This window comes from Enterococcus casseliflavus NBRC 100478 (genome assembly GCF_001544095.1).
Taxonomy (GTDB): domain Bacteria; phylum Bacillota; class Bacilli; order Lactobacillales; family Enterococcaceae; genus Enterococcus_D; species Enterococcus_D casseliflavus.
Genome location: NZ_BCPT01000013.1, coordinates 1 through 57,671, shown reverse-complemented (window position 1 = coordinate 57,671; position 57,671 = coordinate 1). Strand labels below are relative to the sequence as shown.

General features: G+C 44.2%; 57 protein-coding genes and 1 other RNA gene (1 of these 58 running past the window's edge). 48 read left to right on the top strand and 10 right to left on the bottom strand.

Annotated features, from left to right (window positions below; all coding sequences use genetic code 11):
• From comGB to ECA1_RS11830, 9 genes are all read left to right on the top strand, one after another.
• On the top strand, nucleotides 1-268 hold the end of the coding sequence (comGB, locus tag ECA1_RS11870) for a competence type IV pilus assembly protein ComGB (protein ID WP_060792571.1). Its footprint begins 761 nt before the window's first position; only the last 268 of its 1,029 coding nucleotides appear in the window; the start codon falls outside the window, past its left edge; it ends in the stop codon at nucleotides 266-268.
• Nucleotides 265-570, top strand: a complete 306-nt coding sequence (gene comGC, locus ECA1_RS11865; protein ID WP_015510483.1) for a competence type IV pilus major pilin ComGC — start codon at nucleotides 265-267, stop codon at nucleotides 568-570. The genes comGB and comGC overlap by 4 nt, the downstream gene beginning before the upstream one ends.
• Nucleotides 545-1,018 carry a competence type IV pilus minor pilin ComGD gene (comGD, locus tag ECA1_RS11860; protein ID WP_034857584.1) on the top strand — a complete coding sequence of 158 codons (474 nt, stop codon included), beginning with the start codon at nucleotides 545-547 and terminating at the stop codon, nucleotides 1,016-1,018. The genes comGC and comGD overlap by 26 nt, the downstream gene beginning before the upstream one ends.
• The gene (locus ECA1_RS11855; RefSeq protein ID WP_015510481.1) at nucleotides 999-1,313 is read left to right on the top strand and encodes a PilV family protein; all 315 of its coding nucleotides are present in this window, start codon (nucleotides 999-1,001) and stop codon (nucleotides 1,311-1,313) included. The genes comGD and ECA1_RS11855 overlap by 20 nt, the downstream gene beginning before the upstream one ends.
• The gene (gene comGF, locus ECA1_RS11850) at nucleotides 1,303-1,728 is read left to right on the top strand and encodes a competence type IV pilus minor pilin ComGF (protein ID WP_060792570.1); all 426 of its coding nucleotides are present in this window, start codon (nucleotides 1,303-1,305) and stop codon (nucleotides 1,726-1,728) included. Before ECA1_RS11855 ends, comGF begins: the two co-directional genes overlap by 11 nt.
• Nucleotides 1,691-2,062, top strand: coding sequence for a competence type IV pilus minor pilin ComGG (gene comGG, locus ECA1_RS11845; RefSeq protein ID WP_015510479.1), 372 nt, complete (start codon nucleotides 1,691-1,693; stop codon nucleotides 2,060-2,062). Before comGF ends, comGG begins: the two co-directional genes overlap by 38 nt.
• 167 nt (nucleotides 2,063-2,229) lie before the next feature.
• Nucleotides 2,230-3,234: a class I SAM-dependent methyltransferase gene (locus tag ECA1_RS11840; protein WP_005233418.1), complete on the top strand. Its 1,005-nt coding sequence runs from the start codon at nucleotides 2,230-2,232 to the stop codon at nucleotides 3,232-3,234.
• 24 nt (nucleotides 3,235-3,258) lie between these two features.
• The gene (locus ECA1_RS11835; RefSeq protein WP_016621162.1) at nucleotides 3,259-4,443 is read left to right on the top strand and encodes an acetate/propionate family kinase; all 1,185 of its coding nucleotides are present in this window, start codon (nucleotides 3,259-3,261) and stop codon (nucleotides 4,441-4,443) included.
• Nucleotides 4,444-4,800: 357 nt separating this feature from the next.
• Nucleotides 4,801-6,261, top strand: a complete 1,461-nt coding sequence (locus ECA1_RS11830) for a peptide MFS transporter (RefSeq protein ID WP_005227746.1) — start codon at nucleotides 4,801-4,803, stop codon at nucleotides 6,259-6,261.
• Between the two features lie 95 nt (nucleotides 6,262-6,356).
• Here ECA1_RS11830 and abc-f read toward each other — a convergent pair whose 3' ends face one another.
• On the bottom strand, nucleotides 6,357-7,940 hold the full coding sequence (gene abc-f, locus ECA1_RS11825; RefSeq protein ID WP_060792569.1) for a ribosomal protection-like ABC-F family protein: 1,584 nt from the start codon (nucleotides 7,938-7,940) through the stop codon (nucleotides 6,357-6,359).
• Between the two features lie 313 nt (nucleotides 7,941-8,253).
• Entirely contained in the window at nucleotides 8,254-10,254 is a 2,001-nt protein-coding gene (locus ECA1_RS11820; RefSeq protein WP_060792568.1) for a KUP/HAK/KT family potassium transporter, read from the bottom strand.
• A gap of 270 nt (nucleotides 10,255-10,524) precedes the next feature.
• On the opposite strand from ECA1_RS11820, the gene ECA1_RS11815 reads away from it, so the two are divergent.
• Together ECA1_RS11815 and ECA1_RS11810 are read left to right on the top strand one after the other, a co-directional pair.
• The gene (locus ECA1_RS11815) at nucleotides 10,525-11,280 is read left to right on the top strand and encodes an ABC transporter ATP-binding protein (RefSeq protein WP_005227750.1); all 756 of its coding nucleotides are present in this window, start codon (nucleotides 10,525-10,527) and stop codon (nucleotides 11,278-11,280) included.
• Nucleotides 11,281-12,861 (top strand): hypothetical protein, encoded by a 1,581-nt coding sequence (locus ECA1_RS11810; protein ID WP_060792567.1) that lies wholly within the window; start codon nucleotides 11,281-11,283, stop codon nucleotides 12,859-12,861. It begins immediately after the preceding gene.
• A gap of 284 nt (nucleotides 12,862-13,145) precedes the next feature.
• Here ECA1_RS11810 and ECA1_RS11805 read toward each other — a convergent pair whose 3' ends face one another.
• The 4 genes from ECA1_RS11805 to ECA1_RS11790 all read right to left on the bottom strand — a co-directional run bounded on the left by ECA1_RS11805 (nucleotide 13,146) and on the right by ECA1_RS11790 (nucleotide 15,705).
• Nucleotides 13,146-13,625, bottom strand: coding sequence for a universal stress protein (locus tag ECA1_RS11805; protein WP_010749033.1), 480 nt, complete (start codon nucleotides 13,623-13,625; stop codon nucleotides 13,146-13,148).
• A 64-nt stretch (nucleotides 13,626-13,689) separates the two neighbouring features.
• Nucleotides 13,690-13,980, bottom strand: coding sequence for a hypothetical protein (locus tag ECA1_RS11800; protein WP_005227757.1), 291 nt, complete (start codon nucleotides 13,978-13,980; stop codon nucleotides 13,690-13,692).
• A gap of 167 nt (nucleotides 13,981-14,147) precedes the next feature.
• A non-coding RNA gene (gene ssrS, locus ECA1_RS11795) (6S RNA) lies at nucleotides 14,148-14,342 on the bottom strand.
• An 85-nt stretch (nucleotides 14,343-14,427) separates the two neighbouring features.
• Complete coding sequence (locus tag ECA1_RS11790; RefSeq protein WP_005227760.1) at nucleotides 14,428-15,705, bottom strand: replication-associated recombination protein A; 1,278 nt, start codon at nucleotides 15,703-15,705, stop codon at nucleotides 14,428-14,430.
• 216 nt (nucleotides 15,706-15,921) lie between these two features.
• On the opposite strand from ECA1_RS11790, the gene ECA1_RS11785 reads away from it, so the two are divergent.
• The 30 genes from ECA1_RS11785 (at nucleotide 15,922) to ECA1_RS11640 (ending at nucleotide 48,833) form a co-directional block, all read left to right on the top strand.
• Nucleotides 15,922-16,542 (top strand): DNA-3-methyladenine glycosylase, encoded by a 621-nt coding sequence (locus ECA1_RS11785; RefSeq protein ID WP_010749036.1) that lies wholly within the window; start codon nucleotides 15,922-15,924, stop codon nucleotides 16,540-16,542.
• Between the two features lie 16 nt (nucleotides 16,543-16,558).
• Nucleotides 16,559-17,047: a DUF3013 family protein gene (locus tag ECA1_RS11780; protein ID WP_005227763.1), complete on the top strand. Its 489-nt coding sequence runs from the start codon at nucleotides 16,559-16,561 to the stop codon at nucleotides 17,045-17,047.
• 11 nt (nucleotides 17,048-17,058) lie between these two features.
• Complete coding sequence (gene prmA, locus ECA1_RS11775; RefSeq protein WP_005227766.1) at nucleotides 17,059-18,006, top strand: 50S ribosomal protein L11 methyltransferase; 948 nt, start codon at nucleotides 17,059-17,061, stop codon at nucleotides 18,004-18,006.
• 1 nt (nucleotide 18,007) lies between these two features.
• A complete protein-coding gene (locus ECA1_RS11770) occupies nucleotides 18,008-18,763 on the top strand; it encodes a 16S rRNA (uracil(1498)-N(3))-methyltransferase (RefSeq protein ID WP_060792566.1) in 756 nt (251 codons plus the stop codon).
• 4 nt (nucleotides 18,764-18,767) lie between these two features.
• Nucleotides 18,768-19,433: a beta/alpha barrel domain-containing protein gene (locus ECA1_RS11765; RefSeq protein WP_005227769.1), complete on the top strand. Its 666-nt coding sequence runs from the start codon at nucleotides 18,768-18,770 to the stop codon at nucleotides 19,431-19,433.
• Between the two features lie 187 nt (nucleotides 19,434-19,620).
• Nucleotides 19,621-21,831: a RelA/SpoT family protein gene (locus tag ECA1_RS11760; protein ID WP_010749038.1), complete on the top strand. Its 2,211-nt coding sequence runs from the start codon at nucleotides 19,621-19,623 to the stop codon at nucleotides 21,829-21,831.
• Nucleotides 21,832-21,837: 6 nt separating this feature from the next.
• Nucleotides 21,838-22,284: a D-aminoacyl-tRNA deacylase gene (gene dtd, locus ECA1_RS11755; protein ID WP_010749039.1), complete on the top strand. Its 447-nt coding sequence runs from the start codon at nucleotides 21,838-21,840 to the stop codon at nucleotides 22,282-22,284.
• A 312-nt stretch (nucleotides 22,285-22,596) separates the two neighbouring features.
• A complete protein-coding gene (locus ECA1_RS11750) occupies nucleotides 22,597-24,147 on the top strand; it encodes an FtsX-like permease family protein (protein ID WP_081091740.1) in 1,551 nt (516 codons plus the stop codon).
• Nucleotides 24,148-24,159: 12 nt separating this feature from the next.
• Nucleotides 24,160-24,834 (top strand): ABC transporter ATP-binding protein, encoded by a 675-nt coding sequence (locus ECA1_RS11745; RefSeq protein ID WP_010749041.1) that lies wholly within the window; start codon nucleotides 24,160-24,162, stop codon nucleotides 24,832-24,834.
• Nucleotides 24,827-26,377, top strand: a complete 1,551-nt coding sequence (locus tag ECA1_RS11740; protein WP_060792564.1) for a PASTA domain-containing protein — start codon at nucleotides 24,827-24,829, stop codon at nucleotides 26,375-26,377. The genes ECA1_RS11745 and ECA1_RS11740 overlap by 8 nt, the downstream gene beginning before the upstream one ends.
• 186 nt (nucleotides 26,378-26,563) lie before the next feature.
• A complete protein-coding gene (locus tag ECA1_RS11735) occupies nucleotides 26,564-28,303 on the top strand; it encodes an ABC transporter ATP-binding protein (protein WP_008382065.1) in 1,740 nt (579 codons plus the stop codon).
• Nucleotides 28,242-30,164: an ABC transporter ATP-binding protein gene (locus ECA1_RS11730; protein ID WP_205905070.1), complete on the top strand. Its 1,923-nt coding sequence runs from the start codon at nucleotides 28,242-28,244 to the stop codon at nucleotides 30,162-30,164. Before ECA1_RS11735 ends, ECA1_RS11730 begins: the two co-directional genes overlap by 62 nt.
• Before the next feature lie 202 nt (nucleotides 30,165-30,366).
• Nucleotides 30,367-30,861, top strand: a complete 495-nt coding sequence (locus ECA1_RS11725) for a methylated-DNA--[protein]-cysteine S-methyltransferase (protein WP_060792562.1) — start codon at nucleotides 30,367-30,369, stop codon at nucleotides 30,859-30,861.
• A 103-nt stretch (nucleotides 30,862-30,964) separates the two neighbouring features.
• A complete protein-coding gene (locus tag ECA1_RS11720) occupies nucleotides 30,965-32,470 on the top strand; it encodes a phosphohexomutase domain-containing protein (RefSeq protein WP_060792561.1) in 1,506 nt (501 codons plus the stop codon).
• 19 nt (nucleotides 32,471-32,489) lie between these two features.
• Complete coding sequence (locus tag ECA1_RS11715) at nucleotides 32,490-32,693, top strand: hypothetical protein (protein WP_005227790.1); 204 nt, start codon at nucleotides 32,490-32,492, stop codon at nucleotides 32,691-32,693.
• A gap of 159 nt (nucleotides 32,694-32,852) precedes the next feature.
• The gene (gene sapR / locus ECA1_RS11710; protein ID WP_060792560.1) at nucleotides 32,853-33,527 is read left to right on the top strand and encodes a two-component system response regulator SapR; all 675 of its coding nucleotides are present in this window, start codon (nucleotides 32,853-32,855) and stop codon (nucleotides 33,525-33,527) included.
• The gene (gene sapS, locus ECA1_RS11705; protein ID WP_016621950.1) at nucleotides 33,524-34,561 is read left to right on the top strand and encodes a two-component system sensor histidine kinase SapS; all 1,038 of its coding nucleotides are present in this window, start codon (nucleotides 33,524-33,526) and stop codon (nucleotides 34,559-34,561) included. Before sapR ends, sapS begins: the two co-directional genes overlap by 4 nt.
• A gap of 115 nt (nucleotides 34,562-34,676) precedes the next feature.
• Nucleotides 34,677-35,543 carry a GRP family sugar transporter gene (locus tag ECA1_RS11700; protein WP_008379298.1) on the top strand — a complete coding sequence of 289 codons (867 nt, stop codon included), beginning with the start codon at nucleotides 34,677-34,679 and terminating at the stop codon, nucleotides 35,541-35,543.
• Nucleotides 35,544-35,566: 23 nt separating this feature from the next.
• Nucleotides 35,567-36,952 (top strand): APC family permease, encoded by a 1,386-nt coding sequence (locus ECA1_RS11695; RefSeq protein WP_005233503.1) that lies wholly within the window; start codon nucleotides 35,567-35,569, stop codon nucleotides 36,950-36,952.
• Between the two features lie 273 nt (nucleotides 36,953-37,225).
• Nucleotides 37,226-38,680 carry an ABC transporter permease gene (locus ECA1_RS11690; protein ID WP_060792591.1) on the top strand — a complete coding sequence of 485 codons (1,455 nt, stop codon included), beginning with the start codon at nucleotides 37,226-37,228 and terminating at the stop codon, nucleotides 38,678-38,680.
• 12 nt (nucleotides 38,681-38,692) lie between these two features.
• Entirely contained in the window at nucleotides 38,693-39,367 is a 675-nt protein-coding gene (locus tag ECA1_RS11685) for an ABC transporter ATP-binding protein (RefSeq protein ID WP_008379303.1), read from the top strand.
• Nucleotides 39,360-40,673, top strand: a complete 1,314-nt coding sequence (locus tag ECA1_RS11680) for a PASTA domain-containing protein (protein ID WP_060792559.1) — start codon at nucleotides 39,360-39,362, stop codon at nucleotides 40,671-40,673. The genes ECA1_RS11685 and ECA1_RS11680 overlap by 8 nt, the downstream gene beginning before the upstream one ends.
• A 272-nt stretch (nucleotides 40,674-40,945) precedes the next feature.
• Nucleotides 40,946-41,632 (top strand): response regulator transcription factor, encoded by a 687-nt coding sequence (locus ECA1_RS11675; protein WP_016612966.1) that lies wholly within the window; start codon nucleotides 40,946-40,948, stop codon nucleotides 41,630-41,632.
• Complete coding sequence (locus tag ECA1_RS11670; protein ID WP_060792558.1) at nucleotides 41,626-42,957, top strand: sensor histidine kinase; 1,332 nt, start codon at nucleotides 41,626-41,628, stop codon at nucleotides 42,955-42,957. The genes ECA1_RS11675 and ECA1_RS11670 overlap by 7 nt, the downstream gene beginning before the upstream one ends.
• A 226-nt stretch (nucleotides 42,958-43,183) precedes the next feature.
• Nucleotides 43,184-44,170, top strand: coding sequence for a LacI family DNA-binding transcriptional regulator (locus tag ECA1_RS11665; protein ID WP_060792557.1), 987 nt, complete (start codon nucleotides 43,184-43,186; stop codon nucleotides 44,168-44,170).
• Nucleotides 44,163-45,068 (top strand): ribokinase, encoded by a 906-nt coding sequence (gene rbsK, locus ECA1_RS11660; protein WP_034857599.1) that lies wholly within the window; start codon nucleotides 44,163-44,165, stop codon nucleotides 45,066-45,068. The genes ECA1_RS11665 and rbsK overlap by 8 nt, the downstream gene beginning before the upstream one ends.
• Nucleotides 45,043-45,438, top strand: coding sequence for a D-ribose pyranase (rbsD, locus tag ECA1_RS11655; protein WP_060792556.1), 396 nt, complete (start codon nucleotides 45,043-45,045; stop codon nucleotides 45,436-45,438). The genes rbsK and rbsD overlap by 26 nt, the downstream gene beginning before the upstream one ends.
• A gap of 19 nt (nucleotides 45,439-45,457) precedes the next feature.
• The gene (locus ECA1_RS11650) at nucleotides 45,458-46,942 is read left to right on the top strand and encodes a sugar ABC transporter ATP-binding protein (RefSeq protein WP_060792555.1); all 1,485 of its coding nucleotides are present in this window, start codon (nucleotides 45,458-45,460) and stop codon (nucleotides 46,940-46,942) included.
• Nucleotide 46,943: 1 nt separating this feature from the next.
• Nucleotides 46,944-47,897 carry an ABC transporter permease gene (locus ECA1_RS11645; protein ID WP_086337773.1) on the top strand — a complete coding sequence of 318 codons (954 nt, stop codon included), beginning with the start codon at nucleotides 46,944-46,946 and terminating at the stop codon, nucleotides 47,895-47,897.
• Between the two features lie 18 nt (nucleotides 47,898-47,915).
• The gene (locus tag ECA1_RS11640; RefSeq protein ID WP_016609995.1) at nucleotides 47,916-48,833 is read left to right on the top strand and encodes a D-ribose ABC transporter substrate-binding protein; all 918 of its coding nucleotides are present in this window, start codon (nucleotides 47,916-47,918) and stop codon (nucleotides 48,831-48,833) included.
• 102 nt (nucleotides 48,834-48,935) lie between these two features.
• Here ECA1_RS11640 and ECA1_RS11635 read toward each other — a convergent pair whose 3' ends face one another.
• Nucleotides 48,936-50,129 carry a toxic anion resistance protein gene (locus tag ECA1_RS11635; RefSeq protein ID WP_060792554.1) on the bottom strand — a complete coding sequence of 398 codons (1,194 nt, stop codon included), beginning with the start codon at nucleotides 50,127-50,129 and terminating at the stop codon, nucleotides 48,936-48,938.
• A gap of 97 nt (nucleotides 50,130-50,226) precedes the next feature.
• Nucleotides 50,227-50,868: a 5-bromo-4-chloroindolyl phosphate hydrolysis family protein gene (locus ECA1_RS11630; protein ID WP_010749055.1), complete on the bottom strand. Its 642-nt coding sequence runs from the start codon at nucleotides 50,866-50,868 to the stop codon at nucleotides 50,227-50,229.
• A 218-nt stretch (nucleotides 50,869-51,086) separates the two neighbouring features.
• On the opposite strand from ECA1_RS11630, the gene ECA1_RS11625 reads away from it, so the two are divergent.
• Nucleotides 51,087-51,665, top strand: coding sequence for an NUDIX hydrolase (locus ECA1_RS11625; RefSeq protein ID WP_060792553.1), 579 nt, complete (start codon nucleotides 51,087-51,089; stop codon nucleotides 51,663-51,665).
• Nucleotides 51,658-51,954, top strand: a complete 297-nt coding sequence (gene macP / locus ECA1_RS11620; RefSeq protein ID WP_005227820.1) for a cell wall synthase accessory phosphoprotein MacP — start codon at nucleotides 51,658-51,660, stop codon at nucleotides 51,952-51,954. The genes ECA1_RS11625 and macP overlap by 8 nt, the downstream gene beginning before the upstream one ends.
• Nucleotides 51,955-52,011: 57 nt before the next feature.
• On the opposite strand, the gene ECA1_RS11615 is transcribed toward macP, so the two are convergent.
• Nucleotides 52,012-52,614, bottom strand: coding sequence for a class I SAM-dependent methyltransferase (locus ECA1_RS11615; protein WP_060792552.1), 603 nt, complete (start codon nucleotides 52,612-52,614; stop codon nucleotides 52,012-52,014).
• Nucleotides 52,615-52,765: 151 nt separating this feature from the next.
• On the opposite strand from ECA1_RS11615, the gene ECA1_RS11610 reads away from it, so the two are divergent.
• The 3 genes from ECA1_RS11610 to ECA1_RS11600 are packed head-to-tail and all read left to right on the top strand — an operon-like array spanning nucleotide 52,766 to nucleotide 54,368.
• Complete coding sequence (locus ECA1_RS11610; protein ID WP_060792551.1) at nucleotides 52,766-53,461, top strand: 5'-methylthioadenosine/adenosylhomocysteine nucleosidase; 696 nt, start codon at nucleotides 52,766-52,768, stop codon at nucleotides 53,459-53,461.
• A 43-nt stretch (nucleotides 53,462-53,504) separates the two neighbouring features.
• Nucleotides 53,505-54,068, top strand: coding sequence for a cysteine hydrolase family protein (locus tag ECA1_RS11605; RefSeq protein WP_005227824.1), 564 nt, complete (start codon nucleotides 53,505-53,507; stop codon nucleotides 54,066-54,068).
• A complete protein-coding gene (locus ECA1_RS11600; RefSeq protein ID WP_005227832.1) occupies nucleotides 54,069-54,368 on the top strand; it encodes a hypothetical protein in 300 nt (99 codons plus the stop codon).
• A 100-nt stretch (nucleotides 54,369-54,468) separates the two neighbouring features.
• Here the strand turns inward: ECA1_RS11600 and ECA1_RS11595 are convergent, their stop codons facing one another.
• The gene (locus ECA1_RS11595) at nucleotides 54,469-55,488 is read right to left on the bottom strand and encodes a hypothetical protein (protein WP_060792550.1); all 1,020 of its coding nucleotides are present in this window, start codon (nucleotides 55,486-55,488) and stop codon (nucleotides 54,469-54,471) included.
• Nucleotides 55,489-56,362: 874 nt separating this feature from the next.
• On the opposite strand from ECA1_RS11595, the gene ECA1_RS11585 reads away from it, so the two are divergent.
• Together ECA1_RS11585 and ECA1_RS11580 are read left to right on the top strand one after the other, a co-directional pair.
• On the top strand, nucleotides 56,363-56,917 hold the full coding sequence (locus tag ECA1_RS11585; RefSeq protein ID WP_228077330.1) for a hypothetical protein: 555 nt from the start codon (nucleotides 56,363-56,365) through the stop codon (nucleotides 56,915-56,917).
• 134 nt (nucleotides 56,918-57,051) lie between these two features.
• Complete coding sequence (locus tag ECA1_RS11580; protein WP_231435893.1) at nucleotides 57,052-57,663, top strand: hypothetical protein; 612 nt, start codon at nucleotides 57,052-57,054, stop codon at nucleotides 57,661-57,663.
• Nucleotides 57,664-57,671: the final 8 nt, after the last annotated feature.

The following is a 57,671-nucleotide window of genomic DNA, read 5'->3' as shown; positions in this document are numbered from 1 at the left end:
GGGCGAACTCCCAGAAAAACTTCGTCATTTCTCGTTTCTCACACCCGAATTTTCTTTGATCGTCTTTCAAGGAGAAGTACGAGGAAAGTTAGGAGAAGAGCTTTTTTTATACAGTCAATTATTGATGGAACGCTTGTTTCAACGAATCGAAAAAGCCATTCACTGGGTTCAGCCTCTGATTTTTTTGTTGGTTGCTTTAATGATCGTTGGGATCTATGCCGCTATGTTTTTACCAATCTATGGAAATATCCAAGGAGTGATCGAATGATAGAAAAGAAAGTAGCATCTCCTCGCAAGCAGGGGATTTGGCGTGTCAAAAAAGGCTTTACATTGGTTGAAATGCTAGTCGTTTTATTAGTGATCAGTATTTTGGTTTTGTTGTTTGTCCCAAATCTTGCCAATCAAAGAGGAATCATTGATGAGAAAGGAAATGCGGCGATCGTGAAAGTAGTGGAAACCCAGATCGAACTCTTTCGTCTAAATGAAGATCGGGTGCCTTCGAAAGAAGAATTGATTGCAGAAGGGTATGTATCTGAGGAACAATATGCGATTTATGAGCAGAGAAAGTGAGAACAATGGCACTAGGGGATTTTCTGGGTTTACCTTGATGGAAAGTCTCTTGGTACTCTTGGTCAGTAGTCTCTTCCTCTTTTTCCCCGTCGTGGCTATCGAGTACTATCAACGATCTGCGGAAGTTTTCGGCTTTTGTGCTCGCTTAGAAAAAGGACTCTATACCTTGCAGCAATCGGCCATCATCGATAACACACAAACTCGAGCAATCTATCAAGCAGAGCCAACACCAACTGTTTCATTTTACGGCGCTGCAACTGAGCCAGTCACCAAGATCGACGTTCCTCCTCAACTAGCGATGCAGGCGTTTCCCGATATTCTTTTTAGTAGTCAATCCGGCAACAACAGCAGTCTGCGAAGGATCATTTTCTATTGGCAGGAGAAAAAGCAAACCATCAGCTATAAGTTTTTATTTGGGAGTGGCCGTTATGAAAAAATCGTTGAATAGTGGGTTCATCTTAGCAGAAAGCCTGATTGGCTTTGGGGTCTTGGCAACTTGTGTGTTACTGTTTTTAGCAATGCAGACCGCTTCACTGACGCAAAGTGCGGCATTGCAAGAAAAAGCCCAAATGCTGCGGGTGCTGTATGAAGAAGTCCAGAACCACTCCTTTGATGCGTCAACCATTACCTACACGACGCAGCGTCAGGCAGTCTATCAAGTTCGCTTTTGGCAAGCAGCGCAGCATCAACAAGCACGCATCCAAAGCTGCGAGCAGCTCTGGGAGATCGTGTATGAAGAGTAAAGGCTTTACTTTGTTGGAGTGTCTGTTGTCTTTATGGGTATTGGCGATCTTCTTATTGCTGATCAGCGGGATCGTTAAGCACCTCGCACCCGTCAATCAGCAGATCATGGCTCGCAAAGATCAAGAATGGCATGTGTTTTTGTTTCAGCTGGAACGGGAATTAAGTACCTGTACCTATCTATCGGTCAGTGAGACCACACTGTATTTGCGAAGCAGTCAAAACAATTCGGTCACCATCGATCGCATCAATCGCGTGCTGCGAAAGCGGGACAACAATGGGTATCAACCACTATTGACAGAAGTAACGGATGTGTCTTTTGAGAAAATTGGCGCAGCGATCCGCTTTACCGTTTCCTTTGAGAATGGAGAGCAGAAAATTGGACAATGGAAAATTCACACACAAGAGGCGGCATAAAGGCGGTATTTTACTCACAGCATTGTTGTTTGTGCAGCTGTTGAGCTTGATGTTATTGCTAGTGTTAGAAAACAGCCGCACAACAGCCCTTTTTTATACAAAAACCATTGAAACCTATGAAGCCCGCATCATGAGCGAACTGTTTCATGCGGAATTCTTGCAAAACGAATTGGCAGATCAAGGGTCACGACTTTATAATGTAGGAAAGTTGACCTATGAACGGCAAGGACAACTCTTACAGATCGAGTGCCATGTCAAAAGCCGCCGCTTTACATTTACCTTTTTGTTACCTGAAGAAGAGCCTGAAATAGACACAGATGACCAAGAAGAATAGTACAGGAAAAGGATGGTTGTTTCGACCATCCTTTTTCATACAGAAATAGAAAAAGAATGTTTACAGCTTCACAAATTATTCTAAACGAAAGCGATTGATTATTTTGGATGAATCGGCTAAAATTAAACAGGTATATATGTTGTTATAGTTTTGAAAAGAGGTGCAAGATGTCCGCAGAAAAAATGGAAACGTCTTTTCATTTGACCGTTGAAGCGATCCAACTGCTTCAAAACGCATTGGAAACGTCTTTTTTTGATGCTTACGTAGAGACGATCGAAAATTTTGTTGATCAATACCAAGTTCGCGTGATCGATGGGGTACCAGATGAAGCAACTGCTGCTCGTTTAGAAACCATCTATCAAGAAATTCGAGCAATGGAACTATCGGCAGAAGAAAAACGCAAGCTTGCGCAGTTGGTTTTGTTGAAAGGCAGCCAAACGGAGCGCCTGCAGGCCAATCACCAACTGACACCAGATAGTCTTGGGTTTTTATTCGTCTATTTGATCGAGCAGTTGAGTAGTGCCGATCAACCAGTGAAACTTCTTGATTTATCGGTAGGCATGGGGAATCTCTTATTGACAGTCTTGCTGAATCTGCAATTAGCCAAGCGTCCAGTAGAAGGAACCGGTGTGGATATTGACGAAACCTTGTTGGCGATCGCAGCTGCAACTGGCGAATGGACCAAAGCGCCCTTGCATTTGTTCCATCAAGATGGCTTGCAAGAGCTTTTGATCGAACCGATGGATCTGGCGATCAGCGATCTACCGGTGGGCTATTACCCACAAGATGACAAAGCCCGCAGCTTTATTACGGCGGCTCCAGAAGGACACAGTTACGCCCATCATTTGTTGATGGAACAAGCGATGAACTATGTCAAAGCTGGCGGTTACGGTTTGTTCTTACTACCAAGCAATTTCTTGGAAACGGAACAGAGTGAATTTTTGAAAAAATGGCTGAAAGAAAAGGTTTATTTGCAAGGAATGATTCAGCTTCCTGAAGAACTCTTTAAAAATGAACATTCACGTAAAAGTATATTGCTTTTACAAAACCACGGAGGGACAAGCAAACAAGCAGAAGAAGTCTTGCTGGTCAAGCTAGCCTCACTGAAAGAACCAAAGAACATCACAAAACTTTTTGAACAATTTGCGGCTTGGAAAGCAGCAAATCTGTAATATAATTCGGATAAGGAGATCATCATGTCAAAAACAATCGCAATCAATGCTGGAAGTTCAAGTTTAAAATGGCAATTATATCAAATGCCAGAGGAAACAGTTGTCGCTAAAGGAATCGTTGAACGAATCGGTTTGAAAGATTCTATCTTTACCATCAAATATGGGGAAGATCAAAAATTCGAACAAATCATCGACATCAACGATCACGAAGTAGCTGTAAAAATGTTATTGGATCAACTGATCGAATTAAACATTTTAGGTGCTTATGATGAAATCACTGGCGTCGGTCACCGCGTCGTTCACGGCGGAGAAGATTTCCCTGATTCAGTTGTGATCACAGACGAAGTGATGGAACGCATCCAAGCATTGGCTGAATTTGCGCCATTACACAACCCAGCAAACTTGATGGGGATCACTGCTTTCAAAAAAATCTTGCCTGAAATCATCAGTGTCGCTGTTTTTGATACTTCTTTCCATGCAACGATGCCAAAACACAATTACCTATACAGCTTGCCATTAGAGTACTATAACGAGTTTAAAGTACGTAAATATGGCTTCCACGGTACAAGCCACCGTTATGTTTCTGAGCGTGCGGCAGAAATGTTAGGCAAACCAATCGAAGAATTAAAAATCATCACTTGCCATCTAGGGAACGGTGCGTCGATCACTGCGGTTGACGGCGGACAATCAGTAGATACATCAATGGGCTTCACGCCATTAGCTGGTGTAACGATGGGAACACGTTCTGGTGACATCGATCCTGCTGTTTTGCCTTACTTAATGGAAAAATTAGATTTGAACATCGATGAAATGGTGGATGTTTTAAACAAAAAATCTGGTTTATTAGGCTTAACTGGTATTTCCAGCGACATGCGCGATCTAGAAGCAAACTACGACAAAGAAGAAGTCAAAGTTGCTTATGACGTCTTTACTGACCGCATCCGTAAATACATCGGTGGCTATGTAACGACCATGAACGGTGTCGATGCGATCGTCTTTACTGCTGGTATCGGTGAAAATGATGCCCACGTCCGCAGCGAAGTTATCAAAGGCATGACTTGGTTTGGTTGCGAATTAGATGCCGATCAAAATGCCAAACGCGGCGAAGAATTAGTGATCTCAACTGAAGAGTCAAAAGTCAAAGTACTTTTGATCCCAACAGATGAAGAATTAATGATCGCTCGCGATGTGGAACGTTTACGCGGCTAAGCGAAAACCTTCCTTAGAATAGAAGCTGAAACACATGCAAGAGAAATGCTTGCATGTGTTTTTTTGTAGGAAAGTCCGCAAAACGGGGCTAGAGAGAAAAATTGGTGAAGACCATTTTCTAATTTTTTAAACAGAAAATTTAATAATTATACATATGAAAATTGGCTCATACTGCACCTAGGTGGAGGGCTTCTCATTTTGCTTTCATTTGAATTTAAATTTCCCTCCTTTTTTACAAGATGTTCTCAGGGAAATACCCTTGTAAAAGTTGCCAAATGGGAATAAACTGGCATTTGTGAATTTTCAGAAAAATTCCGCTATTTTATTTTCATTAATTTTTATAAGGGGCCATTACATATGGAAAAAGAAAAAACATTCTTAGGTCAGCCGCGAGGGCTGTCGACTTTATTCTTCACGGAAATGTGGGAACGATTCAGTTATTATGGTATGCGGGCGATTCTGGTGTACTTCATGTACGATGCAGTTGCCAACGGCGGCTTAGGGTTGCCAAAAGGAACGGCTGTGGCGATCATGTCGATTTACGGTTCCTTAGTGTATATGTCAAGTATTGTTGGCGGCTGGATCTCGGACCGTCTGTTAGGATCAAATAAATCCGTCTTTTATGGTGGGATCTTGATCATGTTAGGACACATCGTTTTGGCAACACCTTTAGGGATTCCAGCGTTGTTTGTGTCCATGATGCTGATCGTCATCGGAACCGGACTCTTGAAATCTAACGTGTCGGGTATGGTGGGGCATTTATACAGCAAAGACGATATCCGTCGGGATGCTGGTTTCTCGATTTTCTACATGGGGATCAATATTGGCGGCTTGTTAGCACCGATCATCGTCGGGATCTTAGGACAAGAGGTCAACTACCACTTAGGCTTTTCGATTGCTGCTATCGGGATGTTCATCGGGTTGGTGCAGTATTATGTGCAAGGAAAAACCACGTTGAAAAGTGTAGCGATCGCGCCAACGAATCCCTTATCGGCAGCCGAAAAGAAAACCTTCTTCCGAGCAGTCGTTCTGGTTCTTCTCGCATTGGCAGTGTTGTTTGGCGCAGCAGCAGCAACTGGCCATCTGACGGTTGATTTCTTCATCAACTTTATCAGTGTTCTAGGTATTTTCTTACCGATCTACTACTTTACCAAAATGCTGCGTTCGAAAGATGTCACACCAGATGAAAAGAAAAAAGTGTTGGCCTACATTCCGCTGTTTTTGTCAGCGATCGTCTTTTGGTCATTGGAAGAACAAGGCTCATCGATCTTGGCATTGTTTGCCGCTGACCGTACGCAATCAACGTTATTCGGCATCAATATTCCAGCAAGTTTGTATCAAACCTTAAATCCACTTTTTGTCGTCTTATTGACACCTGTCTTTGTCTGGTTGTGGACCAAACTAGGCTCTCGTCAGCCACGGACAGAAGTGAAGTTTGCCATCGGTTTAGTCTTAGCCGGTTTGTCCTTTCTATTGCTAATGCTGCCAAGCCTCTTGTTTGGAGTAGAAGAACGGGTCAGCCCATTATGGTTGGTATTGAGCTTCTTCATCATGATTGCAGGGGAAATGTGTCTTTCACCGGTGGGCTTGTCGGTGACGACCAAACTAGCGCCGAAAGCCTTCGAAGCACAAACCTTGGCGATTTGGTTGTTAGCAGACGCTTCTTCACAAGCCATCAATGCGCAAATCGCTCGGTTCTATACACCGCAAACAGAAGGGATGTACTATGGCATCGTCGGCGGAGTAGCCGTTGTTGTCGGCATCATCTTGTATTTAGCTAGAAAACCGATCCGCAACTTGATCGGCAACATTCATTGATCAAAAAATAAAAACTTGATTTTCCGCGTATGCATGGATTGAACAACCCATGCATATGGCAGGAAAATCAAGTTTTTTTGTTGCGAATCAATCTCTTAGTCAATCAAGGGGCTCAGGGACTGGCGCGTGATCTGCTGCTGTGCAATGACCAGGGCTTCTTGGAAGTGCTGCTGTAAAAAGTAGCGGTCATGGCTGACCGCCAGCAGGGTCCCTTGATAATCTTGCAGCATTTCTTCAATTTCTTCTCGGGCATAGCTGTCGAGGTGATTGGTTGGTTCATCCAAAATCAGGACGTTGATTTTTTCTAAAAAGAGTTTCAGTAACGCCAAACGGATTTTTTCACCACCAGATAAATCTTTGATTCGTTTGGCCACATCACTTTGATAAAACCCACTTTTGGCCAATTGCCGACGAGCAGCCTCTTCGTTTCCTGTCAACATCTGTACGTAGGCCAACAAGCGGCTCTCAGGATCGGCAAACTGTAGCTGTTGGGGCAAATAGCCGATTTGTAAGCTGCTGCCGCGCTTGATAGTGCCGCCGCTAGGAAGCTCCTCACCGAGAAGTAATTTGAGTAAGGTTGATTTTCCGGTACCATTGTCGCCGATGATGGCTAGATGCTCCCCACGGTAGATTGCAAAACTGCTGTCTTTGAATAGGAGCTGATCGGCATATTGCTGGTGCAAGTCACGAACGATGAACACCTCTTTGCCTGATTTCCCGCCATTTGCCAAGCCTTGCAGCCGATTTTTCGGGGGCGCTGGCGGTTTGACCAGTGTAAGTTTCGCTAGGCGGCGTTCCAATTCTTTGGCTTTTTTGAAGAAGGATTCATTGTCTCCTTCATGGCCCCACTGACGAAACCGACGAATCATGACTTTCAGCCGCTGGACTTCTTTTTGCTGCAGCTCGTAATTTTTGGTCAGCTCCGCCAAGCGAGCTTCTTTTAAGACACGAAATCGGCTATAGTTCCCAGGATACTCAATCAAGGCGCCTTCTTCCAGTTCCCAGGTCTTGGTGGTGACTTGATCGAGAAAGTGCCGATCGTGCGAAACGACTAGAACCGCTTTTTTCGTATTCTGTAAATAATTTTCCAACCAGCGAATACTGGAAAGATCCAAGTGATTGGTTGGTTCATCCAGTAACAGCAGGTCAGCATCAGCAACTAATACTTTGGCTAAAGCGACTTTAACCCGTTCACCGCCGCTAAGCTCTGTTAAGCGTGCGTTCTGTCGATGGGGAATTCCTAAGCCTTGTAAGATCGCGGAAATTCGGTCTTCCAATCCATAGCCGCCCAGCTCTTCAAAGCGCTGCTGCAGCTCGCCATAACGGATCAGACACTTCTCTAAATCAGTATCGGGTTCTGCCATCAAGGCTTCGTAATGGCTCATTTGCTGTTTGAGTTCTTGAATGGTAGCAGCAGAATGGAGCAGGTAGTGGGTAACGGTTGCTTCAGAAACTGTCAACTCTTGCTCGACCGTCCCGACCCTCAAGCCTTTTTGGCGGCTGATAACGCCGCTATCGACGCCTTCACTGCCAGTCAAGATTTGTAAAAAGGTTGATTTGCCCGTTCCGTTAATGCCGACTAAGGCAATTTTTTCTCCAGCTTCGATTTGGCAGGCTAACTCCTCAAATAACGGATTCCCGCCGATGGTTTTTTTTATAGCAATTGCTTGTATAATCATGATCTCTCTCCTTGAGACCACTCAAAAAGGCCATGGATACCCATGGCCAGTGTTATTTAAACTCAGATTTCCTTGAGAAAAATACCTTGAGATGGCCATTGATTTTACGTAAATTTAACTGTTTTGGACAGACTCGTCCCGTCAACAGCAACTGTAAAACCAATTGCATGGCTAAATGCGATATGGTATCGTTGGTAATTTTCATTACTTGTTATTTTAGTCATGCGCATCATGGTAGTTTCCCCTCCTTTGTGTCTTTGTCTTTTCAGTGTACCTGAAAGTATCAGAAAGTTCAACCAGTACTGGCGGTTTCTTAGCGTTCCTCGATGCGTAATTCTGTCAGAGAGCTTTCTTTCATCTGACCGATGACTAATGGAACGGTCTCATGAACCACATCACTGTATTCTAAGCCGAACCAGCGTTCAGGTGAAATGGTATGGCGTTTGATAAAAAGCTTCGTCTGCATGACTTGCTTCTGCCATTTGCTTAATGCAGTTGCATTCGACAGCTCTTCTTCGATCATCACGAATTGGAAATCGCCCACATTGCGTCCAGGCGTTAAGGAGTAGCGTTGCGGCTGCAGCGGCAAGCGACCATCTTTCATCAATTCTTGAATGATTTGGCGAATGTAGAGATTGACTTCTTGCGGCACCCGAAAGCCGAGATAAAGCTTTAGTTTAACGATAAAATCGGTATCTGCCATCGAAACTTCATATTTTTTCGTATAGGGTTCGTCGGTGACTTCCACATTGACGAACCAATACACTTTGGCACGTTTTGGCCGTTTGTCTAAAATGGAATAGATGAACTGCTGACCGATCTGATCGTCTTGCAGTTTAGGAACCATGAAGACGACGTTCGTCTGAGATAACGGCAAAGAATCATCTTCCCGCAACTGTTTCAATTGAGGGATGTAGGTAGAAAGCGCAACTTCTTCGGCAGCATTTTCTTGAATACGATTGCCCCATTCCCAAATCAGCATCACGCCGATGATCACGCTGGCTAATAAGATGGCAACGTAACCGCCATGGAAAAATTTGGTCGCACTGGAGATAAAGAAAATCCCCTCGATCGCTGCAAAAAAGAGCGTGATGAACGGTGCCAAGAAACGGGTCTTCTTGTTTTGGTGCAAGTAGAAATACAGCAAAATAGTGGTCATCAACATCGTTACCGTAATGGCCAATCCATAAGCAGCTTCCATCCGAGTAGAGGTCTGGAAGAACAAGACCACGCCAGAACAGGCGATCCACAGCAAGGTGTTCAAGGCAGGAATATACATTTGCCCGATAGACGCCCCCGGATAGATGATTTGCATCCGCGGCAATAGTTTCAACTTGATGGCTTCAGAAACCAGGGTAAAGGAGCCAGACAGCAGGGCTTGCGAAGCTATGATGGCAGCGAGGGTGGCAAAGCTGACACCAAAGACTGTCCACCCTTGCGGCAACGCTTGGAAGAATGGATTCAAGTTTTCGATTTCTTGATAAGTCGGGTTTTGATAGACTTGCAGCAACCACGCCGCTTGACCAAAGTAATTTAGCATCAAGCAGATTTTGATATAGGGCCAGCTGGCATAAATGTTTTTCTTGCCCACGTGACCTAAGTCTGAGTAGAGGGCTTCCGCACCAGTCGTTGCCAAAAAGATATTGCCGAGAATAAAGAGACCGGCACTGTTATCGGGACTAAAGAGCAAATTGATCGCATAACGGGGATCAAGGGCGCGAATCACCGAAAGGTCACCAGCAAAGTTCATCATCCCGACGATCCCTAAGAAAGTGAACCAGCCTAGCATGATCGGTCCGAAGGCTTTGCCGACAAACTCAGTCCCAAAGCGCTGCAGGGCAAAGAGGACCAATAAGATTGCTAAGGTGATGCCGACGATGATCGATTGGTCATTGCCGAAGCGATCAAAAAAGACTGGAATCCCCCGTAATCCTTCGATGGCAGTGGTCACCGTCACGGCTGGCGTCAACACGCCATCTGCTAGCAGGGCTGCGCCCCCGATGATTGCTGGAATAATCAAATAGCGGCTGTTTTTACGAACTAGAGTATAAAGGGAGAAAATCCCGCCTTCTCCATGATTATCCGCGTTTAATGCGATCAAGACGTACTTGATCGTCGTTAACAGCGTTAGCGTCCAAAAGACGAGCGAGACGCTGCCTAAGATAAAATCGGGTGTTAAGGTGCGTAGTCCGCCATTGTCCTCCACCAGGGCTTTCATTACGTAAAGCGGGCTCGTACCGATATCACCGTAGACCACCCCCATGGCGACTAAAAGTCCGCCGGCGGTCACTTTTTTCATTTTACTTGAACTCATTGACTGTTTTCCCTCCATTTTAAACTGCAAAAAGACCTAAGCGGCCCCTTGCCACTTAGGTCTTGCAAGAAACATCTTAAACCAGCGGATTCCCGCTTGCTGTTGATCTAAGATCATGGAACGATCCATGTGCTACTCCCCTAAAGTGCTCTTATTATCTTTGTTTTTGCAGCTCCTGTCAATTGATTTGTTAAAAATGGCAATAAACATTTTTCATTTCCTGCTTTTCAGCGTAAGATAACAATAGGTATGGAATAAGGAGGCAGGAAAATGATTGAGATCAAGAATCTGACGAAACAGTATGGACCAAAAAAAGCGTTGTCTGATCTTTCCCTGACGATCCGTCAAGGGGAGATCTTTGGCTTTCTGGGACACAACGGAGCAGGGAAGTCGACCACGATCAAAAGCTTAGTGAGTATTTTGCAACCGACGAGTGGGGAAATCTATTTTGATGGCCAATCCCTCGTGGAACATCGCGAAGCGATAAAAAAACAAATTGCTTATGTGCCGGACACGCCAGATTTGTTTTTACAGCTAACGGCAGGGGAGTATTGGGACTTGATTGCCGCCGCGTATGAGGTGCCAGCAGCGGAAAAGGCCGAGCGTTTGCAAAAATTAGGGCGCTTGTTTGATATGCTGTCTCATGAAGAAGAGACCATCGCCAGCTTTTCCCATGGAATGCGGCAAAAAACGCTGCTGATTGGGGCATTGATCCCCGATCCAGACATTTGGATCTTGGATGAACCATTACAAGGCTTAGATCCCCAAGCGGCGTATGATTTAAAAGAAATGATGAAACAGCACGCTGCCAAGGGCAAGACCGTGATTTTTTCCACCCACGTCTTGGACACCGCCCAGCAGTTGTGCGATCAATTGGCGATTTTGAAAAAAGGTGAGCTGCTGTACAATGGCTCAGTGGCAGATTTGCTGGCACAGCATCCGTCGCTTTCTTTGGAAACGATCTATCTGCAAATGACTGGGAGAAGTCAAGAAGAAGCGATTCTTGCAGAAGCGGAGGAAGCGTAGATGCGAAAACAACAATTTCTGACTCTGACCTCCGTTAATTTGCGGTATGCCAATCCCCAACTGACAGATAAAGCCCGCAAAAAAGGCAAGGCTGGTTCGACTTTGACCAGTTATTTGTTGTTTCAATATGCGTTTTCTGGGGTAGTATTTCTGCTAGTCTATGGGTTGACGATGATTACATTGGATTTTAGTCAGATGCCAGGCTTTTTTACCTATTATGTCGCTTTGTTCGGGATCTTAGGCTTTTCCCAAGGGATTTCGTCCATTTACAATGTCTTTTTCGAGAGTCAAGATCTGCCAGCGTATTTGCCGCTGCCTTTTCGACAGAGTGAAATTTTTCTGGCAAAGATCGTGGTGGTGTTTCTCACCGTTGCGCCGTTTATTTTTCCTCTGTTGGTCTTATTTCTCCTGACAGGGATTCGGGCAAACGTCTTTTTCTTGTTGACGATCTTATGGGCGTTCTTGCTGTTCGGCTTGTTTTTAGTCTTGATCTTCAGCATTTGCAGCTTGATCGTCTTCAGCCTGACCCGCACCAAGTTTTTCTTGAAGCATAAAAAATTGGTCACTAGTTTATTGCTAGGCGTGACGATGCTGGTTGTTGTGATCGGGGTCTTAATGATGAATCAGGTGAATACTTATGAGACAGACGTGGTAGATCGGGGAGCGATCAGCTTTTTATTGCCCTTTTATTATGTGATGGTGGCACCGTTTCAAACGACTGGTTTGCTTAGTTTGCTAGGGATCATCGTCACAGCAGGCGTGTTGCTTTTTGCCCTCTATCGGTTGATCTTGCCGAAGTTTTATGAGCAAGTGGCAGCCGCGGCGCCCAACCAAGGGAGTGTTCGTCGGAAGCATAAACCCAATCAAGGCTTGGGCCAGCTGTTGTTTAATTACAATTCGCAGTTGATCCGAGATCCGAATTTGATCATGCAAGTCTTTTCTTCTTCGTTGCTGATGCCCATCATTTTCTTAGTGTCCTTTGTGTTTACAGGAGCGATTCAGTTAAGTGAATTGGATGAGCGGTTTATCGGTGTCGTTTTTGTGGCTGGGATCGCCTTGGCAGCATTGATGGTCAACCCGACTTCTTTTATCAGTAATTTGATCTCACTGGATCAGGAGAATTTCTTGTTTGTCCGCTCCTTGCCGCTATCGATGAAGCGCTACTTGCGGGAAAAATTCCGCTTTGGGGTCGTTTTGCAGCTGAGTTTAACGGCAGTCATCGTGCTGGCAGCAGTCCTTTTGTTCAAAATGCCGCTGATTTTGGCTGTCTCTTTTCTAATCGGGGCACTTTGGAGCAGTTTTCTTTTGTGCTTGAAATATTTTGCTCGTGATTATCGGCTGCTGCTTTTGGATTGGACCAACATCAGTCAATTGTTTACGAGAGGGGCGGGTAGTCTTGGGTTAGCCATTGGAACGATCGCAACGCTGTTTCTTTCCATCATTGTTATCATCCTTTACGGCTTTGCTGCGACTTCGGTTGATTTTTGGTTATTGAATGGTCCGGTTTTCTTTGTGATCCTCTTGACCAGCGTCCTTTGGATAGCCCATTATCACCATAGATTTTGGCGTCGTTTTTCCTAAGGGAAGCGACGCTTTGCTTTTTTTATTTAAGGATGGGTAAATTAACTATTTATTCAGAAAATTCAGAAAAACTATTTACAATCAAGCGGAAACATGGTTAGATAGGAGTACCTATTACTTTGCTTTCATTTTTTGCTGTACAAGTTTGGATAACCGACTTGTCAAAGAGCTGTGACCAAAGTCAAAAAGACCAATGAGACCTGAGCGCTCGTTGCCTCTTTTGCTTTTGTCACGGTTTTTTTTGTACAAAAAAACCTGCCAAGCAGCGGCAGGTCGTCTCACTATTAAGCTTTCGTGTGGTCTTTTGCTGGGACTTTGTTTTCTAGGTCTGTCCGTACAACTAACACATCACAGCCGGCATGGCGAATGACATATTCAGAAACGGAACCGATAAAGATTCGTTCCACGGCATTTAAACCAGTGGCACCGATCATAATCAAATCGATGTCGTGATCTTCGGGCAATTGTTTGGCAATGATCGGTTTTGGCGAGCCGTATTCGATCACAGTTTTGACCGCAGTTACTTGATGCTTGCGGGCATAATCCTCATAGTCTTTCAAGGTTTGTTTGGCCATTTCGGTTGCTTGTTCAGCAAGCATGCCGTCAAAAGAAGAAACGGTTTGAAAGGCACGAGTGTCGATCACATGTGCTAAAACCAATTCAGAATCATTCCGCTGTGCCACGTTCACGGCTTTTTTGAAGGCTAATTCTGACTCACTAGACCCATCGACGGCTACCATGATTCGTTGATATTGTTGTAACATAAGAAACACTCCCATCTGTTATCTTCTACTTTTATTGTAATGCTTTTTTCTGGAAAAAGAAAACCTAATCTTCCTTTTTTTTCATTTTTTGTGCCAGCAAGATGCTGAAAGATGCGGAAGAGAGCAGCAATAAAGCCAAATAAAACAAGGCAATCAGCTCCTTATCGACAAAGCCTACAACCAATGCCACCACGCCTAAAAGGAAATGAATGAGACTATAGGTTTTTAAGAAGACCTTATTCGCCTCGGTGGTAGGGATCAAAGTGAAAAAAATCGCTTGTTTGGCATAAAGCAAATAACTGGTGCCGAATAATACGAGTGCCACGATCGTAAATAATAGAAGAATCATAAACATACGCCATCCTGTCCTAAGTTGATAGGTTTAGTATAGCGAACCCTAGAAAGAATAGCAAAAGCCACCCTTACTCTGATGTCAGGCAAGGACGTTTCACTGTTGCTATCAGTTAGAGAACGCAAAAAAGCCATCTGTTAAAAACAGATGGCACATTCTAAAAAGAATGGGTAATATCCGTTGATGCCGTTCTTTTTCCCATAGTATTGATCCCGCAAATTCTAGCAGGTGGGTTCCACGGTCTAAGCTTCGAACTACCAAAGGAAAAGGCATGTTACCAGCATTGACACAAGACGGATCCCAAGATATCAATAAAAATGTTCGGTCAACACACAAAAGGGACAACTCGTACATCACAGAATTCCCACCCTTATAGTAGCATAGGAATGACGAAGGTGCAATAAAGTTGTTTGAAAACGATACCAAAAAGTCACTATTTTTTCTAAGCACCTAGTTTTTTTTCTTTCGCTGCTGCAACTGCTGGTACCGTTGACCTAATGCTTGCTCATATTTCCCGGTGGCTTTTGGTTGGTAATAATGAGTATTTTTCAGCTTATCAGGTAAGTATTGCTGATCGACCCAGGCATCATCAAAATTATGCGGGTATTGATAGCCGACACCCCGATTCAAGCTTTGGGCACCCTTGTAATGACTGTCTCGTAAATGATCCGGGACATCGCCAGCTTTACCGCTGCGAATATCTGCGATCGCTGCATCCAATGCCATGTAGGCAGAGTTGGATTTTGGTGACAGACATAGATCGACCACTGTATCGGCTAGCGGAATCCGAGCTTCTGGCAAGCCCAAACGTTCAGCGGCTAACACAGCATTGACGGTTCGAGCAGCGGCTGCTGGGTTAGCTAAACCAATGTCTTCATAGCCGATGACCATCAAGCGCCGACAAATGATCGCCAGATCGCCTGCCTCTACTAAACGACCTAAGTAATGCAGCGCACCATCCACATCGCTGCCGCGAATCGATTTTTGAAAAGCAGAGATCACATCATAGTGCGCATCCCCATCTTTATCATGGGTCAATGCTTTGCGCTGCACGCACTCTTCGATGATTTCTAAGGTCAAATGAATAATGCCGTCTGGTCCTTTTGGGGTGGAACGAGCAGCGAGCTCTAAGCCGTTTAGCGCACTTCGTAAATCGCCGTTGGTCGCTCGCGAGAGATGCAAGCGGGCATCATCGGTCAATACGATGGTTTCTGATCCAAGTCCGCGAGTTTCATCTGCTAAGGCTTGATCAATGGCGGTCAAAATATCTTCTTCTTGGAGCGGTTTGACTTCAAAAATCTGTGTCCGACTGCGAATCGCTGGATTGATCGTAATGTAGGGATTTTCCGTCGTGGCACCGATCATAATGATCTTGCCGCTTTCTAAATGGGGCAGTAAAAAGTCTTGTTTTGTCTTGTCTAGTCGATGGACTTCATCAAGCAATAAAATGACAGTACCGCTCATTTTGGCTTCCTCTGCCACGATCTGCAGGTCTTTTTTTGTATCCGTGGCGGCGTTCAGCATGCGAAACGCATAGCGTGTCGAGCCGGCGATCGCACTGGCAATGCTGGTTTTTCCGGTTCCCGGCGGTCCGTATAGGATCATCGAAGAAAGCATTTTGGCTTCGACCATTCGGCGAATGATTTTCCCCGGGCCAACCAAATGCTGCTGTCCGACGACTTCATCTAAGTTCCGTGGCCGCATTCGATAAGCAAGTGGCTGCTGCATAAAACGATCCTCTCCTTTTCCTGTAAGTATAACATAAGAACGTATATTCTCATAAACAAGCTGATTTGCGTCTTTACAGAAACAACAGGGCGCTTATTTTCCACTCAGTCAGCAAAAATCAGGTTCGTTGAAAAGAAATCGTTGAGATCGTCGTAACTCTGTAGTCAAAGATAGTAAGTTCGCCGAGAATTGTGTAGAATAAAGAGGGTGATGAGAATGGATGAATTAATGGCACTTTTTGCGACACAGCCGACAACGACCATCGCACGTGCCTTATTAGGAATGTATTTGGAACATGAGACCCCAGAAGGAACAGTAGGTGGGTATATCGTGGATTGTGAAGCGTATCTAGGTCCCGATGATTTGGCGGCTCATAGTGTGGGCATGCGAAACACACCAAGGGTTCGGGCGATGTATCAGGAACCAGGTACGATTTATTTATATACGATGCATACGCATCGAATCGTCAACTTTATTACGCAGCCAAAAGGCATCCCGCAAGGAATCATGATTCGCGGGCTAGAACCGGTGGATGGGATCGCCTTGATGGAACAACAACGACAAAAAACAGGACCGGATGTAGCCAACGGCCCCGGGAAACTGGTACAGGCACTGCAGATCCCCGCTGAGCTTTATGGAGAATCGATTTTTACAAGCCCACTGCATTTGGTTCCTGAGCGCCGACGTACCCCAAAAGAAATTTTGGCATTGCCTCGGATCGGTATCCCAAATAAAGGGGAATGGACCCAGATGCCGCTTCGTTTTGCGGTGGCTGGCAATCCGTATTTGACAAATATACGAAAAACCGCTGTTCAGCAAGACCATGGATGGTGTTAAGAAAGAAGGAATAGTGATGGCGAAAGAAACGATATTGACTTACTTAGATCAGCGATTAACGAAAAAAATCACCGACTATGATGTGGCGATCGATTGGGATGCCAAAAATCATACGATCGAATTGGTGCTGCGCTTGTTTGCTGAAAATCCTCACCACGTGCAGATCGACGATGCACAAGGTGTGGCATCAGAAGAAGCGATCATTGAATTTGAAGATGGGATTTTGCTGTATGATCCACAAAAATCAACGTTTGATGAAGAAGATTATTTAGCGACGATCCCTTATGCAGGGAAAAAAGGGATCCAAAAAGCCTTGTTAGACGGATTGGTTGATTACATTCAAGAAATTTTAGAAGAAGGCCAAAGCGATCTGCTTGATTTCTTGAACGATGACAGTGAAGAAGCGATCTTTGAATTGCGATTCAACGAAGAAGAATTTGTGGAGAAAATGACGAACTATCAAGCGGGAGCTGGGGAAACCATGATCCCGTACCCTAGTTACTAAGGAGAACGAACATGAAATGGAATGAAGTAACCGTAGCGACAGCTAGCGAAGCAGTGGAAGCAGTCGCCAATATTTTAATGGAACACGGAGCAAGTGGGGTAGCGATCGAGGACGTTTTAGATATCGAAAATTTTAAAAGCGATGCGTATGGCGAAATTTTGGATAAAGAAACCTATACGACCTTAGAAGAAGGCGCCCAAGTCAGTGCCTATTTCCCAGAGACGATCTTTTTACCAGAAGTGCTGCCGACGATCAAAGCAGCCATCGACCGTCTGCCAGAGTATGGTTTGGCGATCGGCAAAAACACCATCACAACGAGCGAGGTCGTGGAAGAAGCATGGGCGACGGCCTGGAAAAAATATTACCATCCAGTCCGTATCTCCCGCTATCTGACGATCGTGCCGAGCTGGGAAAACTATCAACCGCTGCAAGAAGATGAAAAGATCATCATCCTTGATCCGGGGATGGCTTTTGGGACAGGCACACATCCTACGACACGTTTGACATTACAAGCCCTAGAAGTCTACTTGCGAGGCGGTGAAACCGTCTTAGATGTCGGGACGGGCTCAGGCGTGTTGAGTATCGCCAGTAAATATTTAGGTGCCAAAGACGTGTTCGCATATGATCTAGATGAAGTCGCTGTGAGGTCCGCCCAAGAAAATATGGCGATGAACCCTATTGCTCACGATGTGACCGTGCAGGCCAATGATCTCTTGCAAGGAGTGACGGTCCCTGCTGATCTTATCGTTGCCAATATTTTAGCGGACATCATTTTATTGATGATCCCTGATGCGTGGCGTCTATTGAAGCAAGAAGGGACCTTGATCGTTTCTGGGATCATTGAGACGAAAAAACAATTAGTGATCGATGCCATGATCGCACAAGGCTTTGAGATCGATCAGTTGTTCAATCAAAAAGACTGGTATGCGATCGCCTTTAAAAAACCAGAGGTAGAGTAAGATGCAGCGATATTTTTTACAGGAGCCTTATGAAGCAAAAGCGGTGTTTGCCGTTTCGGGAGAACCCTTCCACCATATGATCCGAGTGATGCGCATGACTCCCGGGGCAAAAGTCGGTTTAGTTTTTGAGGATCATTTGGCGATTATTGCCAAGATCAAAGAAGCCGATGAAGAAACGGTGTACTTAGAGGAAGTCGAAAAAGAACAGCAGGACAAGGAATTGCCGCTGCAGGTCACGATCGCTAGCGGCTACCCGAAAGGCGACAAGCTGGAATTGATCGTTCAAAAAGGAACGGAACTGGGGGCGGCAGCCTTTATCGGTTTTCCAGCGCAAACTTCGGTCGTGAAATGGGATCAAAAGAAATTACAGAAAAAGCAGCAGCGGCTGCAAAAAATCGCCCAAGAAGCGGCGGAGCAGTCCCAACGGCAGATCGCACCAGCCATCACGCTGCTGGATAACGCCAAAGCATTTTGGCAAAGCCTCAGTCAGTATGATGCGGTCCTAGTGGCTTATGAAGAATCAGCCAAACAAGGAGAAGCGGCGATGCTGCTGCAAGTGATCACCGCATTGCCTGTTGGCAGCAAAGTTTTAGCGATCTTTGGTCCAGAAGGCGGTCTGACCCCCTCCGAAATCGAAGAAGCCCAGCAAAACAACGCTAAATTATGCGGGTTAGGCCCTCGAATTTTACGAACAGAAACAGCACCGTTTTATTTTTTAAGTGCTGTCAGTGTGCTAACGGAATTAAAGAGGATGTGAGTTGATGAATAAGAACCAAGAAGCAATCAGTGTCCGTTTGTTGACGGCCGATCTGACCGACTGGGTCTTGAAGGATTTTATCAATCAATATAAGACGACCTTAAAGGAAGTCGTCGTTTTGCCTAGTGCCATTCGACGGGCGAAAATCTTGGCACAAGGCTCTTCCCTACAAATCGGCGCAGTGATCGATTACCCCCTTGCCCAAGGAACATTGGCAAAGGTGGCGTTTGAAATCGGTCGGGCGTTTATGGAAGGCGCCGATTTTTTGGAAGTCTGGCTGCCAGCTTCTTCCTTCATGGAAAATGATCGTGGCTTTGCGGAGTTGACTGAAACGATCCGCTCCTTGACCTTGACAGGAGGAGAGATCCGCTTAGCTGTGCAAACCGAGATCATGAATGAATTGACGAAGATCCAAGTAGCACAACGCTTGAAAGAAGAAGCTTGGCCAAAGATCGTGTTAGGGCAAAAACAACCGCTAGCAGAAGCATTGCATGACGTGAGCTTGTTTTCCTTAGATGGTGGCAGTCAACTGTCGATCCAGATCAATCCTGACACAGTAGATGAACAAGCGCTGCAATCACTACAGGCTGCTGGCGCTGAGAAAATCGGGCTCTCGTATCATGTTTTTGAAGAATTGCTTAAGGACCAGCCGTCGCCCGATGTGCTTTGAACAACAGCGATTGAAAAATAGCTGAAAAATTTGTATAATAATACTACTAAATAAGAACTGCAGGTTAGACAGGAGTCCCATGCTTAGAACGTTTGTCCGCAAGGCTTTGGGTGCGTGACGAAACGTTAACAGCGACTTCTGTCTGCCTTTTTGATAGCACAAAAAAGAAAAGCAGGAGGCGGAATGAATGGCAAAAGAAGTTATATTGACCGGGCCCAATGTCATCAAATTGGTCGCTCATTATATGAGTGAAGAGCATGTTGCCTTTGTCCAAAAAGCATTAGATTACGCGACAGAAGCCCATAAAGAACAATTCCGTAAATCCGGCGAGCCTTACATTATTCATCCAATCCAAGTTGCGGGGATCTTGGCAGAATTGCAGATGGATCCTCATACCGTTGCAACTGGTTTTTTGCATGATGTCGTCGAAGATACCGATGTGACGTTAGCCGATCTGAAAGAAGAATTCGGTGCCGATGTAGCGATGCTAGTGGATGGCGTGACCAAGCTGGGTAAGATCAAGTACAAATCTCATGAAGAACAATTAGCAGAAAATCATCGAAAAATGTTGATCGCCATGGCGCAAGATTTACGGGTCATCATGGTCAAATTGGCTGACCGTTTACATAATATGCGTACGTTGAAACATCTGCGGGAAGACAAACAACGCCGCATCGCCCAAGAAACGATGGAAATCTATGCCCCATTGGCTCATCGTTTAGGGATCAGCCGCATCAAATGGGAATTAGAAGATATTTCTTTGCGTTATTTGAATCCACAGCAATATTACCGAATCGTGCATTTGATGCAGACAAAGCGAGAAGAACGGGAATCCTACGTTTCCGAAACCGTGGAAGAGATTCGGATCGCTACGGAAGAACTAGATATCTATGCTGAAATCTATGGCCGACCAAAGCATATTTACTCGATCTATCGCAAAATGAAAGACCAAAAGAAACAGTTCAATGAAATCTATGATTTGTTGGCGATCCGAGTGATCGTTGACTCCATCAAAGATTGTTATGCGGTTTTGGGAACGATCCATACAAAATGGAAACCAATGCCTGGGCGGTTCAAGGATTATATCGCGATGCCAAAAGCCAACATGTACCAATCGCTGCATACGACGGTCATTGGTCCTAAAGGCAATCCTGTCGAGATCCAAATTCGGACCCATGAAATGCATGAGATCGCTGAATTTGGGGTTGCTGCGCACTGGGCCTATAAAGAAGGCAAGACCGAAAAAGTTAGAGCCGACAAAATGACCCAACAAGTTGGCTGGTTCCGAGAAATCTTGGAACTACAAGACGAAAGCTATGATGCTTCTGAATTTATGGAAGGTGTCAAAGGCGATATTTTCAGCGACAAAGTCTATGTCTTTACGCCAAAAGGTGATGTGACGGAGTTGCCTCAAGGCTCCAGTCCCCTGGATTTTGCCTATAGCATCCATACCGACATCGGTAACAAAACTACTGGTGCCAAGGTCAACGGCAAGATGGTCCAATTGGACTACAAGCTAAAAAATGGGGACATTATCGAGATCTTGACCTCACCAAATTCCTTTGGTCCAAGCCGCGACTGGGTCAAACTAGTGGCTACCAGCAAAGCGAAGAACAAAATCAAACGATTTTTTAAAGCCCAAGATCGTGATGAAAACATCATCAAAGGGCATGAGGCAGTGGTTCGTACCTTACAAGATATGGGCTTTGTGCCGAAAGAATTTTTGACGAAAAGCAAAATGGCGGAAGCCTGCGAACGGTTCAACTACCAAACAGAAGATGATCTATTTGCCTCCGTCGGCTATGGGGAAGTCAGTCCCACGACCTTAGCCAACCGTTTGACCGAAGAAGAACGGCGCGAGAAACAAATCGAGAAGCAAAAGCAGCAAGTCCAAGAGATGATCAATCAACCGGCGAAAAAAGAACCAGAAAAAATGAAGGTTCGTCACGAAGGCGGCATTGTCATTGAAGGGGTCGATAACTTGTTGATCCGCATCTCCCGTTGCTGCAATCCAGTCCCTGGAGATTCGATCGTCGGCTACATTACCAAAGGCCGAGGGATCTCGATCCACCGCAGCGATTGTCCCAATGTTCAAAACAAAGACGCCGCGAACCGTTTGATCGATGTTGAGTGGGAAGATGCCACCGACATCAACAAAGAATACGATGCCGATCTTGAGATCTACGGTTATGATCGTTCTGGGTTGCTCAATGATGTCTTACAGACAGTCAACACTGTCACGAAGCGCTTAGTGAGTGTCGAAGCCAAAACCAACAAAGACAAAATGGCAACGATCCGTATCACGGTGGCGATTCAGAATTTGACCCATTTGAAATCGATCGTTGATAAAATCAAGCAGATTCCAGATGTTTACAGCGTCAGACGTACGAAGGGATGAGAAAGAATGCGGGCAGTGATCCAGCGAGTTAGTCAAGCAAGCGTGTCGATTGAGGAGAATATCGTCGGTGCGATCCAACAAGGGTTTATGGTTTTATTGGGGATCACCCATGAGGATACAGGCGACGATGTGGCTTATCTCGTAAGAAAAATCAAAAATCTGCGGGTTTTTGAAGACGAAGAAGGTAAAATGAATCGGTCACTGGAAAGTATAAATGGCGCCGTCTTGAGTATTTCACAGTTCACCCTCTATGGGGAGACCAAGAAAGGCAATCGCCCCAGCTTCATTCAAGCGGCACCGCCAAGTATTGCGATCCCGCTTTACGAAGCTTTTAATGAAGGTTTACAAGCCGAAGGGATCACTGTTGCTACTGGAAAATTTGGTGCAGATATGCAAGTCGCCTTGGTCAATGATGGCCCGGTGACGATCGTGATCGATACGAAAGAAAAATAAGTGATACAAAACGAAGGATTTTCTCGCTGGGAAAGAGTGAGAGAATTCCTTCGTTTTTTTATACTCTCGAAAGCGCCAAGCATTTTTGATGGAATTCAAGTAAAATTTAAGTTGAAATCGGGAAATCTTACAAAACTGTTAGCAAAAATACCATTCTTTTATTTGTTATTTAACATCTTTTTCTTGTTCTTTTATAAGGGTTTTTAAATGGAAATATCGTTTGTACTCGTTTTTTAATATTTAAAATTCGAAAAACGATCCTTTATTGCGATTGTTCTTGAGGGAGAAGTATGGAATAATTGTTAAAAAATAATGTCACTGGAGGAAAAAACAATGAACTTTTGGCAGCGTGCATTAAAAAGTATCACCAGAAGAAAAGGGAAATCATTTATTTTATTTTTAGTTCTATTTATTCTAGGCAATGTGATCGCTGGTGCTGTAGCAATTCAACAATCCACTGCCAACGTGGAGCGAGAGACGAAACGCAAGATGGGGAACGTAGCTACGGTGGAAATGGATTGGGAAGGTTTCGAAAAAGATCATGCGGATGCTTCGGACGAAGAGCGGTCTCAAGAAGATTTTTATCCGAAACCACCAGCGCTGGATGTTTATGAGCAAATCGGTCAGTTAAGCTATGTGAAATATTTTGATTACCAAAATCAAGCTTGGTTAGAAACAACAAAATTGAAAGCCTATACGCCGGAGGATGGCTCGGTTGGCATGGGTGGCAACTATTTCTCTTTGAAGGGCGGAAATTTGGTTGAGCCATTAGACATGCAAGAAGGCTTGATTCGCTTGGATGAAGGCGAGGGATTAACAGAAAAAGATGTCAGTGAGTTGACGAATGCGGTATTGATCAGTAAAGAGATCGCAGAATTGAACAACCTGAGTGTCGGTGATCAATTGGTATGGGATACACGGGCAGAAGTCATGATGGAAGGTGGTTCAAGCGAGGGAGTGAGTGACGATAGTGAGGATGCGACGGACGAAACGGCTGAAAGTGGCAATCGTGTCGCAACCTTTGATTATCCTGTGACCATTGCAGGGATCTTTTCTGTCGTTAAAAAGGATCAAAGCAATCAAGGCAGTTCATCAGATCAAAGCAATTCTCAAAATAGTGATCAGATATGGCAAGTGATGGATCAAATCAACACCTTTTATGCTAGCAATAATTTAGTGCAAGATTTTAACAAATTGCAGTCTGAAAAGCTTTGGGGTCAAGAAGTGATCGAAGAAGAGTCAGACGCCTATTATCAACCGATCTTTGTCCTAAATTCAACGGATGACGTCGAAGCCTTTAAACAAGAAGCCGGTGCGTTATTGCCGCAATACTACCGCGTCATTGCCAATACGGATCAATACGAGCAGATCGCCGGTGGTTTTACTCGTTTAGGGGTGATCGCAAATTACATCGTGATCATTGCATCGATCGCTACCATCTTTATCATTTCCTTAGTGGTCTTGCTTTTCTTACGAGATCGGAAACAAGAATTAGGCATCTATCTTTCCTTGGGGGAAAGTCGGGGGAAAGTCATTGGTCAGATCGTGATTGAAGTCTTGCTGGTTAGTTTAGCCGCACTGCTATTGTCCTTAGTGACAGGGAACTTATTAGGTGGTGCCGTTTCAAATACCTTGATGCAAAACGATTGGATGAGCAATCAAAATGAGATGGGAGGTGTTTATTCTGGCGGTTTGATGGCAGCTAATATTGATTACATGGATATCAAGAATGCTTATCAAGTGTCCTTCTCAGCCGGCTACATCATCACGTATCTGCTGTTAGGTTTAGGAACTGTCTTACTCTCAGCGATTTTACCGCTATTGTATATTTTACGCTTGAATCCAAAGAAAATCATGATGTAGGAGGAACCAACGATGACTTTATTAGAAACCAAAGCAGTCGATTACTATTACCAAGACGGCGATCAGCGTCGCTATATACTGAAAGAGACTTCTGTTTCTTTTGAAAAAGGCCGATTTTATGCCATCTTAGGTCAATCTGGTTCGGGAAAAACGACGTTTTTGTCCTTGATCAGTGCACTGGATAGTCCGAAAAGTGGGCAAGTATTATATGAAGGCACCGATATCGAAAAAATTGGGCATGAGAATTACCGCCGCGACGACATCAGTATTATTTTCCAAAGCTATAATCTGATTCCCTATTTGAGTGCAGTCGAAAATGTCTTAGTGCCGATGGCAATCACGAAAAATCAGTTGCCGGACAATCAACGAGAAGTGGCGTACAATTTGCTGGATTATATAGGCATCACTAAAGAAAAAGCCGATCGTCTCGTCAATCAATTATCTGGTGGAGAACAACAACGGGTAGCGATCGCCCGGGCGTTAGCCACCAATGTCGATATCATTTTAGCGGACGAACCAACCGGGAATTTGGATGAAGAAATGGAACAGGAGATCATCGATATCTTTAAAGAGCTGGCACACGTCCACAACAAATGTGTGATCGTCGTGACCCACGCCAACGAGATCGCTCAACAAGCGGATGAAGTCTTGTATTTACGTAAAGGTGTGTTGAGTAAACATGAGTGATTTTTTATCAAATTTTAGCCCGGACAACTATGATGGCAAAAAGAAGCCCACGCCCGATCGCGAGAAAAAAACCAGCGAACCTGTCGTAGATCAAAACGCAAGTGGCGCGGAGCAAGCGGGCAAACCAGCAGAGCCGACGACGGTTCACCAATCAGAAGAGTCGACCGCTAGTGAGCCACTGAGTCGTTCGGCAGCCCGTCAACAAACACAGACGACTGAAGCAAAAGCGGCGAGTTCTGCGACGGAGAAGGTAGCGTCAAAGGAACCAGTCAGCCGGTTTGGGAAAGAAGAAACGGAATTTGATCCGACCTACAAAAAGCGTAAGCAGAAAAAAATCTTGCTGATTGCCCTACTGACCGCCTTGGCGGTTGCCGTGATCGGGATCGTCTACTATCAAATGACCCATGTGAAGGTGCCAGATTTCACTGCCCAAGATTTGTCAGAAGCGCGGACGTGGGGCGTGGAAGAAGGCGTTGCTATCAAAGTGGAGCAAGAATATGACTTTGACAAAGACGTCAACCAAGTGATCGACCAAAGTGTTGACCCTGACAAAAAGATCAAGAAGGGTGCCACATTGACACTGACGGCGAGTCTCGGGCCTGATCCTGAAGAACGCTTAGAGCTGCCAGATTTTTCAGCGATGCAAGTGACCGAAGCAAAAGAATGGATCGCCAGCAATAAAGCCGAGAACCTCTCTTTGATCGAACAATTTGACGACAACGTAGCAGCAGAAGCCTTTATTAAACAAGAGGCGGCCAACAAAGAGCTTGATTTGGCGGAATACAAACGCAAAGACCGTTTGAGTGTCTATTATTCAAAAGGGAAAGAGGTCTTTGAAAAAAATATTGAAGTACCTGATTTTACAGGCAAAGCCAAGAGTGAAGCTTCTGAATGGGCGAAAAAGAATGACTTGAAATACAAAGAAGAAACCGTCTTTTCTGACAGTGTCGCCCTGGATCTGGTGGTTTCACAAGAACCAGTCAAAGGCAGCAAACTCGCGAAAAAAGATGAATTTGTGGTGAAGGTCTCAAAAGGCCAAGCTTTGACCGTTCCAGATTTTTCACAATACACGATCGAAGAAGCCCAAGGACTAGAATCAAAAATCCCGCTGCAAGTCAGCACAGTCTATTCCGATCAAGTGGCGTATGGTAGTTTCTTGAGCCAGTCGGAAGAAGCAGGCAAAGAATACAGCGAAAGTGATACTTTGCCAACCGTCAAAGTCGTCTACTCATTAGGCCGACCATATTTAAAAGACATCCGTTTCCAAGCAACGGAAGGCGACTTGCCAAAACTATTCTTTGATGAATACAAATCAAAAGGCGCCAACGTCTATTACGAAATCTACTATGTCGATTCGGCTGAACCAAAAGGAACCGTTGTTGAAATGAGCCGCTACGGCGAGTTTATTCCCCTAGAAACGTGGATCACCATCGGGATCAGCCGCGGCAATCTGCAAGGCAGTACCCAAACTCCGCCGACAGATGATGGCGGTGATGATACCGATGAACCGGTCAGTACCGCTGGTTCAAACGCTACCGAATAATCCTTACTAAGTGCTTTTTCAAACCGCATCAAAAAAGCAAGCACCCTTCTTTGGAAGGGTGTTTTTACTTACTAATTGTAAAAAAAACACAAGCGAGCCGCTTGAAATCGCTGGGTCGATAAAGTAAACTTGATGGTAACGATAAAAAATGGCTCCGCAGTGCCATCTATAGAAGGGACGAAACAAATGATAAAAAAATTACTCGCGAATGTTGGCAGCTATAAGAAGGACAGCTTGCTGACCCCTGTGTATGTAGCAGGAGAGGTTGCCTTAGATGTCATTATGCCCCTGATCATGGCCATGATGATCGACCAAGGGATCGAAAAAGGAGACGCCGGTGTGATTCTAAGAGATGGCGGCTTGCTTTTTTTATGTTCCTTGATCGCATTACTTTTAGGAACGCTTGGCGGACGAACGGCAGCAATCGCTTCGGCTGGTTTTGCCCGCAACCTACGGCACAATCTGTTTCGCCGAATCCAAGATTTTTCCTTTTCAAACATTGACCGCTTTTCTTCCTCCAGTTTGATCACCCGCTTGACCACTGACGTGACCAACGTCCAAAATGCGTATCAAATGATTATTCGTATTCTGGTCCGCAGTCCGTTAGTTCTGATTTTCTCACTTGCAATGGTTAGCACCATCAGCCCAGAACTTATGACGATCTACTTAGTTGTTTTACCGATCTTAGCGATTGGCCTTGCCTTAGTGATTCGTTTTGCCCACCCGCTATTTCTAAAAGTATTCCGCATTTATGACCGCTTGAATAATGTGGTGCAAGAGAATCTACAAGGGGTTCGCGTCGTGAAATCGTATGTCCGGGAAGAACAACAAGAAGAACTGTTTGGCGAAGTGTCCACCGATGTTTATCGGAATTTCACTCTTGCGCAACGAATCGTCTCTTTTAACATGCCATTGATGCAATTTGCAGTCTATACATGTATGTTGCTCTTGTCATGGTTTGGTGCCCAGTTGATCGTGGAACAAAGTAGCCTGACGACTGGTGAATTAGTCAGCATGTTCAACTACACGATGCAGATTTTGATGAGCTTGATGATGATGTCGATGGCTTTCGTGCAGATTTTGATCGCACGAACGTCGGCAGAACGGGTCGTGGAAGTATTAGATGAAGAAAGTGACTTGAAAAATCCCGACGAGCCAGTCAAAGAAATCAAAGACGGCTCCATCATTTTTGAAAATGTCGGCTTTAGTTACGCCAATGACAAAAACAAGTTGGCGCTGACCGATGCGAATCTACGCATCGAATCCGGTGAAGTCATTGGGATCATTGGTGGAACCGGGAGCGGGAAATCCACCCTCGTCCAGCTGATCCCGCGCTTATATGATGTGATTGAAGGGCGTGTCATCGTCGGCGGTCATGATGTTCGCGACTATGATTTAGAAGCATTGCGGGACCAAGTAAGTATGGTCTTGCAAAACAATGTCCTTTTCAGCGGCACCATCAACGACAATTTACGTTGGGGCAATGAAGAGGCGTCGGATGAAGAGATCCAGCGCGTGGCAACGATCGCACAAGCCGATCCCTTCATTCAAGAATTTCCTGATAAATATGAAACGCAGATCTCACAAGGAGGAAACAATGTTTCTGGTGGACAAAAACAACGGTTGACGATTGCTCGTGCCTTGTTGAAGAAACCGAAAATCTTGATTCTCGATGATTCTACCAGTGCCGTCGATACCAAAACCGACCGCAGTATTCGTGAAGGCTTGAAACGAGAAATCCCGGGAACGACGACGATCATTATTTCCCAACGGATCAATTCGATCGAAGACGCCGATCGGATCATCGTAATGGATGATGGCAAAATCAACGGCATCGGTACCCATGAAGAATTATTGGCAAACAATGCCATCTATCAAGAAGTGTACCATTCGCAGCAGAAAGGATTTGGTGAAGGTGAAGAATAGACAAGCAGCAAATCCCAAGCGCACATTGAAACGCTTATTGCGGACGATGTTTGGCGACTACAAAGGACAACTCCTATTCGTCGTTGTTATGATCTTATTAAGTGCCTTTGCCAACGTTCGCGGTTCGTTGTTTTTACAAGTCGTGATCGACGATCATATCACACCGCTTTTAGGGCAAGCCAATCCTGATTTTGGCGGCTTGTTTCGGGCGATCGTTCAAATGGCGATCATCTACCTGATTGGGATCTTGGCCGCACTGATCTATAACTTTATGATGGTCAAGATCAGTGAAGGAACGCAGAAAAAAATCCGTGACCAAATGTTTACGCATATGCAGTCTCTACCCGTCGGTTACTTTGATGCCCGCTCAGATGGCGACATCATGAGTCACTTTACCAACGATACGGATACGTTGCGCCAAATGATCTCCCAAAGTATTCCCAACTTGATGATGGCGGCGGTAACCTTTTGTTCTGTCTTTATCGCCATGTTCTCCATCAGTGTCCCATTGACTTTGTTCGTGATGCTGTCGATTATTTTGATGCTGAATGTGATCCGCATCATTTCTCGCCGCAGCGGCCGCTTCTTTGGCGCACAGCAACGAGATTTAGGCGCTGTCAACGGGTATATCGAAGAAATGATGCACGGGCAAAAAGTCGTCAAGATCTTCAATCATGAAAAAATCGTCATGGAAGAATTTGATGCCTTAAATGACCAACTACAAGAAAGTGCCACTAAAGCCAATGTCAATGCCAATACCTTGATGCCGATCATGATGAACTTACTGAATGTCCAATATGTCTTGATCGCCATCATTGGGGGCCTGTTTGCCATCAATGGTGTTTCTGGCCTAACGGTCGGGATGATCGCTTCTTTCTTGCAGCTGAGCCGTTCATTAAATGGTCCTATCAGCCAGGTGTCACAACAAATCAACTTTGTGATCATGGCGTTAGCTGGTGCCGAGCGGATCTTCCATCTATTAGATGAAACGCCAGAAATCGATCATGGCTACGTCACACTGGTCAATGCCAAATGGTCGCAAGGTCAGCTAGTTGAAACCAAAGAACGAACAGGCACGTGGGCGTGGAAACATCCCCACGAGGATGGAACCATTACTTATACGGAAGTGACGGGAGACGTGCGATTTGAAGATGTTGATTTCGGCTATGTCGACAATCAACTGGTCTTACATGATATCAATCTGTATGCAAAGCCTGGGCAAAAAGTTGCTTTTGTCGGTGCCACAGGTGCTGGTAAGACAACGATCACCAATTTGATCAATCGGTTCTACAACATCCAAGACGGGAAGATTCGTTATGATGGCATCAATATTGAAAAAATCCATCTTGAATCCCTGCGCCGCTCCTTAGGGATCGTGTTGCAAGACACCCATTTGTTTACTGGAACGATTCGCGAGAATATTCGCTTCGGAAAACTGGATGCTAGTGATGAAGAAGTGCTGGCAGCGGCAAAATTAGCCAATGCCGACATGTTTATCAACCACTTGCCAGAAAAATACGACACCGTGATCACGGGCGATGGCGAAGGGCTTTCCCAAGGGCAACGTCAGCTGTTAGCAATTGCGCGGGCAGCGATCGCTGATCCGCCAGTGATGATCTTAGACGAAGCCACCTCAAGCATCGATACCCGTACAGAGCGGATCGTCCAATCAGGGATGGACCGTTTGATGTCTGGACGGACCGTGTTTGTGATCGCCCATCGATTATCTACGATCCAAAACTCCGATGCCATCATGGTGATGGATCATGGCCGTATCATTGAGCGGGGGACTCATGAAACGCTATTGGCGGAAAAAGGCACCTATTATCAGCTCTATACTGGAAAAATCGAATTGGATTGATCCTGCCATGGCTACGGCTTGAAGCTGCAGCGACTGGCGATCTACCTATTTTTTCCCTTGTTTGCAACGACCGATTGGCAATAAGCCAGTCGGTTTTTTTGCGCAGCTCGAAAAAATGGTATACTGTCACTGAGATAGCCGCACAACGGCGGCAGCACATAAGCAGTTGTGCTGCGAAAAATGGATTCCATGAGGTGAAAATATGAAACTAGCATTGGCAAAGATCGTTTTAGATGATGAGTGGTATGAAGTGGTCCAATCGGAAAAAGGGCTAGTTTATTTTGGTCGGCAGCAGGATCATCATGAATTACTCAAGTTCTTTCCATTGGCTGAAATCAGTAGTACAGTTGACCTTGATCCAGTAATTGAAGCGCAGCTGCAAGCTTATTTTGCAGGGGAACCAGTGACATTTACTTTTGCGTTTGATTTTGTCGGGACACCATTTCAACAAACCGTTTGGCAAGCACTGACCCAAATTCCTTATGGGCAAACCACTACGTATAGTGACTTGGCGCTGCGCATTCAACGACCGACTGCTGTCCGCGCTGTCGCAAATGCAGTGGGGCGTAACCCGATGATGATCGTGGTTCCTTGTCATCGGGTGTTAGGAAAAAACGGCCGCTTGACGGGGTACCGGGGCGGGTTAGCAACCAAACGCCGACTACTGCAACTGGAAGGGATTCCGTTTAAAGAGTAAGGGAAGCAAACTATTTATAGTAAAAAATACTAAAAAGCAATTTCATTTCCTTTTTTCTCTGGTATAATAAAATTGATTCCGGTTACAAGAAGGGGTGGAGGAAATGAACATCGTTGATTTGCAAAATGGTTCTGATATTCGAGGAATTGCGATCGCAACAGAAAAAGAGCAGGTGACACTGACAGAGCAAGCGGTTCGGCAAGTTGCTTCGGGCTTGCGCAACTGGTTGGCAACAAAGGGCAGCGGTCCTTTTCGCGTGGGAGTCGGTCGTGACAGTCGCTTGAGTGGCGAAGCACTGCAAGAAGTGTTGATGGCACAGCTGCAGCAAGAAGGCGTGGCAGTGATCGATTGCGGCTTGGCAACGACACCTGCCATGTTTATGAGTACACAGTTTGCGGATTTCGACTGTGATGCTGGTGTGATGCTGACAGCGAGTCATTTGCCTTATTACTTTAATGGAATAAAAATTTTCAGCCGCCAAGGCGGTGCCGAAAAAACGGATATCCACTATATTTTGACCCACACTACCGTTCATGAGGCAGCGGAAAAAGGAAGCTATCAGCAAAAAGACTTGCTGACGCCTTATGCCCAAGATCTACTGCAAAAAATTCGCCAAGGGATTGGAACCAATGAAGAAAAACCTTTGGCTGGATTAAAGATCATTGTTGATGCAGGCAATGGCGCCGGCGGCTTTTTTGCTGAAAAAGTATTGCTGCCGCTGGGAGCAGATACGAATGGCTCGCAATTTTTAGAACCGGATGGGCATTTTCCCAATCATATCCCGAATCCAGACAATAAAGAGGCAATGGCAAGTATTCGCGAAGCCGTCTTGCGGGAACAAGCTGATTTAGGCATTATTTTCGATACCGATGTCGACCGCTCGGCCGTCGTGACCAAAAGCGGTGAGCCCTTGAACCGCAACAATATGATCGCTGTATTAAGCAAGATCATCTTAGCGGAACACCCTGGCACGCGTATCGTCACCAATTCGCCAACCTCTAATCATTTAAAAACCTTTATCGAAGCACTGGGAGGGCAGCAAGTACGCTATATTTCTGGCTACCGCAATGTGATCAACAAAGCGATCGAATTGAATGAAGCAGGACTGGACACACAGTTAGCCATCGAAACCAGCGGGCATGCCGCGTTTAAAGAAAATTTCTTTTTAGATGACGGGGCGTACGTGATCGCCAAGCTCTTGATGATGCTGCCTCAATTGCAACAGCAAGGCACGACACTGGATGAGCTGATCGCGGCGTTGCAACAACCCGCCGAGACCCAAGAATTGCGCTTTGCGATCCAACAAGCCGACTATCAAGACTATGGTCGCCAAGTGATCGCGGATTTAGCCGATCATTTGCTGCCAGGCTGGCAGATCGATCCAGAAAATGAGGAAGGTATTCGCATCAACTTGGCAGCGCCCTATGGCCAAGGCTGGTTCTTGCTGCGAATGAGCCTGCACGAACCACTGCTGGTGCTGCAGATCGAAAATGATGAAGCGGGTCATCTACCGGCAGTCGTTCAAGCGATCGGTCGCTTCCTATCGCAGTATGAAGCCATCGATCAAAGCAAACTGACACAGTTTTTAGCACAGCAACCAAAAATTTGAAGAAAAGCAGGGAACTAAAATGGTGATCTTGATGCTGCTGATCATGGCAGTGACGTATGGTGTGAATTTTTTCTTGTTTCGTTATTTGAACAAACGACCAAAAATCGATGTCGTTGAACGGTTATCAATGCTATTAGGTGTCAACATGAGTGTGCTTTTTTTCGATGGGATTTTATTGTTTATCGGAAAACTACTAATTGAGACTGTTGAGATCATCGAGTAACCTAGTCGTCCGTTTTTTGTTTGCCTCTTCACTGATTCCTCAGGACAGTGAAGAGGTTTTTTAGGGTTTGCTAAAAACGTCGATTAATGTTCGCATTCGTTTTTGATATTTGATAAAGTAAAGAGGAGAAAATTACGCAAAGTGAGGGAATTCACGGATATGGCAAAAATAATGGTAGTAGAAGATGAAGCGGTGATTCGCCAACTGATTATCGAAGAACTAGAAAAATGGCAGTTTGAGACCTTTGGCACGACGGATTTCCATCAAGTGTTGACTGACTTTGAAGAACAAGAGCCCCAACTGATTTTACTGGATATTAATTTGCCGGTTTTTGATGGCTACTATTGGTGTCAAAAAATCCGCGAAGCTTCCAAAGTACCAATCATTTTTATTTCCAGTCGCAATACCAATATGGATATGATCATGGCCATGAATATGGGGGCGGACGATTTTGTGACAAAACCTTTTGAGATCGACGTTCTGATTGCAAAAATCAATGCCTTATTGCGCCGTTCCTACAACTATGTAGAAAGCAGCAGCGAGACGTTAGTGCATAACGGTTTGACCCTCAATATCGACAACAGCAGCATGTATATCAATGGCGAAAGCATCGATCTTAGCAAAAACGAATACCGCCTGCTGTATATTTTGATGAAAAATCACGGCAAGATTTTAAGTCGTGAAAAAATCTTGCGGGCCTTATGGGATGACGAGCGTTTTGTAGATGACAATACCTTGACGGTCAATATCAATCGTTTGCGACGAAAAATCGAACAAGCGGGGATGAATGGCTACATTGAAACCAAGGTTGGTCAAGGGTATATCGTACCATGACAAAGTGGCGGGTTTTGCGCAGTTTTTTGAAAGATCGTTGGCTGCTGTTTATTGGCTGGCTGGTCTTTTTCGTGTTGACGGTCTTAGTTTTTTGGCTGACTCCTCATTCCCCGATGGATTGGGGTACAGTCGGCTATCTCTTTTTGATGCAAAGTGTCTTGATGGTGTTCTTTTTGGCAATCAGCTACTTATCTAAGCGGCGTTTTTGGCAAAAAATCACCCCCAAGCCCGGAGACAGCTTGCTGCAAAACTACTTGCAAGGAGCACGCTCGGCGGAAGAAGAACGGATCGAATCTTACATCAATCAGTTGATCCGAGAGCACCAAGAATTGATGCAGCAAGTCGTCAGCAATCAAGAAGAACAAAAGGAATACATCGATTCGTGGGTCCATGAAATCAAAGTACCTTTAGCCGCATCACGATTGCTTTTGCATTCGATCGAATTTGATATTCCAGATGAAAAATTCATCTTACTAGAAAATGAATTGAACCGCATGAACGAATACGTCGAGCAAGTCTTGTACGTCGCCCGTTTGGACAGCTTTTCAAAAGATTATCTGGTCCAAGAAATTTCATTGAAAGCCGTCATCCAGCCGGTTTTACGCAGTCAGGCAAATTATTTTATCCAAAAGAACCTGCACTATGCCGTTGAAGGTGAGGATCAGCAAGTGTTGACCGATGAAAAATGGCTCGGCTTTATCTTTCGACAATTGGTCAGCAATGCCGTTAAGTACACACCACAAAATGGGCAGCTGACAATTCGGATCGAAAAAGATGCCCAAGGAACCTATCTTCACTTGCAAGATAGTGGGATCGGCATTCCTAAAGAAGACATGCGTCGCATCTTTGATAAAGGCTTTACGGGCGAAAATGGGCGCCAAACGGACACCCACTCGACGGGATTAGGGCTCTTTTTAGCGAAAAGTTTAGCGAAGGAATTAGGCATCGAGCTAACGGCTTCGTCGACAGTTGGAAAAGGAACCACCATGACGCTGTTCTTTCCCTTGTTGAGTTATTATGAGGAAAAACGCTAATCTGCTTTTTTTCGAGTATCTTTTTGTGTTTTTTGACAAAAATCACTTGTCCCTAGAACGTTTTCACTGATACACTAAAGCTTGTGTTTAAAATTGAATGGTAAGGATGAATGAAATGGAGATACTCGTTGCATTAGTACCAATGTTTGCGTGGGGCAGTATTGGTTTAGTAAGTGCCAAACTTGGCGGGGATGCGAACCAGCAAACGCTAGGAATGACGATTGGTGCCTTTTTCTTTTCTCTGGTCGTATATTTTGTGACGATGCCAGTGATTGATGGAAAGGTGATTTTGATCGGTCTTTTGTCTGGTCTCTTTTGGTCCGTCGGTCAAAACGGTCAATTCCATGGCATGAAATATTTAGGTGTGTCTGTTGGACTGCCGCTTTCAACCGGCATGCAGCTGATTTTAAATACGGTCGCCGGTGCATTGTTTTTTGCGGAATGGACCCAGACCCGCGATTATGCATTAGGTGTTAGCGCATTGATCTTATTGGTGATCGGGGCTTATCTGACCGCTCGCCAAGATGGTGAAAGTCCGGTAGAAGCCGGCAGCAAGATGCTTGATTTTCCTAAAGGATTTCGGGCATTGATCTCATCCACGATTGGGTACGGCGCCTATACGATTTTGATTACTTGGGCAGGATTGGACCCATTGGCGATCATTTTGCCACAAAGTGTCGGGATGCTGATCGGTGCCAGCCTATTTGCTTTAAGAAAGACGAAGGTCGACCGTTTTGTAGGGAAAAATACCTTGTCAGGATTGTTATGGGGCATCGGCAATGTCTGCATGCTGATCACGGTTCAGCAAGTCGGACTAGCGGTGGGCTTCTCATTGTCGCAGATGGGAATCATCATTTCAACGCTAGGCGGGATTTTTATTCTCGGCGAAAAGAAAACCAAAAAAGAACTGCGGTATGTGGTGATTGGTTGTCTGCTGGTGATTATCGGCGGTGTTTTGCTGGGGTATATGAAAGCAACATAAACGTATATTTTTGAGGAGGAGTTATGGATTTATTTCGAAAAAAAGTCATACAACGGGAAAGTGTGACGAATTTAAAAAAAGAGTTGAAGTTAAAAGATTTGATTATGTTGGGGATCGGCGCCATTATCGGCACAGGTATCTTTGTTGTTACAGGGACTGCTTCTGCTGAGTATGCCGGACCGGCATTGATTCTTTCCTTTGTTGTAGCTGGTATCGTTGTTGTGTTATCAGGGCTTTCTTTTGCGGAATTTGCTTCTCGGATCCCCGTTTTAGGGGGCGCCTATTCGTATCTGTATGTCGTTTTTGGTGAATTTACCGCGTGGCTGGCAGGCTGGTTTTTGATTTGCGAGTTCTTATTGGCCGTTTCTTCGGTGGCATCTGGCTGGTCAGGCTATGTGCAAGGCTTTTTGGCCAGTGCGGATATCCATTTACCAACCGCGTTGACGGGCGGTTATGACCCAAGCAAGGGGACCTACATTGATTTGATCGCTGGTTTAGTCATTATTTTTGTAACCTTGTGGGTCAGCCAAGAAGCGAAAAAAGCGTTACGTTTGAACAATGCCATGGTATGGGTCAAATTCGGCGTGATCCTCTTGTTTATCGTCTTTGGTGCCTTTTTCGTGGAACCAGACAACTGGCAGCCCTTTATGCCCTTTGGTTTTTCAGGCGTCTTTAATGGTGCAGCGTTAGTCTTCTTTGCTTTTCTTGGCTTTGATGCCGTCGCAATGGCAGCGGAAGAAGTCGAAGATGCCAAGAAAAATGTCCCTCGAGGAATCATTGGTTCCATTGCGATCGCAACTGTCCTTTATATCATTGTCACACTGATCATGACGGGAATCGTTCCGTTTGCGGAATTAGGAGTCAATGATCCGGTAGCTTTTGCGATGCGTTATGTCGGTCATGGGGTTGTCGGATCAATCATTTCTGTGGGTGCGATCTTGACCTTATTAACAGTGACGATCGCTATGATGTACTCCTTGGCGCGTCTGTTATATGCCATCAGTAAAGATGGGTTATTGCCAAAAGCGATGCAAGCCATTGATCCAAAGCATCAAACACCAAAGAAAGCGACCTACATCGCGGGTGTTTTTGCTTTCTTCTTTGCGGCAGCTTTCCCATTGAATATCTTGGCAGAATTGACCAACATTGCGGCATTGTCGTATATGATCTTAATGTCCTTAGGAATCATCAAGCTGCGGAAGATGATGGGCCCACCTGCTAAAGGCGAATTCAAAGTACCACTGGTACCGTTATTGCCTTTGTTGTCCGTTGCCAGCTGTCTCTTCTTGATGACCCGTCTACAAACGGCGACCTGGATCGTTTTTGGGATCTCCTTAGTGATCGGAATCGCGATCTATTTTGTATATGGCTATCGTAACAGCGAATTAAATGAGAAAATTGACGAATAGGATTGTGAAAAGGCAAAGACCCGGATGCGGTTTTTGTCTTTTTTTATGTAAATATAGCCGAGCTTCCTATAAGCAGCGTTTTAGGAGGCTTTTTTTGTTATTCAAATAGTGGTCATTTCTGGTGCTGATCATTGCAATGACAGTCTTTCTTGATCAAAAGTCCTCTATGAATCTGCTTTTTTTGAGAAATTTTCCAAATGACAGATTCGCTAAAGGTTCATCCAGTATGCTTTTGTTAGAGAAAAAAAGAGAGGATGTTGGCAATTGAATTATATGAAACGGGCATGGCTGAGTGTGACGAGAAAGCGAGGAAAATCTGCAATATTGTTTGCTGTTATTCTAATTTTAGGAAATGTAATCGCTGGAGCAATTGCGGTCAATCAGTCGACTCAAAATGTCGAAAAGCAGATCAAAAACCAATTAGGTTCCCTCGCAACGATCGATATCGACTATGAAGCCTTGATGGCAAATAGTGAGGGCGGCACAAGTATGGAGGAGATTCAGCCGCTGCCGGAGGAGCTGATCAAACAAATTGGCGAGCGCTCGGAAGTCAAACAGTATGACTATTTGCGAGAAGCAATGATTGCTGTTGATAAATTCAAACCCTATAGTTTTAGACCAGAAGTTGAAAACGAGAATATCATGGTTTCTGGAGGTATGGATTCTTGGGTCTATTTAACAGGAACCAATCTCTTACAACCGTTGGATTTTGAAGAAGATACGGTGAATTTAACACAGGGACGCTTCTTTACAGAAGAGGAACAGCGTACCGGAAAACGTGTAGGGTTGATTTCTGAAGAGGTGGCTCAGGAAAACGGCTTGACCGTTGGTGACACCATGGTATTAGATGGACAGTTTATCGATTATTCATCTGGTGGAGATCCAGAGAAACAAAAAGGCAATGATTATCCTATCGAAATCGTCGGGATCTTTAAAAATACCAGCTTAGAAAAAGCGAATGAACAAGGACAAGAGGGGGGAGTCAGCTCGTTTGCTTTTGATGATCGTCCCTTCAATCGGATCTATATGCCAAATGATGCTGTGAAAACGATTGTTGAAGAGGAACGTGCGGGGCGACAAGCGGCGTTTCCAGCGACAGACCCCGGATCTGACGAGGATTTCTTTACCCCGCAATTTATTTTGAATCAACCAGAAGATGCAGAACAATTCAAACAAGAGGTGACACCACTCTTGCCAAATGGCTATAAGGTCAATGCTTCTACGGATGAGTATGACCGTGTGGGAACCAGTATGAATCGCTTATCACAAATTTCCTCGTATGTCGTAGTGATTGCGGTGATTGCTTCCTTGATTATTATCTCCTTGATCATTGTGTTGTTTACCCGTGATCGTAAATATGAGTTAGGCATCTACCTTTCGTTAGGGGAACGCCGGAAATACGTGTTTGCACAGATTGTGATCGAACTCCTGTTGATTGGTGTCAGTGCAATGCTGATCTCCTTGGTTACAGGGAATATGCTGGGCAAGATGGTTTCTGAATCTTTGTTAGCCAGCAGTATGCTAGAGGCAAACCAGGCAGGGATGGAACAATTCTTTGTGGGGGCACCGAAAATCGACCAAGCGACGATCAACGAGGCGTTTCGCGTTCAATATACCTTATCTTATGTGATCGCCTTTTTAGCGACTGGGATCGTGACGATCTTGCTTTCGGCAGTGGTGCCGCTGTTGTACATTTTACGGTTGAATCCGAAAAAAATCATGCTGTAAGGAGCGATGAACATGGCAATTTTAGAAACAAAAGACATGACGTATTACTACCAAGATGGCGAGAATCGCCGGAAAATTTTAGATAAAACCAATATCTCCTTTGAAAAAGGTAAATTTTACACGATCTTAGGAAAATCAGGCTCAGGAAAGACCACTTTTCTTTCCTTGATCAGTGCATTGGATCAGCCAACCGATGGGGAAGTGTTTTTTGAAGAAAAAAATATCAAAACGATCGGTTATGAAGAATATCGCCGCAACAAAATCAGTTTGATTTTTCAAAGTTACAACTTGATCCCTTATTTGACGGCTTTAGAAAACGTCCTTGTTTCGATGGCGATTTCAGACAACAAACTCCCGGATCAGCACGATCAAATTGCGTATCGTTTGCTGGACTATATCGGCATCAATTCCACGAAAGCCGATCGTTTCGTCAATCAGCTTTCCGGTGGGGAACAGCAGCGGGTCGCCATCGCTCGTGCTTTAGCGACCAACGTTGATATCATTTTAGCCGATGAACCTACCGGGAATTTGGATGAAGGCATGGAACAAGAAATCGTGGATATTTTTAAAGAACTAGCGGCGATCCACAACAAGTGCATCATCGTAGTGACCCATTCGACCGAGATCGCCAAGCAGTCAGATCAGACTTTTTACTTAAAAAAAGGTGCGTTGACGGCCTATGAGTGATTTTTTATCGAAGTTTGAAGAAGAACCGAAACAGCCAGACAAGGAATCAGCAGCAGCCGAAGTACCTTCTTCCCGTGCTTCCCGAAAAGAAAAAGGTTCAGCTTCTTTAGAAGAGGGGATCGAACATGATCCCTCCTTCAAAAAGAAGCGGCGAAAAAAACGACTGCTAGGGTTAGCTGCCTTGCTTGGACTCTTTATACTCAGCGGCTTTTTATTTTTCCAATTGGCGTATGTCCGGTTGGATAACTTTGTGGACAAAGAGATCTCAGAGGTCAGAGAATGGGCAGCGGAACATGATCTTGCGGTTGATGTCACACCAGCCTATGATGAAGCCCCAGCCAATCAAGTGATCGCCCAAGCAGAAGCTGCCAGAAGTCGAGTCAGAAAAAGAAGCACTCTGCATCTAACCGTGAGCCAAGGACCTGATCCAGAAGAGAAATTGGCATTGCCAGACTTTATGGAAATGACGAGGGACGAGGCAGCAGAGTGGATCGAAAAAAATCAAGCAAGCAATTTGACGATCGTCGATGAATACCACGATGAGATCGAGGAAAAAGCACCGATTCGAGTAGAATTTACCAATAAAGAAGTCTCACGAGAGAACTATCATCGTCGAGATGTCGGACGAGTCTTTTATTCCAAAGGCGAAGAAACCTTTGAAAAAGATATTGAAGTACCAGACTTTAGTGATAAAACCCGTGCAGAGGTAGAAACATGGGGGAAAGCCCATGAGCTGGAGCTTGAAGTCAAAGAACAGGCTTCGGATACTGTGGAAGAAGGCAAAGTCATTGAACAAAGCGTGGCACCAAAAGAAAAAATCGCGAAACGGGATGCGTTTCAAGTAACGATTTCCCTAGGGAAAGGGGTCACCGTACCAGACTTTTCAACGATTTTACCAGATGATGCCCAGGCCGCTGTTGAGGGTGTCACTGTGCGGATGCGGATGCAGTTTACTCAGAGTCTGCCCTATGGACAATTGATCTCGCAAAGTGAGACCGCCGGGACCGTCTTAACCAGCAAAGATGACCAAGGCATCGAAGTCGTCTATTCGGCAGGTCAACCTTATATCAAAGATTACCGTCGAAGCGAGATCCTTGAAGGGGATCTGCAAAAACTCTTCTTTGATGAATTCCGTTCAAAAGGGGCGAACATCAGCTATCAAGTCCGTTATGTCAATTCAGCAGAACCCTACGGGACAATCGTGGGGATGAGCAAGTTCAATCAGTTTTTACCGTTAGAAGATACGATTACCTTTGATATCAGTTTAGGCAATCAGACAGCCCCTGCGGCATCTGATTCTGAATAGTCGCTTTCTTTTTTAGTCAACCTGCAAAAGGAGGAAACCCATGCGTCATCAAGAGAATTTTCAAGACCTTAGGAAAAAGCTGTTTGTGTTTTTACTAAGCGGTATGGTAGCATTGTTGCTACACATGTGAATTCATCAATCCAGCGAACACGTGCGGATCGTTTCAACAGAACGTTTTATTGGAGAACAATTGGAATGATCCTACAGGAATGATTGTGCTTACCGAAAAGTGATTGAAAAAGAAATGATGAGTGTAAAAGGGGGACTGACCAATGCGGATTTTATTCGTAGAAGATGAGCCATCGATCGCAGAAGCGGTTGCCAGCTTATTGAAAAAACAGCATTATTCCGTTGATTTGGCCTTTGACGGCGAAACCGGACTAGATTATGCAGCGAGTGGTGTATATGACATTCTCGTTTTGGATATCATGCTGCCAAAAATCGATGGGATCACATTGCTAAAGACGTTACGCAAGCAAAATATTCGCACGCCGATCATTATGTTGACGGCCAAAAGCGAAGTCGATGACAAAGTACTCGGCTTGGATGCAGGAGCCGATGATTACTTGACGAAACCCTTTCAAATGAAAGAGCTGCTGGCACGGATTCGTTCGCTAGGCAGAAGAAAAGATTTGGATTATCAAGAAGACCAATTAGCCTTTGGCAACGTGGGCTTAGATCGTAATGAGCTGCAGTTAGCCACGCCTAGCAATCAAGTGGTGTTGTCACCCAAAGAAATGAAACTGATGGAACTGTTCTTATCTAGACCCAAAGTGATCTTATCAAAAGAAACCATCATCAATAAAATTTGGGGCTTTGATCCCGATGTGGAAGAAAACCGCGTTGAAATCTATGTGTCTTTGCTGCGGAAAAAACTGACGCTGCTTGAAGCGGATATCGGCATTCGCACGATCCGCAATGCGGGGTATATTTTGCAGAGCAAGGAGCCGCCATGTTAAAAAAATTGCGAAATAAAATGCTGTGGTTCAATATGGCGTTGATCTCAATCATTGTCTTAGGTGCCTTTACCTTTATCTATATTTTGAATGCCACCCAAATTGAAAACGAGATCCAATCATTGATCTCGCAAGAAGCAAACACCCTAGCTGCGGTACCTTTGGATGAGGAGGAAGTGCGGCAATCACTGACAGAACCTGAGTATCCAATGATGTTGACCATCACGAATAGTACTAGTGAGCTCAGAGAGATCGCTCTACTTGACATTAGCCAAATGGATGTCGTGATTCAAAGTATTGATGAGAGCGTCGATCAAAACGAGCTTTATGAAGCCTTGGTCGATGCAGCGGCGAAACAAGGGGAGATCCCTAACGAAGTGAAGGTGAATGGCCGAAATTGGCGGTATGCGCTCTTTTTGGTGACTTCCTTTAGTCATTATTCGATCAATCATGATTCGATGGGGGAATATTCCACTAGTATCAATAATTACGAGCCATTTTATCAAGTGCTGTTCTTTGACGTCACCGACTACAAAACCAGTCTAAGCAACTTAAGAACCACGCTTTTGATCATCGGGGTCTTAGCCTTAGTCAGTATTTATATCGCTAGCTTTTATGTCGCCAATCGAGCCTTACGACCAGTGGAACTGGCTTGGCGCAAACAAAAAGAGTTTGTTTCTAACGCTTCCCATGAGCTGAAAACACCACTGGCGATCATTCAAGTCAATGCCGAGGTATTAGCTGGCAGTCCAGAAGAAACCTTGGAAAGCCAAATGAAATGGCTGGAAAACATTCAGTTAGGTTCCGAACGGATGGATGAGCTAGTAAATAGCTTATTGATGCTGACCAAATTCGAAAGTGCCGAGCAAGAAGTCGTGCGTTCGGTGATCGATGCCAGTCAAGTCGTGCAAAGTGTTTATCAAAGCATGGAGGCCATTGCACTGGAAAAAGGGATCCACTATCAGGAACAGATCGCTAAACAGGTGCGCCTTGAAAGCAATGAGCAAGCCTTACGGCAATTGACCATGATTTTGGTGGACAATGCCTTGAAATATACACCTACTGGAGAAACCGTCACAGTGGCACTCGTTGAACGCCAACGAAAAACGGTGCTGCAAGTGTCCAACAGTGGTTGCCCGATCCCAGAAGAAAAAATTCCCTATGTCTTTGATCGCTTCTACCGCGGGGATCCTTCTCGCAACCATCAAGACGGTGGCTATGGGTTAGGTTTAGCCATCGCCAAAGCCATCACAGAAATGCTGCAGGCACAAATCAGTTTGACGGTGGATCAAGACGGCGTCAATCACTTTGAAGTTTCATTTCATTGAAAAATGAGCTTTACCGTTAGGAAATAAAAGATATGCGCTGCGCTCATCAAATCTTTTACCGCATTTCGAGAAAGTCTCGCTTCCTCGAAATGCGGTATTTATGCAGCAAAACGCATTTTTTAGGAGAAGGGGACACCAAGGGAAAAAGTTTTTTTATTTCTCCTTGCAATTTTCACAAAGTTCGGCTATGATAGGTGTGTAATCGGTTACACAGGAGGGGAGCAACATGCCAACAATTAAAGATGTCGCCAATTTAGCTGGACTTTCCGTGGCGACAGTTTCAAGAGCCATGAATGGGACTGGCTATGTGAGCGAAAAAGCCCGTGAGAAAATCCATCAGGCGATCAATGAACTGAATTATTCCCCCAATGAAGTCGCACGTTCGCTGTATCAGAAAAAGTCAAAATTGATTGGTTTGCTACTTCCTGATATATCCAACCCGTTTTTTCCGCTAGTAGCCAAAGGCGTTGAAGACTTTCTACAAAAAAAAGGCTATCAAGTCATCCTTGGCAACATTCAAGAAGACAATGAGAAAGCCAATGAATATTTACGTGCGTTTGAGCAAAACAATGTGGCGGGGATTCTTTCCGCTGTCGAAAATAAAAATCGTACCCAAAGCAATATTCCGACGGTCGTCTTGGATCGGATCGATCAAGATGTCGAATATGGGGTTTATTCGGATGACCTTCAAGGCGGCGAACTTGCTGCTGAAGCGATCTTAAAAGGTGACCCCAAAAAGGTAGTCGTGATTGCTGGGCCTGAATCTGTCACCCGTGCTCGGGATCGTTTATTGAGTGTTGAATACACATTGAAAAAAGCACAAGTTCCTTATGCACTAGTGAAATCCACATCCTTTCTCTTAGAGGATGCGACCTTGACAGCGAAACAAGTTTTTTTAGAACATCCCACTGTCGATAGTGTGATTGCCCCAAGTGATACCCATGCGATTGCCATCATGCAAGAGGCTTATCATCATGGCGTAAAGATCCCAGAACAACTTCAAGTGATCGGCTATGACGATATTCCCATCAGTAAATTGGTGGTGCCACGCTTGACGACGATCCATCAGCCTGCTTATCAAGTAGGTTACAAAGGAGCAGAAATGCTCTTTGCATTGATCAACGATCAATTTATTGAACAGAAAAAAATCATCCTTCCTGTTCATTTAGAAGAAAGAGAGACAGTAAGAAATGGAGGAACGCCAATTGAATAAGATCATCGTCATTGGTAGTATGGCAACAGATTTTGTAGTCACTACGAAGGTGAAACCCAATCAAGGAGAAACGGTTTTTGGGGAAAAATTTGACACGAATTTTGGCGGCAAAGGAGCAAACCAAGCCATCGCCGCTAGCCGTTTAGGCGCAGAAGTAGCAATGCTAGGCCATGTAGGAACCGATCGTTTCGGAAATGAAATCGTCGAAAACTTAAACGTGAATGGCGTTTCTACGGAGAATGTGGAACCCGTTACACATTTTCCATCTGGTGCCGCGCATATCATTTTGCATGAAAATGACAATAGCATCATTGTCATACCCGGTGCCAATAATGCGCTTGATTTAGCTCGCTTTTCCGAAATAAAAGGAAACATCACAGAGGCTGATTTAGTGATTTTGCAAAACGAGATTCCCCAAGAAGCCAATGAAGCCATCATCGACTGGTGTTGGGAAGCAAAAATCCCTGTTTTATATAATCCAGCACCTGCGAGAAAGCTCAATCCGCGTATGTTATCTAAGGTGGGGTATCTGACCCCTAATGAACATGAGTTTAAGTTACTTTTCCCCAATCAAAAGCTTGCTGACGTTTTAGCAGCCTACCCTAATCGATTGATCGTTACCCTAGGTGCCAAAGGAGCGATTTTCCACAACGGGAAGTCGGAGGTCTTAGTTCCTGCCTTTCCAGTTGCTGCGGTCGATACTACGGGAGCTGGTGATACCTTCAATGGTGCATTAGCAGTAGGGATTTTAGCAGGTGTTCCCTTAGAAAACGCCATTGCCTTTGCCAACTTAGCAGCAGCAATCTCCGTCAAAGGATATGGTGCTCAAGGCGGAATGCCTACATTAAAGGAAATGAAGGAGAGTCCATTGTATGAAGAAGCATGGGGCATTAAATAGTGAGATCGACAAATTATTGGCGGATTTAGGCCACACTGATCAGCTTACGATTGGGGACTTGGGGTTGCCAGTACCCACAGGGGTGAAAAAAATCGATCTGGCATTAAAACTAGGTAGTCCGAGTTTTGAAGAGGTGTTATCGGTAATGCAACAAGAGATGGCAGTCGAGGCGATCGTTTTAGCAGAGGAAATAAAAACGGAGAATGCGGAGCAGTGGCAATTGATTCAAAAAACGTTCCCGAATGTTCCGATTCGTTTTGTTCCACATGAGGCATTCAAAGAAGAAACAAAGGAAAGCAAAGCCATTATTCGAACAGGGGAAGCGACACCCTATTCAAACATTATTTTACAAGCAGCCGTTATCTTCTAAAGAGACAGGAGGAAATCATGTGCAAGTCGAGATGAGCAATATTGAGAAATCCTTTGGGAAGAATCAAGTGTTAAGAGATGTCTCACTAACATTGTACCCTGGAGAAATCCATGCCCTAATGGGAGAAAATGGGGCAGGCAAGTCAACGTTGATGAACATTTTAACTGGGTTACATGCCAAAGATGCAGGGACGATTTTGATCGATGGCAAAGAAACGAACTACGCCGATCCGAAGGAAGCCGAACAAGCCGGTGTGAGCTTTATCCATCAAGAAATGAATAACTGGGAACAGATGACTGTATTGGATAACTTATTCTTGAATCGGGAATTGAAAACCACCTTTGGGCTACTAGATACGAAGAAAATGGCAAGCAAAGCGCAGGCAGTCTTTGAACAATTAGGGATTCAGATCCCCCTTCAAAAAGAAGTGGATGAACTTTCAGTCGGGCAACAGCAAATGATCGAGATCACGAAAGCGCTGATGACTGATGCCAAGGTGTTGATCATGGATGAACCGACTGCTGCCTTGTCGGATAAGGAAATTAATAATTTGTTTCAAATCATTCGTCGCTTGAAAGAAAACGGCGTAGCGATCGTTTATATCTCTCACCGAATGGAGGAGATTTTCAAAATAAGTGACAAGATCACTGTGATGCGGGATGGTCTATCGATCGATACGAAAAAGACGCAGGATACAACGATGGATGAGGTCGTGAAGAAAATGGTCGGTAGAGAGTTAGCTGATTATTATCCAGAAAAACAAGCGCAGATCGGTGAAGTCGTTTTTGAAGTAAAAAATTTAACAGCAGCTTCTAAAGTTTACCAAGGCATCAATTTTCAAGTCAGAGCAGGTGAGATCCTTGGGTTCTCAGGTTTAATGGGTGCTGGACGCACAGAAGTCATGCGAGGAATATTTGGTTTAGATGAAATTGAAAGCGGTACCTTAATCGTCGAAGGGCAAGAAGTGAAAAACTCTTCGCCTTCAAAGGCAATCGCCAATGGCTTTGGCTTTCTAACAGAAAATCGGAAAACGGAAGGCTTGGTCTTAGACTTTTCCCTGACCGATAATATCAGTTTGCCCAGCATTGATAATTTTGTCAAAACAGGCATGGTCGATAGCAAGACTGAAGCCAGTTTCGTTGCGTTAATGATCGAGCGCTTACGCATCAAAACGATGAGTGCCCAGAATTTAGCCAGCGAGCTTTCTGGTGGAAATCAGCAAAAAGTGGTTTTGGCGAAGTGGATCGGTGTCGGACCAAAAGTATTGATTTTAGATGAACCGACACGCGGAGTAGACGTAGGTGCCAAACGAGAGATTTATCAGCTGATGAATGAGTTAGCGGAACGTGGTATTGCGATTTTGATGGTTTCTAGTGATCTACCAGAAGTGCTAGGTGTCAGCGATCGCATCATTGTTTTACACGAAGGAAAAATATCAGGGGAACTCTCTCGGCAAGAAGCCACACAAGAGAAGATCATGACGTATGCGACAGGAGGAAACTAATATGGAAAAAAGTGGTATGAAAACAAAACAACTCTCGGAATCAATTAGTAAATTGGGACCTTTACTCGCTTTGATTGCTCTAGTGGCTGCTGTCACTGCCTTAAATCCAAGCTTTTTATCACCCAGTAATTTGTTGAATCTTTTGCGGCAAGTCGCAGCGAATGGCTTTATTGCATTCGGAATGACCTTTGTCATTTTGACTGGGGGCATTGATTTGTCTGTAGGGTCCACCTTGGCACTTTCCAGTGCCTTGACAGCAGGAATGATGGCCAACGGGGTGTCACCTTTAGTCGCTATTTTGATTGGGTTACTAAGTGGAGCGATCCTTGGTGCGTTGAATGGACTACTGATTTCAAAAGGAAAAATGGCACCGTTTATCGCAACCTTAGCAACGATGACGATCTATCGGGGCGCTACCTTAGTGTACACCAATGGAAATCCAATCACTGGACTAGGTGACAGCTTTCTATTCAGCTTTATTGGTCGTGGGTATCTTTTCGGGATTCCTTTTCCAGTCGTATTGATGTTTCTCGTGTTCTTTCTTTTGTTCTTGTTGCTTCATCGCACCGCCTTCGGACGAAAAACCTATGCCATCGGTGGCAATGAAAAGGCCGCTTTTATTGCTGGGGTGAAAATCGATAAGATAAAACTGATCATTTATTCGATCTCTGGATTGATGGCTTCAATCAGTGGCATGATCATCACTTCTAGGCTGAATTCTGCGCAACCAACAGCAGGGCAAGCCTATGAGATGGATGCGATTGCAGCAGTCGTTTTAGGTGGTACGAGCTTATCTGGTGGAAGAGGCAGAATTTTTGGCACGTTGATCGGGGCATTGATCATTGGTACGTTGAACAATGGTCTAAATCTATTGGGTGTCTCAAGTTTTTATCAACAAATCGTTAAAGGGATCGTGATCGTAATTGCAGTGTTACTGGATCGGAAAAGGAAATAAAAAATAGGAGGATCTATTATGAAAAAAATGTTTTTATTGGCAGCAGGCTTATTGGTACTTTCTGGATGTGGAGCGGCAACATTGGACAACGGTGGCAGTAGTGAGACACAAAGTGAGGAAAAAGCAGCTTCAGAATTGACAGTTGGTGTATCGATCTCCACCCTCAATAACCCGTTTTTTGTTTCCATGCAAGAGGGGATCAATCAATTGGCTGAGGAAAATGACACCGATGTACGCTTTGTTGATGCCCAAGATGATACTGCCAAGCAAAGCAATGATATTGATGATTTGATCCAACAAGGCGTGGATGTGCTTCTGATCAATCCCGTTGATTCTGCTGCTATCGTCCCAGCTGTTGAAGCCGCTAATAATGCCAACATCCCAGTTATTGCCATCGACCGTAGTAGCGATGGAGGAACGCTTTTGACGACGGTTGCCTCCAATAACGAAGAAGGTGGAAAAATGGCAGCAGAATTTATTCTCGAACAATTAGGGGAAAATGCAAAAGTGGTAGAACTTGAAGGTGTCCCTGGTGCTTCTGCAACCAGAGAGCGAGGAAAAGGCTTTGATGATTATGCTAAAGACAAACTGGATGTTGTTGAAAAGCAATCCGCAAACTTCAATCGAGCAGAAGGATTAACGGTTATGGAAAATATCCTCCAAGCCAACAATGACATTCAAGGCGTCTTTGCTCAAAACGATGAAATGGCTTTAGGGGCAGCCGAAGCGATGGGAAACCGAGAAGGCGTGGTGATTGTCGGGTTTGACGGTACTGAAGACGGCCTCAAAGCCATCGAAGAAGGTAGAATGACGGCAACGATCGCTCAAAAACCAGAAGAAATGGGCCGCCTTGCATTGCAGGCAGCGTTTGACCATTTCCAAGGAAAAACAGTCGCTGAACAAATCGATTCACCATTAGAGTTGGTGAAAAAATAGGTAAACGCTCAATGCAGTTCCTACTTTCAACATCGAAAGCCCCTCTTTGGCTGACCATCTAGGTCACCAAAGAGGGGCTTTCTTTAATGTGTGGCATTTCGTTTACTTGTTGCTGGTTAAATCCAATAAGCGGTCTTTCAAGTCTTCTTCTAGATGACCCAATTCCACTTCGGCAGCACGACGTTTTTCTTTTCCTTCTTTTTGGATCCGTAATGTTTCTTGGATCGTTTCCACAAGGTCGTTTTGTGTTTTTTGCAAGGTTTCGATATCGACGATGCCGCGCTCGTTTTCTTTCGCTGTTTCAATAGCAGAAACTTTCAACATTTCTGAGTTTTTCTTCAATAGATCATTGGTGGTCTCAGAAACTTGGCGTTGTGCCGTAACTGCATCTTTTTGACGCAATAAAGTCAAGGCAATGACCACTTGGTTTTTCCATAGTGGGATCGCTGTATTGACAGAAGCTTGGATTTTTTCTGCTAACGCTTGGTTCGTGTTTTGGATTAGGCGAATTTGCGGTGCCTGTTGGATCGTGATTTGACGTGCCAAGCGCAAGTCATGAGTTCGCTTGTCTAAACGATCAAGAAATTGCGTGTAATCGTTGGCGATCTGTACGTCCATTTGATCATTCGTTTCTTCTGCTTTTTTCATGGCTTCAGGAATGATTTTGGTTTGCAATTCTTGCATCTTCAACTCGCCAGCGGCAATGTAGATGTTCAATGCATCAAAGTAATCTTTGTTCTTTTGATACAACTGTTCCAACATCATGTTGTCTTTTAGCAAACCGTCTTTTTCTTTATCCAATTTGACGGCGATCTTGTCGATTTGGGCACCGATTTTTTGGTATTTAGCGGTGATTTCAAAAATGGATTGTTTTACTTTACCAAACATCCGCTTGAATAAGTTGCCTTCCCCTGCACGCAGTTCGTCTGGATTGGCTTCTTGCAAGCGATACATCAACTCCGTCAATGAGTCGCCCACAGGGCCGATATCAGCTGCTTGGACATGGTTCAACATGGATTGGGAAAACTCTCCAAGTTTGGTTTGGGCAGCTGCACCATAGGTGATGACCGCTTGCTGGTCGGTCGCATCGATTTTGCTGGCTAATTCTTGGGCCTGTGCTTGACGCTCTGGCGGTAATTTATCAATCAAACGCGGTGCCGTTTGTTGTTCTTTCAGCTGACTGATTTCCGCTTGTTGAGTGGTGGTCAAAGTGTCGACAGGGGTTGAAAATGGGTTGTTCAATAAATCGTCAAGCGTATCCGTTACGGGTTTTGCTTGATTTGGTGTTTCACTCATAATAACTCCTCCTAATAATTGTCTGCTTTCGAAAAAAATCTAGCCTGGGCTAGATTTTTTTTTAGATTCTTTTCTTGTTGCCAATCAGAATCTATCCCTATTCATTATCTCGTTTTATGCTTTGTTTGGCAATGGATAACTCAACATCCATGTCATCAAGATCGTCTGCTACAAATTGGGAGTAGTCTTTGGCGATCAAGGAAGCCATTTGCTCGATGATTTGGGTGCTTTCCTCGATTTTATCATAGGTCTCACGACTTTTGATCTCATGGCTATTGATTTCAATGAACTTATCGGTCAAATCGACCATGTTGGGCAAGTGTGTATAAAGGAAATGACTTGCCAAAGGCAGTTTGGTCGGTTCTTTCACGAGTTCTTTGAAAAGAGCTTTTGAGGCACGCAAGGCATCGTGACGCAAGTCAATGGCTTTTAACTTGTTATTGCTAGTGATATTTTTTTGGTATTTATCGATTTGGTGTTTCGTCTGATTCATCGTTTCACGGAACAATTCGATCTCACGAGCAGTCATTCCGCTTTTCAAGTAATGGGCTTCTCGTTCTCTCGTTAAAGAAGGCAAAACTTGTGGATCGGCTGCTGGAACTTTACGCCCTCTAATACCGACGTAGACTAAAATCGCACCGACGATTAATAATAGGCTCGCAAATGAATCGCCTACTACGTTAAAAATAATACTGATGAGGACGATCGCACCAACGATCAGCCAGATGTTTTTTTTCATTTTTCCTCCTCCTAAAAATCTCTTGGACAAGTAGATTGGGTTATTCGACATCTTTATTTTAGCATGTTCACTAAAAGAAAAATATCAGACTTGGGGTGGATTTTCCGATTTTTAGTAAATTCATAAGCTTTCTTGCTATTTCTTAAGAAGATATTTTTTCTAAATTATGCTAAAGTGTTTGATAGATAAGACGTATGAGGAAAGTTAGGTGTCGATAGATGTTAGAATTTAAAGATTTTGAAGAAAAAACGATCCAACGGAATGAAATTTTCCATGGCAAGATCATTGATGTGGTCGTTGATGATGTCTCCTTGCCAAATGGCGGGACCAGTAAACGCGAACTAGTCTTTCACCCTGGTGGTGTTGCCGTGATCGCCTTGACAAGTGAGAACAAAATGCTGTTTGTTCGCCAATTCAGAAAACCGTTAGAGCGAGTGATTTTAGAGATACCAGCAGGAAAAATCGATCCAGGAGAAGGCGCTCGTCCAGATTTGACTGGCGCCCGGGAATTAGAAGAAGAGACCGGCTATCGTGCAAAAACGCTGGAGCACGTTTCTTCGATGTACCTTTCACCAGGCTTTGCTAATGAGCTCTTGCACGTCTATTATGCCAAAGAACTGGAAAAAGTGACAAATCCCTTACCGCAAGACGAAGATGAAGTGCTGGAAGTCTATGAATTGACCTTAGAGCAAGCACAAGCCGCTATCGCTGATGGAACGATCTGTGATGCGAAGACCGTGTTTGCGATCCAATTTTGGGAGTTGCTGGACTTGAAACGGAGGAACGGACTTGCCTAAAGAACCATTGATCACCCGCAGTGAGCTTCGACGCAGACGCGAAGAAGAACAAGCAGCAGCTGAACGCAATCAGCAAATCGTAGAAAAGCAAAGCAAGAAGGAATGGAAACAAAAAGAAAAACAAATTGATAACCACTACCGAAAAGTGCGCAAGAAAAACAAAGAAATCACGAAGACCCGTGCCGGTGAGAACCAGAAATCTCGGGATCTGAACCGTTTTTTAATGAAAGCCATTGTGATCGTCACTTTATTGTTAGTCGTCGTTGGTTTAGCGATCTTTTTGTTGTGATTCTTCTAGTACTAAGAAAAAGCCGCCCCTGCATCTTCTGCAAGTGCGGCTTTTTTGTTATTCGGTCGGCTTTTTCAAAATAGCTAAAAACATGGCAGCTGGCTGATTCATGAACAAATGATCCGCTTCATGAAAAACGGTAAAGGAAGTGGCAGTAAACCCAGTCGTCTCTGCCAGTTGATTCAATGCGGAAGGATCGAACCCATTATGAACGAGCGGGTGAGACACGGCGGGATTTTTGAGAAAATCCACTAGATAAAGGGTTCCTCCTGGCTGTAGCAAGGCGTATAGTTTTTCCATCATAGCGGCTGTGTCAGGAATATGCAGCAAGACGAGGGATAGCAGCACAGCGTCTGCTTTTGCTTGTAAGGATTCTTGCAGCAGATCGTGGACAGTTGCAGAAGCATTGGCCAGCTGCAGTTGGTTGATTTTTTTTTCAGAAACCTCGATCATGTTAGGGGCAGTATCCCAGATGGCTAAGTGCTGGACATAAGCTGCTAAGGGCAGACTTACCAGGCCGGTACCGCCGCCGATATCGATCAGAGTGTGGTGCTGGTTGTCTTTAAAATAAGGTTCAAGGGTTTGGGTGACTAATTGTGCTAACGCGATCCGTTCAGGGGTATCGTATTTTGCTGCCATGGCTTTGAAAATTTCAGACATAAGTGCCTCCTTTTATAATGACAAAAAACTGTTCGTTTCGTCAAAACTAGTTTATCATGAAAGGAGAAAAACACGTCAGTAGATACGTGGGAATTTCTGTTATTTTTCATTTTAAAGGATGAAAAATAAACGAGAAGTAGGAGGCAAACACATGAAAATTGGCATTATTGGTGCAATGGAGGAAGAAATCAAGGCGTTGCGGGAACAGTTGATTTCACCGCTTTCTTGGGAACGCGGCGGCGCACTATTTATTTCAGGAAGTATCGGCAATCATGAAGTGATCGTCGTTCGTTCAGGTATCGGCAAAGTTCTGGCATCGATCACCACTAGTTTATTGATCCAACAATACGGGGTCAATATGGTGATCAATACTGGATCAGCTGGTGGGATCGGTGACGGCTTACAAGTAGGGGATTTAGTGATTTCAGATAAAGTGGCCTATTTTGATGTCGATGTGACGGGCTTTGGTTATGAATATGGCCAGCTGCCTGGCGGGATGCCTTTGTATTATGAAGCCAGCCGCTATTTGATCAGTGAGATGACGAAAGCCGCAGAAGCGACCCATCATACCGTGAAAAAGGGACTGATCGTTACCGGTGACAGCTTCATTCATGACCCGCAAAAAGTACAGGAGATTTTAGGACATTTTCCAGATGCCTTGGCTTGTGAGATGGAAGGCGCCGCGATCGCACAGACCGCGCAGCAATTCAATATTCCTTTCTTGATCGTGCGCGCGATCAGCGACACCGCCGACCACGCAGCAACCGTCTCTTTTGATGAGTTTATCTTAGAAGCTGGCAAGCGTTCCGCTGAAATGGTCTTGGCATTCGTTGAAACATTAAAGTAACTTAAAAAACAGGAGAGCCGATCCGTACGAGGAGGAAGGAAGCATGAGAGCATTACTATCCATTGATTATACGTTTGATTTTGTTGCAGATGAGGGACGATTGACCACGGGTGCTGCTGGGCAAGCGATTGAAGCTGCCTTAGTGGCTCGGACGCAAGCCTTTATCGAAGCCGGTGAGTATGTCGTTTTTGCCATTGATCGTCATGAGGAAACAGACAACTATCATCCTGAAAACCGCTTGTTCCCACCCCACAATCTTGCGGGCAGTACGGGGCGACATCTTTACGGCCGTCTAGCACCGCTTTATGAAAACTATCAGGAAGCGCCAAATGTCTATTGGATCGACAAGCGTCATTACTCCGCCTTTAGCGGTACCGACTTAGACATCCGTCTGCGGGAAAGAGGGATTACGGAATTGTACCTGACCGGCGTTTGTACCGACATCTGTGTCTTGCATACAGCAGTGGATGCCTATAATTTAGGCTACCAACTGGTGATCGATGCAGATACCGTTGCCAGCTTTGACGCGGTCGGACATGAATGGGCACTACGCCATTTTGAAAATACCCTAGGCGCGAAAATCATTTCTGCGAAGGAGGAAGCATAAATGGGATGGATGGATCAATTAAAAGCAAATTTCAGTTTCAGTGAACTGACTAGCCTTTATCAAGCGTATCAAAAAGGGGATCTTGATGTAAAGGCGTTGTTGAACAATGACTTCTTACAAAAGTATACGGATTTTCAGAACTTGGATGAGTTTATGGCTAAATTAGGCATCCAGAATGAAAACCAAATCTTCGACTTTCTAAAAGACCGCCCCAATCGGCAAAAAGCCGATCAAGTCGTCAATGAGCATTCCCAGTTTGATTCTGTGATCAGTATGATGAAAAAAGCTTTACAGAAATAAACAACGATAGAAGATGGAGCCTTCGAAAATCAATTGATTTCCGAAGGCTCCTTCTTTATATATTAATTGGTGGGTTATGTAACAAATTGATTTTTATTTGCTACCACATACCCCAATTATTAAGCTGTCTAAAGTTTAGCCGGCTGTTTCGTGTACCCGCTAAAGTATTGATGGCAGCAAGATCAATAATAGATACGTACATTGTCGCCATAGCGGTAACATACATGGTAGCAATTCCCGCTATCCCAATTGGATTTGCACCCAGGAGTAAAAGAAAGACAGAGTCTAAAACGGTGTCATACATCCCTTTTAAAGCCTTTTTCGAAGCTTGATCAATGGTTTCTTGTGTATCGATCATCTTGGAAATTTCTTCCATGAATTTTTCTGGGGAGTTTATGGATTCTAATGAAGATTTTTCTTCAGTGAAATATTTATGAATAGCATCAATAAAAGAGGCTCCATGTTCTAAGGTCTTATATCCCGCAATGGATTTTTTTACGTTAGAGACATGATTTTTAAGGTTATAGATATCTAGATTTGAAAAATAATCTTTGAGACTAGTTACCGTATCATAAGATGATAACGCAAAATTCAAGTACTTGGTTCCCGTAGTGGTTCTAAGAAAGGCATTGTAAGCGTTGGTGTCATTGAAGGTGTAATATTCAGGGTAGTAACGAAGGGGAAGTCTGTCACCCACCAGCCCAGCATTGCGCTCATAATCATGCACATCAAAATAATAAAGCATAAATGTGTGCATAAGTTGATCATTGGTGGGATTGTTCCCGTAAATTCTAGTGGCAAATTGTTTGACTTTAGGAAACTCAAAAGGAACGACCGGCGTAACAGCTGGTAAATTTCTTTCTGAACGCTCCTCTGCTGGCAATAGTGACTGGTACTGTAAATTTTCAAAATCGATACTCGTATTAGCAATGATTTCCAAAGATAAACCGATTTCTACTAGCTCTTCTTCAAGGGCGACCAATAGATTCGCTTTTTCGTAATGGTCATCAGGAACATCTGCAAAATTGCCACTCTCACTGACAGCATATGCCGTGATTGGTGAGAAAAAACCACTCAGTAAAACGACAAGTAACAATATAACTGAATATTTTTGCTTCATTTCAATTCCTCCTCATAATTAAAGTTTGACAACACGTGTTATACAAGTTAAATTTATCATATAAAAATACAAAAATGAATTATTTTATTTAAATTTGATTAATTTGTTTAAAAAATGTAGGATTAGTTATTTCGTCTTAATTTTTGGAGGTATCCCTAAGCAGATAACCTTGCTTGCTAAAAGAGGAGGGAGGGAAGTGAAAAAATTCAAGATATTCGACGATGATACAACTAAAGGAAAATTGTATGCTTTGATTGATTATCTAGTGATCACCTCAGCCCTTTGTTTTAGTGCATATCATTCTTTTCCGCTTACGATTCCTAAGTATTTACATATTCCGGGGACGAACGAGTATATGGTAGGTGGCTTATTTAGCGTATTAATGTCCTACTCTCTTTATAAGACCTATTTGTTGAATGCGCATAAAAACATTCCTAAAGAAAAAAAACATAGTATAGAAATCAGCTTTTTTCTCGGTTTACTCGTCTCTTTTATTTTGCTTTTATTCAGATCAGAAAGCTTAATTAATCATTTGCTTTTTCGAAACCAATTACCTTTGGAACAGATTATGTATCACTTCGATCGATTGTATTTTCTCAATCTACGTATGTTACTGTTCGCTTTGATACGGTGTTTATTCGCTTTTGACTACTATCAAGCCTTTTATTACAAAAAAAGAAAATGCTACATGGGCTATATTTATGTATACAGCTTTTTATTTCTAGTAGGAGGTGCACTCTTCTATATGTGGATCATGTCCATAAACTTTTTATTTCGCAAATAGTGTCTTCGGAGTTTACGTCCATACCTCAGTGCCATAGGAAAAGTTTTTTCAAAAATATACTCAGTTATGAATAGAATAGGGGGCTTTGTATTGGGGAAAACGGATCAAGTGACGTTATACAAGCGAAAAGGAAAAATCTATTCCATCATTGATCATATAATTATGGGGGCTGCAATATTATTTGAAACATATCATAGCTCCCCAATTAGACCTATAATTCGTGGGAGATCAGATATTCGTGGGATTGGGTTGTCGGCTGTGAGCGCAATGGTGTTTTTGCTAGCTTGGGAGACAACTTTAAGTTTGAACCGTCATGAGCTTGTTCCTGAATACAAAAAGCATATCGCTGGAATTGAGCACTTTTTCTTCTTCTTGGTTGGTTTTTTTATCTTGATTTTCACTGCCGATCCCTTGATTGGTTTACTATCGCGAACGATACCGGTAGAGAAAATCACCTACCATCTGGAACGGCTCTACTTTCTTCATTTTTTTATGATGTTCTATGTTTTGTTGCGGTGTGTATTGGCATTCGATTATTATCAAGCCTTTTATTATGAAGATAAAAAATGCAGGATGTATTATGTCTTGCTTTGTTTTTTCGTGGGCGTAGGTGTCATTCGTATTCTTCGTGCAGCTCTTACTTAATTTGTCTCATTTATTCACCCCTTCTAAAAGAATCCATTAGCAAAAGACAAGACTCAGCTGATTAAAAGATTGTCTTTCAATCGAATAAGTTTGTTACAGGATTGCTTTATTTAAATTGTGAGGAGGTTTTTAATGTGTTGAAAAAAAGATATCAACCCCTTGATAGTGATCAGCGAAAAGGAAAAATCTATTCCATCATTGATCATACAATTATGGGGACTGCAATATTACTTGAAGCATATCATAGCTCCCAAATTTGGCCTCGTAGATTATCGATTAGACCTATAAGAACTCTTGGAAATTCAGATATTCGCGCAATTGGGTTGACAGCTGTAACCGCAATGATACTTTTGCTAGCCTGGAATACAACTTCAAGTTTAAACCGTCATGAGCTTGTTCCTGAATACAAAAAGCATATCGCTGGAATTGAGCACGTTTTCTTCTTCTTGGTTGGTTTTTTTATCTTGATTTTCACTGCCGATCCCTTGATTGGTTTACTATCGCGAACGATACCGGTAGAGAAAATCACCTATCATCTGGAACGGCTCTACTTTCTTCATTTTTTTATGATGTTCTATATTTTGTTACGGTGTGTATTGGCATTCGATTATTATCAAGCCTTATATTATGAAGATAGAAAATGCAGGATGTATTATGTCTTGCTTTGTTTTTTCGTGGGCATAGTTATCACTCGTGTTCTTCTAGGGGTTCTTTCGTTAGTTGTCTCGTTCATCTATCACTTCTAAAAAATCCA

Bases quoted from the DNA above. Each gene is read 5' to 3' on its own strand.
- ECA1_RS11625 (WP_060792553.1), top strand. From the start codon at position 51,087: ATGTTAGAATTTAAAGATTTTGAAGAAAAAACGATCCAACGGAATGAA.
- ECA1_RS11700 (WP_008379298.1), top strand. From the start codon at position 34,677: ATGGAGATACTCGTTGCATTAGTACCAATGTTTGCGTGGGGCAGTATT.
- sapR (WP_060792560.1), top strand. From the start codon at position 32,853: ATGGCAAAAATAATGGTAGTAGAAGATGAAGCGGTGATTCGCCAACTG.
- ECA1_RS11735 (WP_008382065.1), top strand. From the start codon at position 26,564: ATGATAAAAAAATTACTCGCGAATGTTGGCAGCTATAAGAAGGACAGC.
- ECA1_RS11780 (WP_005227763.1), top strand. From the start codon at position 16,559: ATGGCGAAAGAAACGATATTGACTTACTTAGATCAGCGATTAACGAAA.
- ECA1_RS11840 (WP_005233418.1), top strand. From the start codon at position 2,230: ATGTCCGCAGAAAAAATGGAAACGTCTTTTCATTTGACCGTTGAAGCG.
- comGF (WP_060792570.1), top strand. From the start codon at position 1,303: ATGAAGAGTAAAGGCTTTACTTTGTTGGAGTGTCTGTTGTCTTTATGG.
- ECA1_RS11680 (WP_060792559.1), top strand. From the start codon at position 39,360: ATGAGTGATTTTTTATCGAAGTTTGAAGAAGAACCGAAACAGCCAGAC.
- ECA1_RS11740 (WP_060792564.1), top strand. From the start codon at position 24,827: ATGAGTGATTTTTTATCAAATTTTAGCCCGGACAACTATGATGGCAAA.
- ECA1_RS11720 (WP_060792561.1), top strand. From the start codon at position 30,965: ATGAACATCGTTGATTTGCAAAATGGTTCTGATATTCGAGGAATTGCG.
- ECA1_RS11615 (WP_060792552.1), bottom strand. From the start codon at position 52,614: ATGTCTGAAATTTTCAAAGCCATGGCAGCAAAATACGATACCCCTGAA.
- comGC (WP_015510483.1), top strand. From the start codon at position 265: ATGATAGAAAAGAAAGTAGCATCTCCTCGCAAGCAGGGGATTTGGCGT.
- ECA1_RS11600 (WP_005227832.1), top strand. From the start codon at position 54,069: ATGGGATGGATGGATCAATTAAAAGCAAATTTCAGTTTCAGTGAACTG.
- ECA1_RS11750 (WP_081091740.1), top strand. From the start codon at position 22,597: ATGTCACTGGAGGAAAAAACAATGAACTTTTGGCAGCGTGCATTAAAA.
- rbsD (WP_060792556.1), top strand. From the start codon at position 45,043: ATGAAGAAGCATGGGGCATTAAATAGTGAGATCGACAAATTATTGGCG.
- ECA1_RS11835 (WP_016621162.1), top strand. From the start codon at position 3,259: ATGTCAAAAACAATCGCAATCAATGCTGGAAGTTCAAGTTTAAAATGG.
- ECA1_RS11810 (WP_060792567.1), top strand. From the start codon at position 11,281: ATGCGAAAACAACAATTTCTGACTCTGACCTCCGTTAATTTGCGGTAT.
- ECA1_RS11805 (WP_010749033.1), bottom strand. From the start codon at position 13,625: ATGTTACAACAATATCAACGAATCATGGTAGCCGTCGATGGGTCTAGT.
- ECA1_RS11745 (WP_010749041.1), top strand. From the start codon at position 24,160: ATGACTTTATTAGAAACCAAAGCAGTCGATTACTATTACCAAGACGGC.
- ECA1_RS11695 (WP_005233503.1), top strand. From the start codon at position 35,567: ATGGATTTATTTCGAAAAAAAGTCATACAACGGGAAAGTGTGACGAAT.
- ECA1_RS11605 (WP_005227824.1), top strand. From the start codon at position 53,505: ATGAGAGCATTACTATCCATTGATTATACGTTTGATTTTGTTGCAGAT.
- comGD (WP_034857584.1), top strand. From the start codon at position 545: ATGCGATTTATGAGCAGAGAAAGTGAGAACAATGGCACTAGGGGATTT.
- ECA1_RS11730 (WP_205905070.1), top strand. From the start codon at position 28,242: ATGCCATCTATCAAGAAGTGTACCATTCGCAGCAGAAAGGATTTGGTG.
- ECA1_RS11830 (WP_005227746.1), top strand. From the start codon at position 4,801: ATGGAAAAAGAAAAAACATTCTTAGGTCAGCCGCGAGGGCTGTCGACT.
- ECA1_RS11675 (WP_016612966.1), top strand. From the start codon at position 40,946: ATGCGGATTTTATTCGTAGAAGATGAGCCATCGATCGCAGAAGCGGTT.
- ECA1_RS11630 (WP_010749055.1), bottom strand. From the start codon at position 50,868: ATGAAAAAAAACATCTGGCTGATCGTTGGTGCGATCGTCCTCATCAGT.
- ECA1_RS11800 (WP_005227757.1), bottom strand. From the start codon at position 13,980: ATGTTTATGATTCTTCTATTATTTACGATCGTGGCACTCGTATTATTC.
- ECA1_RS11725 (WP_060792562.1), top strand. From the start codon at position 30,367: ATGAAACTAGCATTGGCAAAGATCGTTTTAGATGATGAGTGGTATGAA.
- abc-f (WP_060792569.1), bottom strand. From the start codon at position 7,940: ATGATTATACAAGCAATTGCTATAAAAAAAACCATCGGCGGGAATCCG.
- sapS (WP_016621950.1), top strand. From the start codon at position 33,524: ATGACAAAGTGGCGGGTTTTGCGCAGTTTTTTGAAAGATCGTTGGCTG.
- ECA1_RS11685 (WP_008379303.1), top strand. From the start codon at position 38,693: ATGGCAATTTTAGAAACAAAAGACATGACGTATTACTACCAAGATGGC.
- ECA1_RS11820 (WP_060792568.1), bottom strand. From the start codon at position 10,254: ATGAGTTCAAGTAAAATGAAAAAAGTGACCGCCGGCGGACTTTTAGTC.
- ECA1_RS11770 (WP_060792566.1), top strand. From the start codon at position 18,008: ATGCAGCGATATTTTTTACAGGAGCCTTATGAAGCAAAAGCGGTGTTT.
- prmA (WP_005227766.1), top strand. From the start codon at position 17,059: ATGAAATGGAATGAAGTAACCGTAGCGACAGCTAGCGAAGCAGTGGAA.
- ECA1_RS11640 (WP_016609995.1), top strand. From the start codon at position 47,916: ATGAAAAAAATGTTTTTATTGGCAGCAGGCTTATTGGTACTTTCTGGA.
- ECA1_RS11665 (WP_060792557.1), top strand. From the start codon at position 43,184: ATGCCAACAATTAAAGATGTCGCCAATTTAGCTGGACTTTCCGTGGCG.
- ECA1_RS11785 (WP_010749036.1), top strand. From the start codon at position 15,922: ATGGATGAATTAATGGCACTTTTTGCGACACAGCCGACAACGACCATC.
- ECA1_RS11715 (WP_005227790.1), top strand. From the start codon at position 32,490: ATGGTGATCTTGATGCTGCTGATCATGGCAGTGACGTATGGTGTGAAT.
- ECA1_RS11645 (WP_086337773.1), top strand. From the start codon at position 46,944: ATGGAAAAAAGTGGTATGAAAACAAAACAACTCTCGGAATCAATTAGT.
- ECA1_RS11790 (WP_005227760.1), bottom strand. From the start codon at position 15,705: ATGCAGCAGCCACTTGCTTATCGAATGCGGCCACGGAACTTAGATGAA.
- ECA1_RS11815 (WP_005227750.1), top strand. From the start codon at position 10,525: ATGATTGAGATCAAGAATCTGACGAAACAGTATGGACCAAAAAAAGCG.
- ECA1_RS11690 (WP_060792591.1), top strand. From the start codon at position 37,226: ATGAAACGGGCATGGCTGAGTGTGACGAGAAAGCGAGGAAAATCTGCA.
- ECA1_RS11670 (WP_060792558.1), top strand. From the start codon at position 41,626: ATGTTAAAAAAATTGCGAAATAAAATGCTGTGGTTCAATATGGCGTTG.
- ECA1_RS11760 (WP_010749038.1), top strand. From the start codon at position 19,621: ATGGCAAAAGAAGTTATATTGACCGGGCCCAATGTCATCAAATTGGTC.
- ECA1_RS11595 (WP_060792550.1), bottom strand. From the start codon at position 55,488: ATGAAGCAAAAATATTCAGTTATATTGTTACTTGTCGTTTTACTGAGT.
- ECA1_RS11765 (WP_005227769.1), top strand. From the start codon at position 18,768: ATGAATAAGAACCAAGAAGCAATCAGTGTCCGTTTGTTGACGGCCGAT.
- ECA1_RS11635 (WP_060792554.1), bottom strand. From the start codon at position 50,129: ATGAGTGAAACACCAAATCAAGCAAAACCCGTAACGGATACGCTTGAC.
- ECA1_RS11855 (WP_015510481.1), top strand. From the start codon at position 999: ATGAAAAAATCGTTGAATAGTGGGTTCATCTTAGCAGAAAGCCTGATT.
- ECA1_RS11610 (WP_060792551.1), top strand. From the start codon at position 52,766: ATGAAAATTGGCATTATTGGTGCAATGGAGGAAGAAATCAAGGCGTTG.
- dtd (WP_010749039.1), top strand. From the start codon at position 21,838: ATGCGGGCAGTGATCCAGCGAGTTAGTCAAGCAAGCGTGTCGATTGAG.